The organism is Flavobacterium riviphilum, assembly GCF_055231795.1.
Genome location: NZ_JBUYSY010000001.1, coordinates 576,715 through 617,250 on the forward strand (window position 1 = coordinate 576,715; position 40,536 = coordinate 617,250).

General features: G+C 34.2%; 37 protein-coding genes (1 of these 37 only partly in view). 20 read left to right on the forward strand and 17 right to left on the reverse strand.

Going from position 1 to position 40,536, the window contains the following annotated elements; translation table 11 throughout:
* Positions 1 to 90 carry the 3' portion of a DUF6341 family protein gene (locus tag ACZIX2_RS02505; protein ID WP_463338497.1) on the forward strand. Its footprint begins 141 nt before the window's first position, so the window shows 90 of its 231 coding nt (coding positions 142-231); its start codon lies beyond the left edge, outside the window; the stop codon is at positions 88 to 90.
* A gap of 80 nt (positions 91 to 170) precedes the next feature.
* On the opposite strand, the gene purD is transcribed toward ACZIX2_RS02505, so the two are convergent.
* The gene (purD, locus tag ACZIX2_RS02510; RefSeq protein WP_463338498.1) at positions 171 to 1,445 is read right to left on the reverse strand and encodes a phosphoribosylamine--glycine ligase; all 1,275 of its coding nucleotides are present in this window, start codon (positions 1,443 to 1,445) and stop codon (positions 171 to 173) included.
* A gap of 151 nt (positions 1,446 to 1,596) precedes the next feature.
* Between purD and ACZIX2_RS02515 the strand changes: the two genes are divergently transcribed.
* The 4 genes from ACZIX2_RS02515 (at position 1,597) to ACZIX2_RS02530 (ending at position 5,848) form a co-directional block, all read left to right on the forward strand.
* Positions 1,597 to 2,904, forward strand: a complete 1,308-nt coding sequence (locus ACZIX2_RS02515) for a phenylacetate--CoA ligase family protein (RefSeq protein WP_463338499.1) — start codon at positions 1,597 to 1,599, stop codon at positions 2,902 to 2,904.
* A 42-nt stretch (positions 2,905 to 2,946) separates the two neighbouring features.
* Complete coding sequence (locus ACZIX2_RS02520; protein ID WP_463338500.1) at positions 2,947 to 3,468, forward strand: ORF6N domain-containing protein; 522 nt, start codon at positions 2,947 to 2,949, stop codon at positions 3,466 to 3,468.
* A gap of 4 nt (positions 3,469 to 3,472) precedes the next feature.
* Positions 3,473 to 4,567: a non-hydrolyzing UDP-N-acetylglucosamine 2-epimerase gene (wecB, locus tag ACZIX2_RS02525; RefSeq protein WP_463338501.1), complete on the forward strand. Its 1,095-nt coding sequence runs from the start codon at positions 3,473 to 3,475 to the stop codon at positions 4,565 to 4,567.
* A 96-nt stretch (positions 4,568 to 4,663) separates the two neighbouring features.
* On the forward strand, positions 4,664 to 5,848 hold the full coding sequence (locus tag ACZIX2_RS02530; RefSeq protein WP_463338502.1) for a glycosyltransferase family 4 protein: 1,185 nt from the start codon (positions 4,664 to 4,666) through the stop codon (positions 5,846 to 5,848).
* Here ACZIX2_RS02530 and ACZIX2_RS02535 read toward each other — a convergent pair.
* The 4 genes from ACZIX2_RS02535 to ACZIX2_RS02550 form a co-directional block, all read right to left on the reverse strand.
* On the reverse strand, positions 5,845 to 7,197 hold the full coding sequence (locus ACZIX2_RS02535) for an exopolysaccharide biosynthesis polyprenyl glycosylphosphotransferase (RefSeq protein WP_463338503.1): 1,353 nt from the start codon (positions 7,195 to 7,197) through the stop codon (positions 5,845 to 5,847). The two genes, ACZIX2_RS02530 and ACZIX2_RS02535, sit on opposite strands and share 4 nt — an antisense overlap.
* Positions 7,198 to 7,223: 26 nt before the next feature.
* On the reverse strand, positions 7,224 to 8,207 hold the full coding sequence (locus ACZIX2_RS02540; protein ID WP_463338504.1) for a UDP-glucuronic acid decarboxylase family protein: 984 nt from the start codon (positions 8,205 to 8,207) through the stop codon (positions 7,224 to 7,226).
* A gap of 82 nt (positions 8,208 to 8,289) precedes the next feature.
* Complete coding sequence (locus tag ACZIX2_RS02545) at positions 8,290 to 9,399, reverse strand: glycosyltransferase (protein ID WP_463338505.1); 1,110 nt, start codon at positions 9,397 to 9,399, stop codon at positions 8,290 to 8,292.
* Positions 9,400 to 9,405: 6 nt separating this feature from the next.
* On the reverse strand, positions 9,406 to 10,572 hold the full coding sequence (locus ACZIX2_RS02550; protein ID WP_463338506.1) for a glycosyltransferase family 2 protein: 1,167 nt from the start codon (positions 10,570 to 10,572) through the stop codon (positions 9,406 to 9,408).
* Here ACZIX2_RS02550 and ACZIX2_RS02555 point away from each other — a divergent pair.
* Positions 10,541 to 11,782 carry a lipopolysaccharide biosynthesis protein gene (locus tag ACZIX2_RS02555; RefSeq protein WP_463338507.1) on the forward strand — a complete coding sequence of 414 codons (1,242 nt, stop codon included), beginning with the start codon at positions 10,541 to 10,543 and terminating at the stop codon, positions 11,780 to 11,782. The genes ACZIX2_RS02550 and ACZIX2_RS02555 overlap by 32 nt on opposite strands.
* Positions 11,783 to 11,787: 5 nt before the next feature.
* Positions 11,788 to 12,999 (forward strand): O-antigen ligase family protein, encoded by a 1,212-nt coding sequence (locus tag ACZIX2_RS02560; protein ID WP_463338508.1) that lies wholly within the window; start codon positions 11,788 to 11,790, stop codon positions 12,997 to 12,999.
* Here the strand turns inward: ACZIX2_RS02560 and ACZIX2_RS02565 are convergent.
* The 7 genes from ACZIX2_RS02565 to ACZIX2_RS02595 are packed head-to-tail and all read right to left on the reverse strand — an operon-like array spanning position 12,943 to position 20,338.
* Entirely contained in the window at positions 12,943 to 14,127 is a 1,185-nt protein-coding gene (locus ACZIX2_RS02565) for a hypothetical protein (RefSeq protein ID WP_463338509.1), read from the reverse strand. The genes ACZIX2_RS02560 and ACZIX2_RS02565 overlap by 57 nt on opposite strands.
* A gap of 46 nt (positions 14,128 to 14,173) precedes the next feature.
* A complete protein-coding gene (locus ACZIX2_RS02570) occupies positions 14,174 to 14,701 on the reverse strand; it encodes a hypothetical protein (RefSeq protein WP_463338510.1) in 528 nt (175 codons plus the stop codon).
* An 8-nt stretch (positions 14,702 to 14,709) separates the two neighbouring features.
* A complete protein-coding gene (locus ACZIX2_RS02575; protein WP_463338511.1) occupies positions 14,710 to 15,708 on the reverse strand; it encodes a hypothetical protein in 999 nt (332 codons plus the stop codon).
* 7 nt (positions 15,709 to 15,715) lie between these two features.
* On the reverse strand, positions 15,716 to 17,395 hold the full coding sequence (locus ACZIX2_RS02580; protein WP_463338512.1) for a DUF6909 family protein: 1,680 nt from the start codon (positions 17,393 to 17,395) through the stop codon (positions 15,716 to 15,718).
* A 45-nt stretch (positions 17,396 to 17,440) separates the two neighbouring features.
* The gene (locus ACZIX2_RS02585; RefSeq protein ID WP_463338513.1) at positions 17,441 to 18,337 is read right to left on the reverse strand and encodes a carboxypeptidase-like regulatory domain-containing protein; all 897 of its coding nucleotides are present in this window, start codon (positions 18,335 to 18,337) and stop codon (positions 17,441 to 17,443) included.
* A gap of 1 nt (position 18,338) precedes the next feature.
* A complete protein-coding gene (locus ACZIX2_RS02590) occupies positions 18,339 to 19,829 on the reverse strand; it encodes a GH3 auxin-responsive promoter family protein (RefSeq protein ID WP_463338514.1) in 1,491 nt (496 codons plus the stop codon).
* A gap of 11 nt (positions 19,830 to 19,840) precedes the next feature.
* Entirely contained in the window at positions 19,841 to 20,338 is a 498-nt protein-coding gene (locus tag ACZIX2_RS02595; protein ID WP_463338515.1) for a peptidase, read from the reverse strand.
* A 207-nt stretch (positions 20,339 to 20,545) separates the two neighbouring features.
* Between ACZIX2_RS02595 and ACZIX2_RS02600 the strand changes: the two genes are divergently transcribed.
* Positions 20,546 to 20,725: a Sec-independent protein translocase subunit TatA/TatB gene (locus ACZIX2_RS02600; RefSeq protein WP_463338538.1), complete on the forward strand. Its 180-nt coding sequence runs from the start codon at positions 20,546 to 20,548 to the stop codon at positions 20,723 to 20,725.
* A gap of 116 nt (positions 20,726 to 20,841) precedes the next feature.
* On the opposite strand, the gene ACZIX2_RS02605 is transcribed toward ACZIX2_RS02600, so the two are convergent.
* Together ACZIX2_RS02605 and ACZIX2_RS02610 are read right to left on the reverse strand one after the other, a co-directional pair.
* Positions 20,842 to 21,555, reverse strand: a complete 714-nt coding sequence (locus ACZIX2_RS02605) for a PPC domain-containing protein (RefSeq protein ID WP_463338516.1) — start codon at positions 21,553 to 21,555, stop codon at positions 20,842 to 20,844.
* Between the two features lie 36 nt (positions 21,556 to 21,591).
* Positions 21,592 to 21,990, reverse strand: coding sequence for a hypothetical protein (locus ACZIX2_RS02610; protein WP_463338517.1), 399 nt, complete (start codon positions 21,988 to 21,990; stop codon positions 21,592 to 21,594).
* A gap of 174 nt (positions 21,991 to 22,164) precedes the next feature.
* On the opposite strand from ACZIX2_RS02610, the gene ACZIX2_RS02615 reads away from it, so the two are divergent.
* The 8 genes from ACZIX2_RS02615 to ACZIX2_RS02650 all read left to right on the forward strand — a co-directional run bounded on the left by ACZIX2_RS02615 (position 22,165) and on the right by ACZIX2_RS02650 (position 29,952).
* Positions 22,165 to 23,547, forward strand: coding sequence for an alpha/beta hydrolase family protein (locus tag ACZIX2_RS02615; RefSeq protein WP_463338518.1), 1,383 nt, complete (start codon positions 22,165 to 22,167; stop codon positions 23,545 to 23,547).
* Positions 23,548 to 23,847: 300 nt separating this feature from the next.
* Positions 23,848 to 24,210, forward strand: coding sequence for an S-adenosylmethionine decarboxylase family protein (locus tag ACZIX2_RS02620; protein WP_463338519.1), 363 nt, complete (start codon positions 23,848 to 23,850; stop codon positions 24,208 to 24,210).
* A 3-nt stretch (positions 24,211 to 24,213) separates the two neighbouring features.
* Positions 24,214 to 25,410, forward strand: coding sequence for a DUF4178 domain-containing protein (locus tag ACZIX2_RS02625; RefSeq protein WP_463338520.1), 1,197 nt, complete (start codon positions 24,214 to 24,216; stop codon positions 25,408 to 25,410).
* Between the two features lie 16 nt (positions 25,411 to 25,426).
* Positions 25,427 to 25,606, forward strand: a complete 180-nt coding sequence (locus tag ACZIX2_RS02630) for a hypothetical protein (protein ID WP_463338521.1) — start codon at positions 25,427 to 25,429, stop codon at positions 25,604 to 25,606.
* Between the two features lie 14 nt (positions 25,607 to 25,620).
* Positions 25,621 to 25,836, forward strand: coding sequence for a DUF350 domain-containing protein (locus ACZIX2_RS02635; RefSeq protein ID WP_463338522.1), 216 nt, complete (start codon positions 25,621 to 25,623; stop codon positions 25,834 to 25,836).
* A complete protein-coding gene (locus ACZIX2_RS02640; RefSeq protein WP_463338523.1) occupies positions 25,829 to 27,349 on the forward strand; it encodes a polyamine aminopropyltransferase in 1,521 nt (506 codons plus the stop codon). The genes ACZIX2_RS02635 and ACZIX2_RS02640 overlap by 8 nt, the downstream gene beginning before the upstream one ends.
* The gene (locus tag ACZIX2_RS02645; protein WP_463338524.1) at positions 27,324 to 28,952 is read left to right on the forward strand and encodes a flavin monoamine oxidase family protein; all 1,629 of its coding nucleotides are present in this window, start codon (positions 27,324 to 27,326) and stop codon (positions 28,950 to 28,952) included. Before ACZIX2_RS02640 ends, ACZIX2_RS02645 begins: the two co-directional genes overlap by 26 nt.
* Complete coding sequence (locus ACZIX2_RS02650) at positions 28,930 to 29,952, forward strand: hypothetical protein (RefSeq protein WP_463338525.1); 1,023 nt, start codon at positions 28,930 to 28,932, stop codon at positions 29,950 to 29,952. The genes ACZIX2_RS02645 and ACZIX2_RS02650 overlap by 23 nt, the downstream gene beginning before the upstream one ends.
* A gap of 44 nt (positions 29,953 to 29,996) precedes the next feature.
* Here ACZIX2_RS02650 and ACZIX2_RS02655 read toward each other — a convergent pair whose 3' ends face one another.
* A complete protein-coding gene (locus ACZIX2_RS02655; RefSeq protein WP_463338526.1) occupies positions 29,997 to 32,648 on the reverse strand; it encodes an MGH1-like glycoside hydrolase domain-containing protein in 2,652 nt (883 codons plus the stop codon).
* 261 nt (positions 32,649 to 32,909) lie between these two features.
* Here ACZIX2_RS02655 and trpS point away from each other — a divergent pair, with 261 nt between their 5' ends.
* Both trpS and ACZIX2_RS02665 read left to right on the forward strand, forming a co-directional pair.
* On the forward strand, positions 32,910 to 33,890 hold the full coding sequence (gene trpS, locus ACZIX2_RS02660; protein WP_463338527.1) for a tryptophan--tRNA ligase: 981 nt from the start codon (positions 32,910 to 32,912) through the stop codon (positions 33,888 to 33,890).
* Positions 33,891 to 34,199: 309 nt separating this feature from the next.
* Complete coding sequence (locus tag ACZIX2_RS02665; RefSeq protein WP_463338528.1) at positions 34,200 to 35,339, forward strand: ATP-binding protein; 1,140 nt, start codon at positions 34,200 to 34,202, stop codon at positions 35,337 to 35,339.
* Here ACZIX2_RS02665 and ACZIX2_RS02670 read toward each other — a convergent pair.
* Positions 35,322 to 35,594 carry a DUF1294 domain-containing protein gene (locus ACZIX2_RS02670; RefSeq protein ID WP_463338529.1) on the reverse strand — a complete coding sequence of 91 codons (273 nt, stop codon included), beginning with the start codon at positions 35,592 to 35,594 and terminating at the stop codon, positions 35,322 to 35,324. The genes ACZIX2_RS02665 and ACZIX2_RS02670 overlap by 18 nt on opposite strands.
* Positions 35,595 to 35,757: 163 nt before the next feature.
* Here ACZIX2_RS02670 and ACZIX2_RS02675 point away from each other — a divergent pair, with 163 nt between their 5' ends.
* Both ACZIX2_RS02675 and ACZIX2_RS02680 read left to right on the forward strand, forming a co-directional pair.
* Complete coding sequence (locus tag ACZIX2_RS02675) at positions 35,758 to 36,963, forward strand: ATP-binding protein (protein ID WP_463338530.1); 1,206 nt, start codon at positions 35,758 to 35,760, stop codon at positions 36,961 to 36,963.
* A gap of 144 nt (positions 36,964 to 37,107) precedes the next feature.
* The gene (locus ACZIX2_RS02680) at positions 37,108 to 39,231 is read left to right on the forward strand and encodes a Tex family protein (RefSeq protein ID WP_463338531.1); all 2,124 of its coding nucleotides are present in this window, start codon (positions 37,108 to 37,110) and stop codon (positions 39,229 to 39,231) included.
* A gap of 150 nt (positions 39,232 to 39,381) precedes the next feature.
* Here ACZIX2_RS02680 and ACZIX2_RS02685 read toward each other — a convergent pair whose 3' ends face one another.
* Complete coding sequence (locus ACZIX2_RS02685) at positions 39,382 to 40,284, reverse strand: DUF2971 domain-containing protein (RefSeq protein WP_463338532.1); 903 nt, start codon at positions 40,282 to 40,284, stop codon at positions 39,382 to 39,384.
* Between the last annotated feature and the right edge of the window lie 252 nt (positions 40,285 to 40,536).

Below are 40,536 nucleotides of genomic sequence, written 5' to 3' on the forward strand. Positions count from 1 at the left end.
GCCATTGTTTATTGGATCAAACAATTACAAATTTTTGACGAAGCAGGGACTGAAAATCAAGATACTACTGCACATTCTTTTTTAGAATAGTATCTTTCTTACCCTAGTAAAAATAAAAAAGCCCAGTAGTATAAACTTTTATTCTACTGGGCTTTATGGTATGCTTATAATTATACTAAATCAAATCCGATGTCTTTTCGGTAATTCATTTTCTCAAATTGAATTTTACTTACATTGTCATAGGATTGCTGCAGGGCTTCTTGAAACGTAGCGCCGTAAGAAGTAATGGCCATTACACGTCCTCCATTAGTAACAACTTTTCCGTTATCTAATTTAGTACCGGCATGAAAAACAATTGAATTCTCTACGTTTTCCAATCCTGAAATTTCTTTTCCTTTCTCAAATTCTTCTGGATAACCTCCAGATACTAACATTACGGTAGTAGCACTTCTTTCATCGACTTCTAAATTGAATTCGGCAAGTTTTTCATTGGCTACTGCCAAAAACAACTCCACTAAATCCGATTTCAAACGAGGAATCACCACTTCGGTTTCAGGATCGCCCATACGAACGTTGTATTCGATAACTAGTGGTTCATTATTTACATTGATCAAACCAATAAAAATAAATCCTTTGTATGAAATGCCATCCTTTTGTAATCCATCAATCGTTGGTTTTACGATACGTGTTTCAATTTTTTCCATCAATACCTCATCTACATAAGGCACGGGAGAAACCGCTCCCATTCCGCCAGTGTTCAATCCGGTGTCGCCTTCGCCTATGCGTTTGTAGTCTTTGGCGGTTGGCAAAATTTTATAACTTTTACCATCGGTCAATACAAAACAACTCAATTCGATTCCATCCAAAAATTCTTCAATCACTACTTTTGAACTCGCAGCACCAAACTTTTGGCCTACCAACATATTGCGCAATTCTGTTTGTGCTTCGGCTAAATCCTGAAGGATTAAAACCCCTTTTCCTGCTGCCAAACCGTCGGCTTTAAGAACATAAGGCGCTTGTAAAGTGGTTAAAAATTCGCACCCTTTCTCAACCGTTTCTGCTGTAAAACTAGCATAAGCCGCCGTTGGAATAGCGTGACGCATTAAAAATTCTTTGGCGAACTCTTTGCTCCCCTCTAAGGTTGCCCCTACTTTTGAAGGTCCAATCACAGGAATATGACGTAATTGATCATCATTTTCAAAAAAATCAAACACGCCTTTTACTAATGGATCTTCAGGACCAACTACCACCATTTCTATATTTTCCTTTAACACCACTGCTTTGATGGCTTCAAAATCTGTAGCGTTAAAATCTAAATTGGTAGCAATAGCTGCAGTTCCTGCATTTCCGGGAGCTACAAATAAGGTATCACAAAGTGGGCTTTGCGTCATTTTCCAAGCAAAAGCATGTTCTCTTCCGCCAGAACCTAATAGTAAAATATTCATGTTGTAGTTGTTTATAGTGTTGACTTAACTTCTTTTTAAGAAGTGCTGCAAAAATAATGGCTTTTGAACGTAAAAAATAATTTAATTGTAAAAAGTTCGAACTTGTATAACAGTACAAACTAAGATATGTATTTTTGAAAAAAATCTAATCATGCTTCGTTTATTTGATGCTTCTCTAATAATTAATGGTTTTCCTTTACAAGCGGCCAAGGCCGAATTGGAAAAAATATTGGCTATTCCTGAAGATAAATATGAAGATTATATCACCCAAAAAAAGAAAGAAATTGTAGCCTATCATCTCGAAAACAATACGTTTTACAGAGAATTGGTAGGTAAAAATACTAGTGATAACTGGCACGATTTGCCCGTTTTGAACAAACAACATCTTCAAAAACCATTGGCCGAACGATTGTCGAAAGGTTATACACCAAAAAACGTTTACATCAATAAAACCTCGGGATCTAGCGGTACTCCTTTTGTTTTTGCCAAGGACAAATACGCCCATGCACTAACTTGGGCCAATATCATACGTCGATTTAATTGGCACGGTATCGATTTTAACTACTCGTACCAAGCCCGATTTTATGGTATTCCGATGGATTTTTTGGGCTATAGAAAAGAACGATTCAAAGACTTTTTGAGTCACCGCTATCGCTTTCCTATTTTTGATTTGTCGGACAGGATTTTAGAAGGTTTTTTGAACCAATTTGAGACCAAAAAATTTGATTACATCAATGGCTATACCTCTTCGATTGTTTTGTTTGCCAAATTTTTACAGCAAAAAAACAAGGTGCTCAAAACGATTTGTCCTACGCTGAAGGTTTGTGTCGTCACTTCAGAAATGCTTTTCCCAGAAGACAAAACCTTATTAGAAAAACAATTTGGCGTTCCGGTGGTTAATGAATACGGCGCCTCTGAGTTGGATTTGATTGCTTTTGAAAATCAAGAAGGAGAATGGCAAGTCAACGCTGAAACCTTGTTTGTAGAGATTTTGGACGAGAACAATCAAGCGGTTCCTAATGGTACTCCTGGGCGAATTGTCATTACTTCTGTCTTCAATAAAGCGCATCCTTTTATTCGCTATGACTTGGGTGACATTGGTATTTTGGATGAAAAAAGCACAGCAAAAAAGCCTATTCTCAAACAACTAATTGGTCGAACCAATGATGTCGCGCAACTGCCTAGTGGTAAAAAATCACCGGGATTGACTTTCTATTATGTGACCAAAAGTATCATTGAAGACAACGGCAATGTCAAAGAATTTATTATCAAGCAAACCCAAATCGATACGTTCGAAATTGAATATGTAAGCCAAACCGAATTGACCACTGCACAAATTCAAAAAATAGAAAGTGCTATTGCCTTGTATTTAGAAAGTGGATTGCAATTTAGTTTCATTCGAAAAGAAAAACTTGAACGAAGTCAACGTGGAAAATTGAAGCAGTTTACGTCATTTTAAAAAATAAATAAAATCATAAATTAGAGTATTCAAAAAGAAGTTATGACTATCAATTCGCTACTTTCGGAAGAAACAATTGCTAACAAAATATACTTTATCCGTGATCAAAAAGTGATGCTGGATCGTGATTTGGCGATACTTTACGGGATTGAGACTAAAGTATTAAATCAAGCCGTTAAACGTAATATGTCACGTTTTCCTGAAGATTTTATGTTTCAACTTACTGAAATTGAATTCCAAAACTTGAAGTCACAAATTGTGACTTCAAGTTGGGGAGGAAGCAGAAAGTTACCATCGGCTTTCACCGAACACGGTGTTTTGATGTTATCGAGTGTATTAAAAAGCGACAAAGCCATTCAGGTAAATATCCAAATTATGCGCATATTCACCAAAGTAAGACAAATGCTTTTGGACACCACAGAATTAAAAATTGACATCCTACAGATTCAGAAAAAACTAGAAAATCACGACAAGAATATTGAATTGGTCTTCTCCTATTTGGATGAATTGATTGAGAAAAAAGAAAACGAGTCACCCAGAACAACCATTGGGTACAAAAAATAAAAAAATGAAAATTACTATAATTGCTGGTGCAAGACCCAACTTTATCAAAATAGCTCCAATTATTAAAGCGATTGAAAAAAAACAAAGCGATGGTTTCAACATTAGCTATCGCCTTATTCACACAGGGCAACATTACGATAAAAATTTGAGCGACACTTTCTTTGAAGAACTCAACATTCCGAGGCCAGCAGTCAATTTAGAAGTAAAAAGTGGCTCACAGGCAGAACAGACTGCTGCCATCATGGTCGCTTTTGAAAAAGAAATCATGGCCAACCCTTGCGATTTGGTTTTGGTGGTGGGCGATGTCAATTCGACGATGGCTTGTACGATTGTGGCTAAAAAACAAAATATAAAAGTAGCACATGTCGAGGCTGGCATTCGTTCGGGGGATATGACCATGCCAGAAGAAATCAACCGAATCGTCACGGATAGCATCACGGATTTTTTCTTTACCACCTCTACCTCAGCCTCTGATAATTTATTAAAAAATGGTGTGGATCCATCCAATGTACATTTTGTGGGTAATGTCATGATAGATACCTTGTTTCAAAATTTGAATCGAATTACTGCTCCGATTTTTTGGAAAGAATTTGATTTAGAAACCGGAAATTATATCATACTTACTCTACATAGACCTTCGAATGTAGATGAAGAACAATCGTTGATTCAATTACTTCAGGGTATTGATAAAATGGCAGCTGATAAAAAAATAATTTTTCCAATTCATCCACGAACTAAGGCAATTTTGGGAGAAAGAAATTTAGATGTAAAAAATATCTTTTTTGTAGAACCACAAGGCTATTTAAATTTCATGTTTCTGGTTAAGAATAGTTTTGCGGTAATTACCGATTCAGGTGGAATCTCAGAAGAAACAACGGTTTTGGGAATTCCTTGTTTCACTATGCGAAACAACACCGAGCGCCCCGAAACCCAAACCATTGGCACCAATACGTTGGTAGGAACTAATTTGGAAAGTTTACAAAAAAATTATGACGAATTTCTAACTAAAGAAAGTGATACTAAAAAATCGTTTGGTATTCCTGAGCTTTGGGATGGAAAAGCATCGGAAAGAATTGTTGCCACTTTACTTCAAAAATAAAACCCAAATTCGCAAATCGTAATTCTAAATTATTGTAAAGTTTCCAAGTATCACGAAACTTTACATAAAAATCAAATCTCACGTAGGCAGTATAACATGGAAGACCTTCTCATTATATCTAATTATTATCCACCAGAAAAAGGAGCTGCGGCTAATAGAATTGAGCAATTGGCTCTTAAACTGAGTCAAAAAAATTATAACGTAACGGTTCTTTGTCCCTTGGGAAATTATCCAAAAGGTGAATTGTTTTCTAAATATAAAGGGAAATTTTCTGTTATTGAAAACAGGCAAAATATTACGGTCAAGCGTCTATGGATCTATCCAAGTGTCAGCAAAAACATTTTCAAAAGAACGCTATCGGTTTTGTCGTTCTCGAGTATGCTCTTTTTGCATTTAATTTTCAAAAAAACACCTCAAAAAGTCATCGTACAATCACCTCCGCTTTTGTTATCTTTTATCGCGATATTAGCACTGTGGATACGTCGAAAAAAAATCATATTGAATGTATCTGATTTATGGCCAACAGCAGCAATTGAACTAAAAGCAATAAAAAAAGGAAGTATTTCGCACAACGTTTCTTTGTTTTTTGAACGATTTATTTATGCCAAAGCTCATATCATTTTAGGACAATCCAACGAAATCATTACGCATATTAAAAAACAATTTCCAGATAAAAAATGCTATTTATATCGCAACTTTCCCGATCACCAAAGGGAAGAAATTCAAATGGATTCCAATGTAAATGAACCCATTAAATTGTTTTACGCTGGATTATTAGGTGTAGCCCAAGGTGTTTTAGAATTGTGCCAAAAAATAGAGATACAAGGACTTGATTTAGAATTACACATTTTTGGCGATGGTACCGAAAAAACTGCCCTAGAAGATTTCATTGAAAAAAATCCGGATAAGAAAATTTTTTTTCATGGAATGCTAGATCGCCACCTTTTGCATGAAAAATTAACGCGTTTTGACGTGGCAGTAATCCCGTTAAAAACCAGAATTTACGGCTCTGTTCCTTCCAAAATATTTGAATATGGAGCTTTAGGATTTCCAGTACTTTACTTTGGTGGTGGAGAAGGAGAAACCCTTGTCATCGAAAATAATCTGGGTTGGGTGGCACCGGTAGGTGATTTTAAAAAATTCAATTGGATACTTAATGAAATTTCAACTACGGGTAAACATACTATTCAACAAATGAAAAAAGAAGTGTACAAAACTGCCCAAACAGAATTTGATTTGGAACAACAAATTCAACAATTGATGGCGGAAAACGTAATTTAATACGCCTTTTCCTCGCCTTTGATGGTGTTGAAAATCGTCATAAAAATGATTTTGATGTCTAACAAAATCGACCAATTTTCCATATAGAAGATATCATATTTCACTCGGTGGATGATATCGGTTTCTTTTTCTACTTCCCCACGATAGCCTTTGGTTTGCGCGAGTCCTGTAATGCCGGGTTTTACAAAATGACGTACCATAAACTTATTAACGCGTTGCGCATACATTTCGGTATGGCTTACCATATGTGGTCTTGGCCCGACTACCGACATTTGTCCCAAAAAAACATTAATAAATTGCGGCAACTCATCGATGCTGGTTTTTCTCAAAAATCGTCCAACGCGAGTAATTCTAGGGTCATTTTTAGAAACTTGTTCCAAGTGGGCTTCGGGGTTCAAATTCATAGAACGGAATTTGTAACAATTGAATTCGTGGTAGTTCAGTCCGTTTCTCTTTTGCACAAAAAACAAGGGGCCTTTAGATTCTAACTTTATAATAATACCTAAAAGTGGCGTTAACCAAGATAATATCCCTACAATTACTACTATTGAGAACAAGATGTCGAAAATACGTTTCATCGCTTTGTTCAAATCATTGTCTAAAACAATATTACGCAATGAAATTACGGGGATATAGTCATAATAATCAAACGTGAAGTTCCGCGAAAGGATTTGTTTTTCGTTAGGAATAAACTTCAATGTTTTTAGATTATTATCAGCGAAATAAACTAAATCTGAAATTTGGGTCTGGCTCAAATCGTCCATTGCGCAGTACATTTCGTCGATTTTGTTAGCTAAAACATACTCGCAACATTCTTTAATTTGATTGTTACGTTGGTGCTCAAGGTCAAATATTTTTTCTAGTTGGTATCCATAGTCGGGATTCTCCATAAAAAAATTTTGTAAGTGTGCAATGTTTTTGGGAGTGCCCAAAAGAACAACTCTTCGGTAATTGCCCCCAAAAAAAATCCTGATTTTTTGAAGCAAAAAATATACCCCTAATTTAAAAAACAGAATTATAGCAATCATTACAGAAGTAAATTGTAATGCATCAAAAATCGTAGTGATTGAACTGTTCAAAAAAAACACCACAATAGCTACTAATAAAAAAAGTAGCCATTGCTTAAGCGTACAATTTAAAATAGAAATTACTTTAGTAAAACGATAGACTTCATAAAAACCCAAAGTCGAAGCTATAACCAACCAAGCCACTAATAAAGAAGCTAATACAAACCATGAACTTGTATCAACAATTTCAAATAAAAAAGCAGTGGATAAAATTATTCCATTATCCAAAACATAAAAAAATGGACGGATGTAATTTGAATATCTCCCGGTTTTGGTTTTCACAAGTTTTACGATTGGGGCTTTGTAACTTAAAAAATATACTTCGAAAAATCCTTGTGTTCTTCTTTGGACAACTCTTCTTTGGAAAGTGATTTAAAGTAATCATAGGTGATTTTCATTCCTTCGGCACGATTAATAGTAGGTTCCCAACCTAAAAGTTCTTTGGCTTTAGTAATATCAGGTTGGCGTTGTAAAGGATCATTAATTGGCAAAGGATGGTACACTACTTTTTGAGTCGTACCCGTTAGTTTGATAATTTCCTCGGCAAAATCTTTAATCGTAATTTCGTCTGGGTTTCCAATATTTACTGGATACACGTAATCCGAGTGCAACAATCTAAAAATGCCTTCTACTTGGTCGTCTACATAACAAAAAGAACGCGTTTGCATCCCATCACCAAAAATAGTCAAGTCCTCGCCACGAATGGCTTGTCCAATAAATGCAGGAATTACACGCCCGTCATTGAGACGCATTCTGGGTCCATAAGTATTGAAGATGCGAACAATTCTGGTTTCTACTCCGTGAAACGTGTGGTAGGCCATCGTAATCGATTCCTGAAAACGTTTCGCCTCATCATACACACCACGAGGACCAATGGTATTGACATTTCCATAATATTCCTCCGTTTGCGGATGAACTAAAGGATCTCCGTATACCTCTGAGGTAGACGCAATAAGAATTCGGGCTTTTTTAACTCTCGCCAAACCCAATAAATTATGAGTACCTAATGAACCCACTTTTAGGGTTTGAATTGGAATTTTTAAATAATCAATGGGACTGGCTGGTGAAGCAAAATGCAAAATATAATCTAAGTTTCCGGGAACATGCACAAACTTGGTAATATCGTGATGATAAAACTCAAAATGTTCTAATTTAAATAAATGCTCGATATTCTTTAAATCACCAGTAATCAAGTTGTCCATCCCAATTACGTGATATCCCTCATTAATAAAACGATCACACAAATGCGATCCCAAAAATCCTGCGGCTCCGGTGATAAGTATTCTTTTCATAGTCGTATGTTCTTGTGAACAAATATAGGAAGAATGCTACTTAAATTGTCTCAGTTGCTACTATTTTTAAGAAACGTAATTTCTATTGATTATAATGTTCATTGTATTTTTCTTCAACAAAGAACTTTACTTCCCTTTCAAATCTTTCTTTAGAAAACTGTAAAGCATGTGCTCTTATCGCATTTGGACTGAATTGAAGCGTTTCAAAATGATGTAAAGCCTTGCTGAGACTATTGCTGTTTTGTTCTTTAAAAAAAACGCCCGTTACATTTTCAAGTACCGTTTCGAGAGCGCCTCCTTTACCAAAAGCAATAACCGGAGTTCCACAGGCTTGTGCTTCTACGGGAATAATTCCGAAGTCTTCTTCTGCTGCGAAAACAAATCCTTTGGCTTTTTGCATATACTTTTTTAAAAGCATAGCATCCACAAATCCAACAAGTTGAATATTACTTTTGGCTATTTTTTGTATTTTTTGAAACTCTGGTCCATTGCCAGCTACAATTAATTGTAAGTGTGGTAATTCATTAAACGTCTCTACAATTAGTTGTGTTTTTTTATAAGAAACCATTCGTGAGGCGGTAAAATAATACGCTTCTTTTTGAGTTTCTAAGTTAAAAAATTCAACATCGACGGGTGGATAAATAACTGTTGACTCTCTATTATAAATTGCTTTTATACGTTGGGCGATACATTTAGAATTGGCAATAAAAAAACTTACGTTCTGGGAATTGGCAATGTCCCATTTTTTAATCTTATCAAGGACAAACTTCGCATATATTTTTTTTACTCCTTTAAAACCCGCATCTTCTAAGTATTGTTCTTGTAAATCCCAAGCATAGCGCATTGGGGAATGACAATAACAAATGTGTAACTGATTTTTGGTAGTACGAACTCCTTTTGCAATTGAAGACGATGAGCTCAGTATTAACTCATACTCTTTTAAATTAAACTGTTCTATTGCTATTGGAAAAAGTTGCAAAAACTTACGATGATTGGACTTAGCTGTTGGCAAATTTTGAATAAAGGTTGTTTTTGCCTTTTTCCCATTTAAAATGAAAGTCCTGTCGTTTTCATTCAGAAAATCGATTAATGCAAAATGATCAAAATCATCCCATATTTTGTTCAAGGAATGAATAACTTTTTCTGCCCCACCATTTACATAATACCAATCGTTAATTAATGCTTTTTTCATGAAAGTTTATTGGAAAATTTTTCGTGCAAAGTAATAAAAGTAATATGCGTTTTTACCAAAATTTAGATTTATAAAATACAGAAGTTTAGGAAACCAGTGATTGTATAGACTCAGTTTTTCTAATTCTGTCTTAAGTTCTAATAAGATTGTTTTGCTGACACCTACATTCATTTCAAAAACGTGAAACGACTGTCGAATCATTAACTCTTGTCTTAATTCTTGTGCAATTTGTACGTTATAAAATCTTTCAACATCCTTACTAATCTCTAGTACTCCTTTCCACATAGTTGCTCTTCCTTTTGCAGAATAGGCTCCAGAAATATGCGCTTTCCCGTCTTTTTCTGAATCCCCAAAAAGTGGTGGGTTTCCTGCTCTTCCTGCTACAGAAGGCATAGACAAATATCCTATTCCATTTGTGCAAAAGGCATAAGCAGCCAGATAAATTTGATAATAAAGCGTGCCATCGTATTTATCAGTTGCCAACTCTTTAGCCCAAATTTTATTAATCACTAATCCACCAACAAACCCACAGGCTCTAAATATCAATTTAGGAGAATCAGCTTTCGTAATAATTGTTTCTTTTGACAAAATTCTAGAAATCCCTAAAGGTTTATTTATGTCTTTTTCAAAACGCACAAAAGGCCTTGAAATCATTGTAACAGAATTGTTTCGCTGACAAAAAGAATGAATCTCTTCTAATCCTCTTTTTAGAAACAAATCATCATTACCAATAAGGATAACCCATTTATAAAGTGCTATATCAATTAATTTTCTAATATTTGCATCATACCCAAGGTTTTCTTCATTTTCAACATAAGTCAGAATAACGTTTTTTAATTCAAATAAAGTTTTATACTGATTAGTTATTTGTGCAATTTCTAATCGCTCTTTAGAAAAATCCTCGCATATAACGACTTCATCAGGCATTCGATTCATATCTAGAATGGACTGTAGGAGCTCTTCATATTCTTTAGGTCTTCCATAAGCGGGAATGGCAATGCTGTATCCTTCTTTTATTTTGTGCATTAAAAAGTCCTTTTTTTCTGATTTTTCCAAAAATAAAATTTTAATTTGTAAAAAGTTTGAAAAAAATAAACTTTGCTTTACAATTACTTTTATAAACGCAATCCATGAATAAAAAGTGTTTAAAAATATTACGCTGAGTTTTGGCATTAATATAGTCAATTTATTGTTTCCTCTGTTTTTAATTCCTTTCTACATCAAAACATTTGGAATTGAAAACTACGGATTAATTGCTATTTCTATGGCGTTAATCAATTTGATATCTGTTGTATATGATTATTCCTGGTATGCATTTGCACCAATTGAAATAAAGAAAATTGGAGAGAATAATAACTTAATAAACCAGTATATTTCTAAGGTTATTACTACCAAGTTTTTTATTTTTATCCCAACACTTTTACTTTTAGGCGCATTTGTTTTCTTTTTTGAAGATTTGAAAAACCAAATGGTATTTTCATTATCACTTTTGACTTTCTTATTTTCTAGATCACAAAATAATCTTTGTTTCTTTATTGGGATGAATAAAGTAAACATATATTTTATACTCAATACGGTAGTTAAAATTACTTGTATTGTATTAATTATTGTAACCTTGAGTAAACATGAGGATTACCAATATGTTTTCTATTATTTAGGAACAACGGACATCTTACTATTTCTTTTATCAACCTTATATTTGATTATTAAATGTCACTTTCGTTATAAAATTTCGAAACTATTTGAGGTATATAATGAACTAAAAGTAGGTTTTAAATTATTCCTTACAAATGTAACGATTTGTGCTTTACTCAATTCAAGTACATTAATTCTTGGCTTGTTTTTAGACAATGCAACAGTGGGAATTTACAATGTTGCAGAAAAAATAATTATGCTTTGCAAACAATCAATAAGTGTTTTATTTCAGGGGGTCTACTATAAAGCTTGTTCTATTGGTGTTGATAATACTTCACAACTTAACAGGTTTCTAAAATTCATTTTTATTTTATACCTAGGCATCTACGGTTTGGGCGCCCTATTCATACTTTTTATTCCTTCGCAACTTATTCAAATTTTTAGTTACACCGCAACGGCAGAATCTAGCAAATACTTAATCATACTTGCTCCATTACCCTTGATTGCTGCCTTGAATCAATCTGCCTATATAAGTTTGATTCTCCATTATAAGAAAAACAGCTATTTTTACGCCCATTTATTGGGTTTACTTCTTAATATTCTTTTAGCTACTATGCTGTGCTATTTTTTTGCTGTATATGGAATTATAATTGCGTTGATTCTGACAGAAATATTTATAACTCTCTATCTTAATTTTTCAATAATTCACGATAAAAAGTTGAATTTTTTTAAACCTCAAATAGACTAGATCAAATGAAACTAACAGCCAAACCTTTACTAGTCCCTTTACTATACTTACTTATACTATCTTCCTTTTTTTATTATTTAGAAGCAATGCAATCACTTCTTATGATTCTAATGAGTTTGCTTCTATTGTCTATAGTAAAGTTTCGTGATTTTAAGTGTACTTATAAAAATGCTCCTTTTATAGGTTCGTTTGCTATTGCGACCTTCTTCTATTTGTTTTATTTTAATAGTCCTTCATTAAAACTTACAGGAGAGAGTTTTTTGCTGTTCCTTGCTCCTCTATTCAGTTGCTATTTGTATGAAATAGATGCATTTATAAAAAACAAACAGAGGATTCAATTTGCGTATTGTGTCTCCATAAGCTTATTATGCTTATACTTTCTTGGTTTTTATGCCATTGACATTCCTAATCATCATTTCGATTGGTATTTGGCAAGATACAATCTTGAAATGCACAGCAAAATTCACGGTACCTATATGTGTCTTTGGATTGGAATTGCCCTTTTATTTTTAGTAGATTATAGTTTGGGTTATAAAAAATATTCAACTCTTTTAAAGTTTGCCCTTATTTGTATGTTTGCATCTTTACTTTCTGGATTAATCATTTACAATTCTCGGAATATTATTTTAGGATTAGTACTCGTTTCTTTTCTTCTTATTCTAATTGTTAAAAAACAAAAAAATGTTATTCCTTTTTCAATTAAAATTGCCATTGGATGCAGTATTGTATTGGTTGTTTTATTTTCTCAAAGATATATTGATGCCTTTCGTTTTTTTAGCACTGATTCTTATACAAATTCAACTCGTTATGCTAGTTGGTCATGCAGTTGGAAATTAATTTGTGAATCTCATTTCTTAGGAATAGACTATAGTTTAATTCAAGAAAAATTAAATCAATGTTATGAGCCTATTGATAACTTTGAATTAAAAAAATTTAAAATAAACTCCCACAATCAATATTTAGATTTTTTACTAAAAGGTGGTTTAGGTTTATTTATTGCCTTTTTTTCTTCATTATTCATTAAAATAAAAGAAACACTACAACAACAACACTATCTTTATTTTTCAATAACTGTGTTGTTTGTAATTTCATTTATTACAGAAAATATTTTGGTTAGACAATACGGTATCTATATATATTTTGTTTGTGACCTTTTGTTTTTAGGCAGTATTTTTAGGCATAAAAATCATAGTATTCACAAAATAGAAAAAAACTAAAGTGGGAATATACAACATACAACCATCGCTAAAACAAACAAATAGATAAGTAATACTTCCAAGAAGATAGGTATGATTATTCCCTTTTGTAGTTAAAGCCAAGTAAATTGGTGCAAAAAAGGAAATACAAAACAATAACAAACCTACAATCCCAAGTTGTTTAAAAATAGATAGATATACAATTTCTTCAATGAAATCAAAAGTCTGACTTCCAAAGAAACTTAAGCCTGTAAACTGCCTTATTTGATTAATTCTCCCTCCCAAATTAGAATCCAAAACAAATCCAGAGAAAGAATGGTATTGAAAAAAACGATCCATTAACAATGTAGCGAAGAGTAAAAAAATAATACCTAAGAGTGCATAAATCTTAATCAACTTATAAATTCTATCACGGTAAATTAGAATAAAATAAAAAAGTAACCCTAACCAAACCGTTCTAGAAAGCGTCAATAACAAAGCCAAAACAACTATAGCTAATTTTATTTTTGATTGATTTTGCTTGTGGAAAATTGGAAATAATAACAACATACAAACTCCAAAAATATTTCCATTATTATAAGTAGAAATCAACTTATACAATGATCCTCTCATATTATACTTATCTTCTAAAGTACCTAAATCGCCTGAGTTGACTGTGATATATGGAATCTCAATGTAGTGTCCCGTAAGTTGCTTAAAAAGGAATAAAAGAATGCCATAAAAAGACACCCAAAAAACGGCCTTAGTGATCAAAGTCTCTAAATAGGAGCGATTAATTTTCTTTATGAAGGGACTTAATAATAAAAAACATAAAGGAATAAACCCAAAACTGACATAAAAGGCAATTAAATTTCCTAACGTCCCATCATAACCCCTAAAAAACAAGTTAATTGAAAAATACAAAACAAAAGGAAGAGTCGCTAAATAACTCAAAAAATGATTAGAAGAAACTAAGAACTTTTTCTTGTCTAAAATAATTAAAAGCGAAAGCAAAAACAGAAACCCTAAATACAAATAACCCCAAGTAATTGGAACACCTGCAAGTTTAAATCCTCCCTTGGGTATAAAAATTAAAAGTATAGTAGCTAGTAAAAAAAGATACTCTCTAATTTTTTTATTAGTATAGCTTATTTTGAAATTAAAAAGCATCTTGATTTTACGCTACAAATAAGATTAATAAAATTCTATTAAATAGTTACTCTTTTGGTGGAGTATTTATTTGCTCCAATTTACTAATTAACAAATCATTCCCCATAAAGAAAGGGTCGTATGCGTTTCCTAATGAATTAAGTTTGTATCCATAATATTCAGGATCCCAAGAAATAAACTCATTAGGATAAAAGTAATCCGTAAAATTACCATTATTTCCGTCTATAGTTTTCGTTTTGTAAAGAACCGAAATGTTCTTAATCGTTATATTGGACTGAAACTTATTTTCACCAACATCAACTCTAATATTTATTGGAGAAACTTTTTCAGGAAGAACAACTTCTATCTTTTGCATTTCAGAGGAAGCATAAACTGGCATAACAACAGAATTTTCATCATTCCACTCTGAATCTTTGGTGAGATAAAAAACCTGTAGTTTGTCATTTTTTCCAAAAACACCTTCTATAGTCACAGTAAAATTCTCCTTGGAAATTGTCGCTGATTCTTCTTTTTGATTACAAGAAGCCAAGGTCAAAAACAATACGAAATAGAGATAACACAATTTTGAATTCATTTTATTTATTATGATTGGGGTTTATTAATTTTTTCAATTTCAGAATGCCTTTGATAGAACTTTTTAAAATGATAGGTCAAAAGATAAATAAGGATAAACAATATTGGCAAAATAAATTTAAGCTTGCCTTCAATAGCTTCTTTTTTCAAAATGTTAATTACAACCGAATTCTCTTTTACAATTTTATCTGCTATAATTAATTCTAATTTAAGATTAGCATTCTCCCTCAATAGTCCGTCTTTGGTTTTAATAATATCATTCAATTGCGTGTTTTCATTATAATATACTAGTTTATCACTTTTTGGATAACCCGCAGATTGAGCATTTGAAAAATTATTCAAAACAGCATCAATTTGAGCAACTAATTGATTGTTTTCTTTAATTCTTTGCGCAATGTTCGCTAATTGTCTTTTTTGAATTTTAGAATAGTATGGACTAGTATTGAAATAATTTAATAATGCTTTTGCTGTTTGTTCGTCTTTTAAGACTCCATTCGTAGTAAAAACAATACTATAAAATGGATAATTTTTTACCGTTGTTTTTTCATTAACAATAGATTTTAAATCGCTATTAGCTGTAATTAATTTCAATACTTCTAAATTTTGTTCATTATTGTTAACGAACTTAAAAACATCAATAATAGGCTCAATCGAGATTTTAGTAATTTTTGGACTATTTGGTATGCCAATAGCCTTAAAAAATGCAGTATCGTCAGTTTGTATTTTTGATTGAATCAAATCAATTTTTGAATACAAATAATCCACACTTTCAAAATTTGGCTTTACTATTATTTCATTGTTAAACTGTTTTTGTGTCTTATCTAAAAATAAACCCACAACAAATCCAATAACAACTAATAATGAAATGACTTTCAGATTATGGATAAAAAACTGAATTCCTCTAAAAATAGAAGCGCTTATCACATTAAAAAATGCACTTATTTTTTTCGAAATCTGTACTAAATCAATCTCTTGTTCTCCTTGATTGTTTGGGGCTTGTGTATTCATTTTTTATTTATAGCGTATTCAAGATTTGTTCTAAAATTTTAATCGTAATCAAATACGTTGGTTTTACGCCAGTAGTTCCTAAACCTCCTGAAGCCAACGTGCTTCCTGTTTCGAGTGGATTATCAGAAGCATAGTAAGCATAACGCACTTTGATGTCTTTTGGTACACTCTTTCTGATTTTAGAGGCCGATTGTATTGCTTTTTGGTAATAAGATCCTTCCATTTCTAGACCTATCACGCCCCAAGTCGATTCGTGGAAAAACTTCAATAAATCTCTATTTTGAAGCGATGTTCCCAAAACGGTTACCATAGGTCCTGCAAAAACAGCGATATCATTGCCTTCGAACATTTCCGCAGTCAATTCGTTTTCAAAGAAATAATTATCGGCTGTTCCTTCGTTGATATGCGCATTTGGAATCATAATATCGCCTTTTCCTCCTTCGAGAATACCAGCTTTTCCCATAATAGAAACCGACTGTACATTGAGCAATGTCTCTTTTTTGTAGGGTTTTAATAATTCATCAATGGTTTCATAAGCTTGTTCGCCAAAAGCATAATCCATAACAATTAAAACCGGTGCTTTGTCTCCTACTTGTGCCTTTGGAAAAGCGGTTTTGAACCAATCAATTTTGGCTGTATCAAACAATTGTACATCAATATTGGTTCCTGAAGTATCCGGTAAAAAAACCATTCCGTTTTTCTCAGCCACCGTTTCTACTTGCTTACGTAATTCTTTGGCGCCTGATTTACTCAATTCTTCATAGATTACAAAATCAGATTGATCCTTAAACTTCGATTTGAGTAGTGGTGTGGCAAAAATAGAATTCATCACACTGTGCATATTGGCACTAATTACATGAATAGGTCGGTCTAATAAGTTGTTGGCTTTTAAAACCTCTTTGATATTATTGGCCCAAATTTCGCCATGAATATGATGCCCCAAACGTTCTCTAAGAATCGGGCTAAAGGTGATAGTTCTTTTTTTGTTTTCTACTACTTCCTCGATGGCTAATTTGCCTAACCAATAAATCACATGCAAAAAACGATCCGGTGCCGTTTCGGAACCAAACGCATCATAAATATCTAAAACTTCTTCAAACGTTCTACCTAAAACATTTGATGCATGTGAAATCGCTTTCTCTTTTTCAATTTGAGTTAGTTTCTTAGGCTGATTTACTGCTGCTTCTAATTTTAACCAATCGCGTGATACCTCGCCAGCATCATCGAGCAAAACACGGTCTTTAATTTTGTGCGATTCGATAAAAATGAAGGTCAAATGGGTCAAAATATCATATATATCGGAACGTCCGCGAGTGATTTCAACATTCATTTGTTCTTCGTCAATTCGGTAGCAATTTCTTCTTCGCTTTGGCGGAACAATAGCCTGAAAATGCGATTTAGAATACCCTTCATCCGAAGTTAAATTTATAAAACGGCACTGCTCAATTCCTACAGGAAGTCGTTCGATAACGTACAATAAACCGTTCAATTCTACTTTTTCATCGGCAATAGAACCGTAAATTTCGGGGCGCAAAGCCAATAAAGACTCCCGTAAGGTATCACCTGAAACCCCCATCGGTTTATAAAAACCACGGTTGAATAAATGGCGAATGGTAATGTACATTTTTTCTATAGCCGCAGATGATTCTTGCGCTCTAGATCTTGATATATGTTTGGTTGTATTCATCTTCTTTGTTTTTTATCACTTCTCAAAGGTAAGTAAAAGTTTTTTTTAGTTGGTTAACGTTAATTTCATCGCTAATTCTAAATACTTGCCTTTGTAACGAGCTGATTCAGTTTGAGAATTTTTAAAATTATTATTTCGCCATTTTCCTTTGTAATATTCCCAAGTTGATGTTTCCTCACTAGGAATTGTCCCTACTCTAGGATCGAAACCTATCCCATCAAATTTTTTAGATCCTTCATTGACCTTTGTAAATTGATACTCATAACGATTGTCTTCGATGATCAACCACTCAACAGCAACGAAAAAACCGTTTGTAGGTACTTTTATTTTGTAGGATTCCAAATCAATTGAAGTATTCTTTTTTCCTTTTTTAATAGGAACTACAATATTTTGAGCTATCAAATCATCTCCAGGACTTCCATCAGAATTAACTTCAAAGAAACGCAATACAAACTTGGCGCTTCCTTTTTCCGCTTTTGTTAGAACAAGTAAACTTTTTAGAAAAGAATGCTGTTCCATTTCTTTGGTAAATGGAAAAAATTTAGCCACAATAAAAGGAGAAGTACCGCAGGCGAAATAATAATTAATCGATCCCTTATTATAATTTCCAATTACAATTTCGGAATCGTGTTTTGGAGGTGCAATGATTACCTCATGCAATGCAATGGCTTCATTTTTGAGAACAACACTTTCAATTTTATCTGCTTTTATCTTTTTGGATGCAAATCCCAAAGCCGAAAAAACCAATACTTTATCCGACGTTGCATTGATAGTAAAAGTGCCATCTAGTTCTGAGGTGGTTCCAATGTTTTCATTCTCCACCCAAATATTTACATAAGGAATGGGCTGACCTGAAATACTATCTTTGACAACACCTTTTAATTGCGAAAAACTAAATTGAAATGCAAAAAGCAGCATCCAAAACCAATACTTATTTCTCATTCTAATTTTTATTTTCAAAAAAGGCAGCAATTTTTCGATCATTACTCAATCTCGGAATTTTATTTTGTCCACCCAATTTCCCGATGGATTTCATATAGTCTTGGAAACCGTTTTTGGCGACTTTGGTGATTACTACCTTTCGCAACACATTTCCAACAATCAAATCATCGTAATAGATATTTTGCTTACGCATGGCTTGGTCAATCGCTTCGGCAAAAGCAACCTCATCCTCTGGTTCATTTTCAAATTCAATCAACCATTCATGGTAAGGTAATCCTTCTTTGGGCGTAATCTGTGGCGCCACTGTAAATTCATTAATGCGAATATTGGTGCCTTGAATCGCTTCTTGCAAAGCACTTTCTACTTCTTTGCCTATCACGTGTTCTCCAAAAGCAGAGATATAATGTTTGATTCTACCCGAAACAATCACACGATACGGTTTTAAGGAAGTAAACTGAACGGTATCACCAATATTGTAACCCCAAAGTCCCGCATTGGTCGAAAGAATCAAAACATAATTGACCCCCAATTCGACTTCGCCTATGGTATAACGCCTTGGATTTTCGGTAAAAAACTCCTCACTTTTGATGAACTCATAAAAAATTCCAGAGTTCAACAATAACAACATGCCTTTCTCTTTTTGAGAATCTTGGTAGGCAAAAAAGCCTTCGGAGGCAGGAAAGAGCTCGATACTATCTACTTTTCGCCCAATTAGATTTTCAAACTTAGCACGATAAGGCTCATAATTAACCCCACCATAAATGAATAAATTAAAGTTTTTGAACAACTCACCCACGGGTTTTTGCGTCTTTAGTTGCAATTTTTCAAAATACATTTGCACCCAGGATGGTATCCCTGAGATAACGGTCATATCTTCGTTTACCGTTTCTTCTACTATGGCATTCACTTTAGTTTCCCAATCTTCAATGCAATTGGTTTCCCACGAGGGCATTCGGTTTTTTTGCAAATAGGCCGGTACATAATGGGCTGCAATTCCGGATAATCGTCCTTGTTGAATCCCATTTTTTTCTGTTAGGATAGGACTTCCTTGTAAGAAAATCATTTTTCCATTTACAAAATCGGCCTTCCCTGTTTCATGTACATAATGCAAAATAGCATTTCGGGAGGCTTCTATATGATAGGGCATGGATTCTTTGGTCAACGGAATGTATTTTGCCCCAGATGTGGTTCCTGAGGTTTTAGCAAAATAAATGGGTTTCCCACTCCAAAGCACATTTTCTTCTCCTTGTACTACTCGATCAATATAGGGTTTCAATCCTTCGTAATCTCTTATTGGCACCTGCTGCACAAAATCGGCATGCGACTTGATATTTTGAAAATGATGGTCCTTTCCAAATTGGGTGTTTTTCGCTTCAAGGATTAATTTTTGAAATATATTTTCTTGAGTAGCTACGGGATTTTGCGCCCATTGTTGGGTTTTTTTTACTACTATTTTAGCAAATAATTTTGTTGCAATGGCTTTTATTGACATGTGTCTTTCTCTTATTTTTTATTTTTCTTTGGGGTTGTTGACTTGGAATTTTCTTTGGCCATTTGTGCTCTTAAATCCATTTCCTCGGCCGAAGCTTTCAATTCTTCTTCAGTCATTTGGGATTGTGTTTGTGCCAAAATGGAGTCCTTATTAAATGTAGTGTATTCTAATTTATCCGTAAGTACTTTTTGGATAGCCTTCATATAGGCCTCGTTTTTCTCTAAAGCTTGTGTCAAAGAATCTGTTTTTATGGCCAATAAGGTTGCCTCTCGCTTGAGTTGAGTAGAAGCATATCCCGGGATAAACTCTCTTAAAGGTGTAAAAGCAATCAAAACCGTGGTAGAAATAATCAAGAAAAAAACACTCAAAGTACCGATGACAAAGACATTCATTAAACTCAACTTGAAGGAAAACAATTCCTCAAAGGTTTCTTCATTGATAAGAATCAACCTTTTTTTCATAGAAATTATCTGCTTCAACGAATTGGGCAACAAACGAACTAAAAACATATCTCCCTTTTAAGGAGCAAATATAAGGATTTAAGCGTGCCAGAAAGGAGTCCGCTGTTCAATTTTATGTATTGCTCTAAACGAATTCTAATGAATTTGATCGCTTTAACAATAAAAAAAGCTTTGAATTTTACTTATATTAAGGAAATGTATATACATTTGCAGCATAAATATGTACAATTTGCTTCGGCATCAAAAAATACAGTCATGGGAAGATTAGGGCTTACAGAAATATTAGTTATTGTAGGAATCGTTATATTACTTTTTGGAGGTAAAAAAATTCCAGAATTAATGAAAGGATTAGGAAGTGGTATTAAAGAATTTAAAAATGCGGCCAAAGACGATCAATCGACAACTTCTAAAAAAGAAGAAACTACAAAAGAGTAGTTTTTGATAAAATATCTTGAAATTCCAAATAGTTTGTAAACTCAAATTATTTGGAATTTTTTTTTCATTGATATTTAATTAATCTATGCTCGATAAGCTATGGGAAATTTTTATTCTTATCCCCCAAAAATTACGGCATCTGGAATATAATATTTCTCAGTACCGTTGCAAATCAATTCCCATTCATCGGTACTTATTTTGGCAAAACTCAATTTGCAATTAGCCGATTTGCAAGTCCATTCTCCTTTAGAGAAAACAAAAACTCGCTTGCTCTTGCCTGGCAAAGTAGCATGAACTTCTGCTCCACCATTGGATCGAATAACACCAAACTTAGCCGATTTTAGTGTAGAACCTATTGCTGCTCTTAAATCACCTGTGGCATTATAATTAGTGCCAGAAACCTTAGCATCTCCAGATTTAGAGTCCGTTGGTATACTTACAGTTAAAGCATAACTAGCTTTTTCGCCACGCCTGGCTGAACTGCGCATCTGATATACTCTAATTTTATAAGTCCCCGTAGAAGGCAAAACAATACTACACTTGTTACCATCATTTTGACCAATAAATATGGCTTCATCTTGAGAACCTGGGGGCAATACATTAAAAAAAGCATCATTACTTTTGTTGGTCAACGTTACATTTAACTTTTGTCCTTGATTAGCCCCAACCGAGTAGTCTATCGTTTGATCTCCTGCAATCATTCCTTGGATAACAGTTGCTGATTTGCCTGCTGGAAAAGTTACTTTTTTGGAAATAATTTGTGCTGATGCAAAAAATGGAATCCCTATTAGTACAAATAATATTCTAAAATTCGTTTTAAATAATTTCATAATCCATTAGAGTTAAAAATTAAAAAGGAAATTTTACTATTTTGCACTAATTGTCAAGGTGTAGGATGATGGTGTTCCTCTTCTAGCTACACTTCTCATATTATACACTTGAATTTTATAATCTCCAGCAGCTGTAACTTTTGCTTTGAACTTCTTTAAATCATCTCTCTCGCCAGCTAATAAAAATTCTCCATTTGGAGCTATTAGATTAAAATAGCAAGCATTCACATTCGTTTTCATATCCACTGCCAAATCTTGTTCTGGTCCTAAACTCAAAACATAATCAATAGTTTGTTCACCTTTACAAACGCCTTTAATTGTTGTCCCTGATTTCCCTCTTGGAAATACCACTTTCTTTGTAGTTACTTGAGAAAAAGTAATCATTGGTAGTATTAATAAAAATACCATAACAATTCGTTTTAAGCTTGTTTCCATATCTACCTGATTTTAATTGGTTTACAAACTAAAGTTAGATAAAAAATTGATAAACTTTAATGCTTCAACGATAAATAATTATGAATTCAAATCCCTTCCTAAAACCAACCTTATAAAATGATTTGTATATTATACTGTATTGAATTACCTTAGAACTTATTTACTTCACAACCGATGACAACAAAAAGCGTACTATTATTTCTTTTGCTATGCTACCAATCCATTTTAGCTCAAGATATTCAAGGATCATGGGAAGGAAATCTTTCTTTTCAAGGACGATCTTTGCCCTTGATATTTACTATCCAAAAAAATGGAGATTCATTTCAGACTACTCTTATTAGTCCGATGCAAAGCGCTAAAGGGATCCCCGTAAAAGAAACTATTTTTGTAAATAACGAATTGCAGTTGAGCGCAGCAGAACTAAATTTGAAATATAGCGGACTGTTGAATGGTAATACCATAGAAGGTACGTTGGTTCAAAACGGCATGAGTTTTCCTTTGATCCTTACCAAAGGAAATGGCACAAAAAGTGAAAAACTTCATCCACAAGATCCACAACCTCCATTTGATTATGATGTTCAAGAAGTAACATTTGTTAATCCTAACGATAAAAATACCCTTGCAGGAACTCTGACATTGCCTAAAAACAAAAAGTCCTTTCCAGTAGTTGTTCTAATTTCAGGTTCGGGAGCACAAAACAGAGATTCTGAACTCTTTGGCCATAAACCCTTTGCCGTTATAGCCCATGAATTTACCTCCAAAGGCATTGGTGTATTGCGTTTAGACGATCGTGGTATTGGTGGCTCTAGCAAAGGGAGTAATGACGATACTTCGGCTAATTTTGCGGGCGATATCAGCACGGCGGTGGACTTTTTAGCCAACAAAGGTTTCAAAAAAATTGGACTTATAGGCCATAGCGAAGGGGGCATGATTGCTTCTATTGTGGCCACGCAAAACAAAAAAGTAAAATTTGTCATTTCACTAGCCAGCCCAGGAATCGCAATCGATCGTATGATGTTACTACAAAATCAGTCTGTAGCGAAAACACAAGGAGCTACCGCTAATCAAATCGCTGCTACCACAGCTTTTAATGAAAAAGTGTATGCCTTTATTATCAATTATACTGGGAGAAATTTAAAAGACGATTTTCAATATTATATCAAAGGAGAATTTCTAAAACTTACCCAAAATCAAAACCTGTCCAACCAAGAAATTGATGATTTTGTTTCACAACAAACGCAAATCATTACCAGACCTTGGTATGTTTATTTTTTAAAATTCAACCCTGATGCTTACTGGTCCAAAATCAAAATCCCGGTACTTGCCCTGAACGGAAGTTTGGATGTACAAGTTAAATCAGCTGAGAATTTGGCAGGAATACAAGCTTCACTTCAAAAAGCAGGTAACAAAAAAGTAACCATTAAGGAACTTCAAGGCCTCAACCACTTATTTCAAGAAGCCAAAACGGGTGGCGTAAACGAATATGCCGAAATTGAACAAACTATTTCCCCTATGGTTTTAAAAACCATGAGTAATTGGATTCTTACCCTAAAATAATGACTATCCTTAAAGTCCTTTTACTAAATACGCCCCAATGTATAACTCATAATTTGGGGCGTGTTTGTAGAATATTACTATGCAATCAATACGTCGTATGTGTATTCAAATGATAAATGATTTCTGCAATCAGCCCAGTCCAACCGGTTTGATGATTGGCGCCTAAACCTTTACCGGTATCGCCATCAAAATATTTATAAAAAAATAATAAGTTTTTTCCTTGTTATTAATAGTTGATGTTTCAAAAATACTATATTCGTAAAAAATATACTATAATTTAGCCTCAACCGTGCCTAGTTAATGACTACAATCGACTATTCCCCTGGTTTACATAAACTTGTAACACTCGAAGTACAAGATCTTACTAAATTGACCTCGAGTGAAAATTTCATCAGTTTTTCTAAAAATTTAATTGCAAAATATCAACTAGAAAAAGTGGGGATTAGTGAACATATTTTCGAAAACAATAGTTTCACCATAGCCATTTGTTTAAAAGAATCTCATATTTGTATTCATACATGGCCTGAATTCAGTCAATTGACTTTGGATGTATATTTATGTAACTATTTACAAGACAATACACAAAAAGTAAAAGACATTACACAAGAATATATCAACTACTTTGAAGCAAAAATTCTAAAGGAATTCGAAATTAATAGATAATACATGACTGTCCCTTGTTTTAATTGTAATACTACTACAACTCTTGAGGTAAATTTTGAAGTTGAAGTTTTTGCTTGCCCTGCTTGTAACTATGTCTATAAAAACAAAGAAGGTAAAGGTCTTTCGCTTTATATGAAGTCTCAACCCTGCTCCTTTGAAAATACATTTGAGATTGGCAAAACTGCCGTATTTGATAATGTTGACTATCAAGTAACTGGATTAGTGATCAAATCACACCAAGACTTTGAGTGGAGGGAATACATTTTACAATCAAAAAATGGAAGTTTTTTATACCTCTCTGAATCTGATGGGCATTGGATTCTTCTAAACGAGATTACTTTTGATACTAAAGTTGGTAATCATCCTTTAACAGTAGAACATAACGAAATCACTTATGATCGTTACGATTATTATTATCCAAAACTAGTCGCCTCAAAAGGTTTCTTCGATTTTGATATTTATAAAAATGTTGAACTTATAGAATATATTCATCCACCCTTCTTACTAAGTTTTGAAAAAGTTGGCCATCAACAAACAGCTTTCTTAGGAAAACATATTTCTACTAGAGCGATAAAAAAAGCTTTCGCTACTACTTCTTTACCATCAAAAAGAGGCATTGGTCAAGTGCAACCCTTTCTTATAAATGTTAGAAATACAGCTCTTATTTTTTGTGGTATTGCTTTTTTAATTTTGATTACTCATTGGTTCCTTAACAAAGATCGTGTCGAACAAAAAGTTCTCGATACCTCCATTGCGTTTGATGAGTATGCTAAAAAAGATTTTATTACCCCTTCTTTTGAACTAAAAGGAAGCTCGGCTCCAATGACTATTCAATTGCATTCTAATGTTGATAATTCTTGGGCTAATGTTCAAGTAGCGTTGATCAATGAAAAAAATGGTGACGAAGTTTATGCTAACAAGGATATAGAATACTATCATGGCTATACCGATGGTGAAAATTGGACGGAAGGTGATACTTCTGAAGAATTTAATATTTGTGGAGTCGCTGCTGGCAAATACCATTTGGCCATTACCCCTATGAAAGCAACTGAAGACACCCAAAATCAAACGGTTCAAATTCAAGCGAGTTGGTCAAGTCCTTCTACAAGAAATGTCTGGATGATTTATATTTTTATGACCGTATTTGTTATTGCTATTTATTATTTAGAACGGTCATTTGAAGAAAAAAGATGGGAATAATCATTTTAAATACAATATGGAAAAAGTAAAAGAATTTGTGCAAACCAACTTCATTGCACTGCTCGTAGGAGCTTTATTTTATGCGCTTTTTGTGTATTACAATTGGCAAGGCAATAGCATTTGCGATTGCGAAACCACGGAGAGCTATCGCCCATCACAAGGCAATCGCTCAGTAAATCATTTTTATCACAAATAACTAAACAAAATACTATGGAAATTTTAACTATGAGACCTGTTTTAGCATCTATTGTCTTTTCGATTATAGGAATTGCAATTTTATTGATCACCTATTTCATCATCGAAAAATTGACTCCTGAAAATACTTGGTCTCAAATTTCAAAGAATAATAATGTGGCTTTGGCGATTGTTTTTGGAGCCTTCATCATTGGGATTTCGATGATTATTAGTGCCGCAATTCATGGGTAAAAAGATTTTAAAATTTGAATATTTATTACTTTTTGCCGTATTCACCATTGCTACTTGTGGATTAGTTTACGAACTCGTCGCGGGTACTTTGGCCAGTTATTTATTGGGTGATTCGGTAAAACAATTCTCGTTTATCATTGGAGTTTATCTTTTTTCGATGGGAATTGGCTCCTACTTTTCAAAATTCTTGACCAAAAATCTGCTCAATACTTTTGTTGAAATTGAAATTTTGGTTGGATTAATTGGAGGGTTGAGCTCCGTGGTTTTGTTCCTGCTTTTTGAAAGTATTAATTCCTTTCAGTTTATACTTTACTTCCTTGTTTTTGTAACCGGTTGTTTGGTAGGATTAGAAATTCCACTGTTGATGAATATTCTAAAAGACAAAGTCGAATTTAAAGATTTAGTCTCAAACGTTTTTACTTTTGATTACATTGGAGCTTTATTGGCTTCCATATTATTTCCCTTGGTTTTAGTGCCAAAACTAGGCATTATGGGTACTTCCTTATTCTTCGGAATGATCAATGTATCTATTGCAATTGCCTTATGTTACTTGCTCAAAAATGAGTTGAAAAAAGTACATTTGGTTCGAAGCAAAGCCATACTTTCCTTTGTAATTTTATTAGCTGTTTTTATTTTCTCTGATAAAATTTTGTCCTTTTCAGAAGGGAAACTCTATGGTGAAAACATTGTTTATACCAATACCACTCCTTACCAAAGAATTGTTTTAACACACAACAAAAGTGACTACCGTCTGTACCTCAACAATAACTTACAGTTTAGCTCGACCGATGAATACCGCTACCACGAAGCACTGGTGCATCCCGCATTGTCAATGGCAAAAAGCGTGTCGAATGTTTTGGTTTTAGGCGGCGGTGATGGACTTGCCGTTAGAGAAATCTTGAAATACAAAGAGGTGCAAAAAGTAACACTTGTAGATTTGGATGAAGGAATGACCAAAATGTTTAAAACCAATACTATCTTAAGCGGTTTTAATGCTAATTCGCTCAACGATCCTAAAGTGAGTGTTTTTAATAAAGACGCCTACATTTGGGCAAAAAATTGCCAAGAAAAATTTGATGTCGTGATTATCGATTTTCCAGATCCATCGAATTACAGTCTAGGGAAATTGTATTCGCTTAATTTTTATGCTACGGTTCAAAAACTTTTAAACCAAGATGCTGTGGTCGTTATTCAAACCACATCGCCTTATTTTGCACCCAAATCCTTTTGGTGTATAAATAAAACAGTAATGCAAGTTTTTCCACAAATTGATGCGTATCACGCGTATGTTCCGTCGTTTGGAGAATGGGGTTTTACCATCGCAATTAATGGTTTTGGAACTACATTTAATACTGTAAACCGAAAAGTGGATGCTTTGCGTTTTTATAATTATCAATTTGATAAGTTCAATTATTTTTCTCAAGATATGATTTCAAAAGACATCGAAATCAATCGATTAGATAACCAAATTTTAGTACGCTATTTCGATGAAGAATGGGGAAAATTACAATAATTCAAGAAGAAACTTTCTAAAAATAATAACCAGTTCGCTACTCGCTATTCCTCTATTGGAGGCGTGTAAAGAAAAAGTGGTTACTCTTTTGATTCGATTATCCGGAACCAATCATATTTTGGGACATCGTCTAAGAGTAAAAAATTTTCCTAAACCATCAAAAGAAATTACCATTCCATATCTAATTATTGGTGGCGGAATTTCTGGATTGAGCGCAGCCAGACAACTCACAAAAAAAGGAATTACTGATTTTTTAATGGTCGAATTAGAAGATCATTTAGGCGGCAATTCATCCAATGGCGAGAACCAGTATTCTAAATATCCATTAGGCGCTCATTATTTACCTTTACCGAATTTAGAGGATAAAGCCTTATTGCAATTTTTAGAAGAAGAAAAAATCATCGTAGGTTATGATTCCAAAGGGTTTCCAAAATTTGATGAAATCCAACTCACTTTGGCTCCCGAAGAACGTTTGTTCTATAGAAATAATTGGCAAGAAGGTGTCGTTCCAAAGGAAGGAAATACTGCCGCTGAAGATCAAGAATTCGTTCGATTTTTCAAATTAATGGATGGTTTTAGACAACAAAAAGATGAAAAAGGAAGGTATTGGTTCACGATACCTCTTGCAGAATCCTCACAAAGTAAAGAAGTAAAAGCACTAGATGCTATGACTATGCAACAATGGTTTGAGAGCCAAAATTTTACAGCAAAACCTCTTTTTGATTATATTGATTATTGCTGCAAAGATGATTTTGGTTTAGGAATCGCCTACGTTTCTGCTTATGCAGGCATTCATTATTTTGCCGCAAGAAAACAAAATGCTTCAGAAGATCATCAAGATTCGGTGCTCACTTGGCCTGAAGGAAACTCAAGATTAGCCAATCACCTGAAAAAATATGTAAAAGGAAAATCATTAAAAAACCACTTGGTTTTCGAAATTGAAAATGATACCCACAAAGCAGTTGCCAAAGTTTTTGATAATGAAACCAAAACAACCATTGCAATAACCGCGAAAAAAATTATACTTGCAACGCCTCAGTTTGTAAATCAATACCTGTTGAAAGATCGAAAAGATTTGGCTTCACATTTTCATTATACTCCTTGGCTATTGGCTACTTTAGTTGTGTCTGATATAAACGATAACGGGAGCTTTCCTTTGTGTTGGGATAATGTAATTTATGGTTCAAAAGGTTTAGGCTATGTCTATGATCAACATCAATCCCTTCAACAACTACAGGATAAAAAAGTAATCACTTATTATTACAGTTTCTCTAGTGCCGATTTGAAAAAAACACGCAGAGAAATGTATAAAAAGACCACAGAATATTGGAAACAAATGGTTTTTGATGATTTAAAAATAGCCCATCCCAATATTGAATCCCTAACTGAAAGCATTGAAGTATATTTATTAGGTCACGGAATGATTAGTCCTGTTCCTAATTTTATTTTTAGTGATCCCAAAAAAGAAGCTGCAAAACCTATCGACAATACGCTGTTTTTTGCTCATAGTGATGTATCGGGTATCTCTATTTTTGAAGAAGCCTTTCATCAAGGAATTAACGCAGTAAATACAATGCTCAATGCAACAACCTTGGATTCATAAAGCCAAAACAGATAGTATATTTATCTTATCGCCTTCCTTTTTGGTGGTTAGTGTTGTATTTCTATTTCAAAAACAGCTGCAACAAATAGAAACTAAGTATTCCTTTTACACTTGGCTCTTTCTAATTGTTTTTATCGATGTTGCACACGTTTATGCTACTTTATTTAAAACCTATTTTGTTGCAAGCGAATTTCAAAAAAGAAAAAAATTACTAATCGGTTTGCCTATTGTATGCTTTTTAATTGGAATCGTTTTGTTTTCTTTTGGAAGTAAAGTCTTTTGGTCTGTAATGGCATATATAGCTGTTTTTCATTTCATCAGACAGCAATTTGGCTTTATGCGTTTATATGCACGAATGGAATCTAAAAAATGGGCTTGGGTAGACAATCTGATGATTTATACCGCCACAATTTACCCTATGCTGTATTGGTTTTTATCGTCGCCAAGGGAATTTAATTGGTTTGTTGAAAACGAATTCTTGCAATTCGAAAGTCCTTTTTTAATTCTGGTTTTAAGCTGGATTTACGGTTGTGTGCTTCTTTTTTATGTACTCCGAACAAGTTACTTTGGCGTTAAGAATAATTATATCAATATTCCAAAAAATGCAATACTTCTAGGAACTATTTTATCTTGGTTTTTTGGAATCGTCTATTTTAACAACGATTTGATTTTTACTTTGCTTAATGTCGTTTCTCACGGCATTCCCTACATAGCACTTATTTATCTCAATGAAATCGATAAAAAAACATCCAAAGAATTGCATTGGTTATACTATTTCAAACATTTTAAAGGACTTTTACTTTTCATCGTCGTTTTGCTTTTGATTGCTTTTTCCGAAGAATATCTTTGGGAAATTTTAGTTTGGAAGGAACAATTGTCAGGTACTACAGAAGATTTTTCAAATTGGTATTTTTTAATTGTACCCTTGCTTACCGTACCACAATTTACGCATTATCTCTTGGATGGTTTTATTTGGAAGAATAAAGCCCCAAACGTTTAAATTTGAGCCAAAATCATTTTAAATTAGATTTTGGCTCACCCTAATCAATAGGAACTGTCATTATTCAAATGATAAATAATTTCCGCAATCAATCCAGTCCAGCCCGTTTGATGATTGGCGCCTAAACCTTTTCCGGTATCGCCATCAAAATATTCAAAAAATAAATGATTGGTATTGAATTTGGGGTCTTTTTGAAACTTTTCATACGGTCCGTACATAGGTATAAATTGTTCTTTGTTGGGTAAAAACAATGAAAGCAAACGATTGGCAACCCCATCTGCGGCGGCTTTGATACTCATCATCTGACCCGAATGTGTTGGAAATTCAACTTGATAATCATTGCCATAATAATCGCAAAATTTCTCTAGAGAATCCAGAATCAGATAGTTCATTGGGAACCAAATCGGACCACGCCAATTGGAATTGCCTCCAAACATATCACCCGTGGCTTCGGCAGGTGTATAATCCACCTGAATAGTCCCCCCTTCATAGGAAAAACGATAAGGGTTTTCTTTATGAAATTTGGATAATGATCGAACGCCATATGCTGATAAAAATTCATCTTCATCAAACATCCGCTTCATGATACGTTTCATGCGGTGCCCACGAAGAATCGCCAATAACCTACTTTCGCCTTTGCCTGGATTGTACCAACTCGATACCAAACTAGCCAAATCCGGGCGATTGGCTATTACCCATTCCACCCTACGTTTGAAATCTGGCAATTGATCCAGTAATTCTGGAGTCAAAACTTCGACGGCAAAAAGCGGAATCAATCCCACCATCGAACGCACTTTGAGTAATTCGGCTTCCCCATTTTCTTTATGCAACATATCATAGTAAAATTGGTCTTCTTCATCCCAGAGATTCAATTTGTCTCCACCAATGGCTTGCATAGCACCAGCGATATGCAAAAAGTGCTCAAAAAACTTAGAAGCCATATCTTGATACACCGGATTTTCAATCGCAATTTCACAAGCAATTCGCAACATATTCAGGCTATACATTGCCATCCAACCCGTTCCATCGGCTTGTTCTAAATGACCGCCCGTTGGTAAAGCTGCCGAACGATCAAAAACCCCAATATTATCCATTCCAAGGAATCCGCCTCCAAAAATATTGTTTCCTCCCTCATCTTTCAGGTTCACCCACCAAGTGAAATTGAGCAGTAGTTTATGGAAAATGCGTTCCAAGAAAACGCGGTCGCCTTTACCTCCATTCATTTCTTTGTCAATTTGATACACTTTCCAAGTGGCCCAAGCGTGTACTGGAGGGTTCACATCCGAGAACGACCATTCGTAAGCAGGAATTTGCCCGTTGGGATGCATATAATATTCTCTCAAGATCACCGATAATTGTCGTTTGGCAAAATCGGGATCCAATCGTGCCAAAGGCAAAGTATGAAAGGCCAAATCCCAAGCAGCGAACCAAGGATATTCCCATTTATCGGGCATCGATAATATATTTGCCGTATACAAATGTTTCCAAGAATTATTACGACCAAAACTTCTTTGCGCTGCTGGTACAGGCATGGCTGGGTCGCCTTTTAACCATTCGTACACATTGTAGTAATACCATTGTTTACTCCACAACATCCCGGCATACGCTTGACGTTGTATCGATTTTAAATGAGCATCCTTTACATTGGATTGTAAACGGTCATAAAATAAATCGGCCTCGTGTAATCTTTGCGCAAAGATAGCGTCGAAATCTAGGAAAGGATGTTCATTTTTTTGACTTGAAAACCGCAAACGAATGACTTTTTTTCCTTTTCCAGGAATAATCTGTTCGTACTTAACGGCTGCTTTAGTGCCTGTTTGTTCTGGATTAACGCTGTCCAATCGCTTATTAACGATATAATCATTAATCCCATCTTTGGTATAGGATGTAGGATTTTCGCTATGATACAACCTTTTAAAATTAGTTTCATTATCACAAAACAACAACTCCTCTGCTGCTTCGGCATACAAAGTATACTCGCCTATTATACGATGATTAGCCGTAATTTCAGTATTGCTTTTCCCTTTCAAACTAGGAATATGTTGATAATTTTCATAACCCCAACACCAAGTATTTCTAAACCAAAGGGTAGGCAAAACGGTTAATCTAGCCGGGTGGTGAGATTGATTTTCGACGGTGATCTGAATCAAGATATCTTCTTTGTCGGCTTTGGCATACTCTATTGTAATATCAAAATAAGCATCCTGATCAAATATTCCGGTATCCAATAGTTCGTACTCGGGTTCTTGACGGTTTCGCTTTTTAGATTCTTTAACCAGCTTCGCATAAGGAAAAGCTCTATGTGGGTATTTGTAACCCATTTTTTGGTAGGAATGCGTTGGCGTAGCATCTTGGTAGTAATAAATTTCCTTTACATCCTCTCCATGATTGGATTCGTTTCCGGTCAATCCAAAAAAACGTTCTTTGAGAATCTTGTCATGATGATTCCAAAAAGCTAAAGCAAAACAAATGTGTTGTTTATTGTCTGAAATGCCACCTATGCCTTCTTCTCCCCATCGATACGCTTTGGAACGCGCCATATCGTGAGTAATGCTATTCCAAGCATCTCCATTGGCAGAATAGTCTTCTCTAACAGTTCCCCATTGTCTTTCGGTTAAATAGGGACCCCATTTTTTCCAGCCTTTGTTATCTTTTCTTTCGAGTAATCGGGCTCTCTCTGCGTCTATCTCTGTCATAGCTCTATTTGTTTTTGTCTTTTGCAATTTATAGAAATAGCGTTGAAAAAAAGGAAAAAAATCCGTAAAAATCCATAATCAATTCTTTCCTATTGATTTTTTTTCGAAGTGTAAAATACTAAATCTCTAAATTATGGTCTTTTGAAAAGGTTTTCTGAGAAAAAAACAAAGCCTTTTGAATCCTATACCCATAAAATTTTAGCCAAAAATGATGGGAAAGCGGGCAAACTTTGCGACCTTTGTCATTCAGAAATTTAAACAATGGCAAAGATTTTAACGGGAGTACAGAGTACAGGTACTCCGCATTTAGGCAATTTATTAGGCGCAATTATACCCGCAATTGCATTATCGAATGATCCCAAAAATGAATCATTCCTTTTTATCGCCGATTTGCATTCGATTACACAAATCAAAAATGGCGAAACCTTAAGAAACAATACTTACAGTACCGCAGCAGCTTGGTTGGCATGTGGACTAGACGTCAATAAAGTTATTTTTTATCGCCAATCCGATGTGCCACAGACCACTGAATTGTCTTGGTACTTGAGCTGTTTTTTCCCTTTTCAACGCTTGACTTTGGCACATTCTTTCAAAGACAAATCCGATCGTTTAGACGATGTCAATGCTGGATTGTTTTCGTATCCCATGTTAATGGCAGCCGATATTTTATTGTATGATGCCGAATTTGTACCCGTAGGAAAAGACCAGTTGCAACACCTCGAAATTACTCGTGATGTCGCTTCTCGTTTCAATCACCAAATGGGAGAAACCTTTGTGTTACCCGAAGCCAAAATCCAAGAAAATAGTATGTTGATTCCTGGTACCAATGGCGGAAAAATGAGTAAATCGGCCAATAATGTCATCAATATTTTCTTAGATGACAAAGCGTTGCGCAAACAAATTATGAGCATCGAAACCGATAGTACTCCGTTGGAAGATCCAAAAAATCCTGATACTTGTAACGCTTTTGCTATCTATAAATTATTGGCCACTGAAGCCCAAATTACCACGATGAGAGCCAATTATTTGGGAGGGAATTATGGTTATGGTCACGCTAAACAAGCCTTGTTTGAACTGATTGTAGAAAAATTCAAAACCGAAAGAGAACGTTACAATTATTACATCAATAACCTAACAGAAGTAGACGCCTTATTGAAACAAGGTGCCGAAAAAGCAGCAACCATCGCCAATGGCGTTTTGGATCGCGTACGCTTAAAATTAGGTTTCGAGTCATTACAGTAAAAGTTACTACGAATAAATGATCAAAAGGAATATTCCGAAATGGGATATTCCTTTTTTTGTTACCAAAACTTTTTGAAAGTAAACGCAAACCCAGAAGTTGATTTCGTTACTCAATCGCCTTTCCATTTAAAAAAGCAATTACTTTCCAATTATTCACTACAAAAAAATTAGTTGTTATACTTTTCAATTGACCAAATTAATGTAAATTCAGTCAGTATGTTGACCGAATTTACATTAATTGAGTCAATCAACTGACTGAATTTACATTTTTTTAATTATATTTGTTTCTGAAATTTAAAATCTAAGGCTATGGATTTTTTAGAAAGAGGCATAGATGTATTGTTTGCTAAAAGAGTATTACCCAACAAAGTACTTATTTTATTAGGCGCAAGACGTGTTGGTAAAACAGCATTTATCAAAAATTATCTTTCTTCCATTCCAAAAACAGATTATTTGCAGTTAAATGGTGAAGATATTCAGGATGCAAATTTGTTAAAAGAACGTTCAGTAAGTAACTACAGCCGTCTTTTGGCAAACACCAAATTATTAGTCATTGATGAAGCCCAACATATTCCCGACATTGGTTTGATTCTCAAATTGATTGTGGATTCTATTGATAATATAAAAGTTATTGCTACTGGCTCGTCAGTTTTTGATTTGTCTAATAAATTAGGAGAACCTTTGGTGGGAAGAAAAAATACGATTTATTTATATCCGTTAGCTCAAATGGAATTCTCCAAATATGAAAACTTCAAAGAAACCACTCAAAAATTGGAAGAGCGATTGCTTTTTGGTTCGTATCCCGAACTCGAACAATACCCAGATTGGAATGACAAAGTCAACTATTTGAAAGAAATACTCAATTCGTATTTATTGAAAGATATTTTGATTTACGAAGGGATTAAGCAATCTAATAAAATTTTAGATCTATTAAAGTTAATCGCTTTTCAAGTAGGCCAAGAGGTCTCTTTACAAGAATTAGCCAGACAATTGAGCATTTCTAAAAACACCGTCGAAAGATATTTAGACTTACTTTCCAAAGTGTTTGTTATTTATAAAGTACCCGGCTTTAGCAGAAATTTGAGAAAAGAAATTACCAAATCCAATAGATGGTACTTTTATGACAATGGGATTCGCAACGCTATAATTGCCAACTTTAGCCGATTAGAGGCTAGAACAGACGTAGGCGCCTTGTGGGAAAATTATTTGGCTTCGGAACGGGTAAAACACCAAAATTATACTCAAAAGGTTGTGACCAATTATTTTTGGCGTACGTATGACCAACAAGAATTGGATTGGTTGGAAGAAGAAAATGGCCAGCTACGAGGCTACGAATTCAAATGGAATGAAAATAGAAAAGCGAAAGTCCCCACGGCTTTTGCAAAAGCCTATCCTGAAGCTAGTTTTGAAGTAATCAATAAACAGAATTATTTAGATTTTATAGTCTGATGAAACAAAACAAATGGCCAAAATTTGCAATATCACAATCAACCAAAATTTTAAAAGATAACTGGTTTTCCTTGTTTTATGTCGGAACAAAAGCATGGCTACTCCACTACCTAGAGTTCCTCCAAAGAACACGAAGGTTAAAAGTGTTGCTTCGGGGATTCTTTGTTTATGACTTTTTGCTTGCTGTTTATCAACAACAGTCAACAGAAAACCGATGACGTTCAGAATCAAAAAATAATACAATAAAATATCCATTGCGATACATTTACGCTCCAAAGATATTATTTTAGCAGTCCGAAAAATTCAAAAAATGACAACCTACAATTCATCGCCCAAAAGGTTAAGTAGTAAGGTTTTATTGTTTATTTGTATTTTAGTATTATATAAGTTTGTATATTTGTAAAATACAATTTTAAAGATGTTGCTAAAATCAGAAATAGAAAACGCGTATTTACTACAACAAGTAAAAATCAAGAAAAACAACTCCCTTGTCATTCGAACCAAGGCCGATTCGATTTTCATTGACAGTAATTTTATTCAAGTAATTTCGGGAATTAGGCGTTGTGGAAAAAGTACTTTATTGAATTTTTTGATGGAGAAATACTCCAAAGTAGCCTATTTTAATTTTGAAGACCCACGAATAATCAATTTTGACGTTTCTGATTTTTCAAAACTAGAAGAAATAATTCCTAAAAATGTTGAAGCGTACTTCTTTGACGAAATTCAAAATGTAAGCCAGTGGGAAGTCTATATCCGGCAATTACACGACTACGAGAAGAAGATTTTTATTACTGGTTCCAACGCTTCGTTATTGAGCAAAGATTTAGGAACCCGACTTACAGGACGTTATCTAAATACGGAATTATTTCCCTTTTCTTTTCAAGAATTTATAGTTTTCGAAAAAAAAGAAGCAAATCTGCTTTCGTTAACTCAATATTTAGAAAAAGGTGGTTTTCCAGAATATCTTAAATCCAACAATGTTGAAGTTTTACAAAACTTGTTCAAAGATATTGTGTTTAGGGATATTGCCATCCGATACGGAATCCGAAATACCAAAATACTTATCGATATTGCGTTGTTTTTGATTTCTAATGTGGGAAAAGAAACTACTTATACTAGTTTAAAAAAAACGTTTCAAGTAGGCTCTACCAATACTGTTGTTGATTATTTAACTTGGTTAGAAGATGCCTATTTACTTTTTTTCTTGCAAAAATTTAGTTATTCAGCCAAAAGCAGTGCCGTGAATCCACGAAAAATTTATGCCATTGACAACGGATTAATCAATGCTAATTCCTTAAGTTTTAGTTCGGATAACGGTAGAAAACTAGAAAATGCGGTTTATGTTTATTTGAGAAATAAAGGCACTAAAATGTTTTATTTTAGAGAAAAAACCGAATGCGATTTTGTGCTTTTCGATAAAGGTAAATGTACTACAGCACTTCAGGTTTGTTACGAAATAAACGGAGATAACAAAAAAAGAGAATTGGACGGATTAGTAGAAGCAATGCAGTTTTTCGATTTGAAAGAAGGATATATTATCACTCAAAACCAAAAAGACAACTTACAAATAGAGGACAAAACCGTTTATTTAATTCCTGCCTTTGAGTTTTTTATTTCAACTTAAAATAATTCAAATTAGAAACCAAAGGATGACTATAATTCTAATTCCATTTGTGCTTTAAAAGCCATTTCATTCAGTAATAAATTCCAAAAAACCTTTGCGAACGTTGCAAAATCTTTGCTTCTTTGCTTTTAGAAAATACAAAAAATGACCAACCTACAATTCATCGCCCAAAAGGTAGCTACCGCAGCCATCAATATTCAAAACACCGTTCAATTATTACAAGAAGATTGTACCATTCCGTTTATTTCGCGTTACCGAAAAGACAAAACAGGCAATCTAGACGAAACACAAATCGAACAAATTGCCAAACTCCAAAAAGAGTACGAGGCCATCTTGAAACGCAAAGAAGCCATCGTAAAATCCATCGAAGAGCAAAACGCTTTGACGCCCGAATTGGATAAAAAAATCCAACAAAGTTTTGACCTACAAGAGTTGGAGGATTTGTATTTGCCGTACAAAAAGAAAAAAAGAACCAAAGCCGATGTTGCTCGTGAAAACGGACTAGAACCTTTGGCCAAAATTATAATGGCACAGAAAAATGACGATGTCGATTTCTTGGCTACACAATACTTGAACGATGCTATTGTCAATGAAGAAGCGGCTTTACAAGGCGCCAGAGAAATCATTGCCGAATGGATCAACGAAAATATATATGTTCGTAAACAACTGCGCCGTTTGTACGAACGCAAAGCGACCATCACCACCAAAGTAGTCAAAACGAAAAAAGACGAAGCCGATGCGCAAAAGTTTTCGCAATATTTCGATTGGTCTGAACCGTTGACCAAAGCGCCTTCTCACCGTCTTTTGGCAATGCTGCGTGCCGAAAATGAAGGGTTCATCAAGTTCAAAGTAGAGGCTGATATTGACGAGGCCTATGACGTAATCGACGAATTGGTGTTGAAAGGTCAAAGTCCAAGCACCTCACACGTACAATTGGCCATTGAGGATTCCTATAAAAGACTGCTGCAACCTGCCATTGCCAATGAAACCTTGCAAGAAGCCAAAGCCAAAGCCGATGCCAATTCCATTCAGGTTTTTGCCAATAATTTAGGGCAATTATTATTGGCTCCACCTTTGGGCGAAAAACGAATTTTAGCCATCGACCCAGGATTTCGTTCGGGTTGTAAAGTGGTTTGTTTAGACGAAAAAGGCGATTTGCTCTACAACGAAACCATCTATCCGCACGCGCCACAAAATGAAACGGCGATGGCCATGAAAAAAATCAAATCGATGGTAAACGCCTATAATATTGATGCAATTTCAATAGGAAACGGAACAGCATCGCGCGAAACCGAATTCTTTATCAAAAAAATTGCTTTCGATAAGCCTGTTCAAGTATATATTGTTTCGGAGGCAGGGGCTTCGGTCTATTCGGCTTCCAAAATTGCTCGTGAAGAATTCCCCAATTACGATGTCACTGTTCGTGGTTCGGTGTCCATCGGACGTCGCTTGTCGGATCCTTTGGCCGAATTGGTCAAAATCGACCCCAAAGCCATTGGTGTGGGACAATACCAACACGATGTGGACCAAACCAAACTCAAAGAAGAATTGGATGCAACGGTAATTCGTTGCGTGAATTCGGTGGGAATCAACATCAATACCGCTAGCAAACATTTGTTGAGTTATGTGAGTGGTATTGGAGAAAAACTAGCCGAAAATATTGTCGCCTATCGCTCTGAAAATGGTCCTTTTGAGGACAGAAAACAACTCAAAAAAGTACCGCGTTTGGGCGAAAAAGCCTTCCAACAAGGCGCAGCATTTATCCGAATTGCCAATGGTAAAAATCCATTAGACAATTCGGCGGTGCATCCCGAAGCCTATACAGTCGTAGAAAAAATGGCCAAAGATTTAAAAATTTCTGTGAACGATTTGATTGCCAACAAAGAAAAAATAGCGCTCATCAAACCCGAAAACTACGTAACGCCAGAAATTGGAATTTTGGGCATCAAAGACATCCTCAAAGAGCTCGAAAAACCAGGATTGGACCCAAGAAAATCGGCCAAAATCTTTGAATTCGACCCGAATGTCAAATCCATTAAAGATTTGAAAACTGGGATGATTTTACCCGGAATCGTAAACAACATCACCAATTTTGGTTGCTTTGTCGACATCGGAATCAAAGAAAGTGGCTTGGTACACATTTCCCAACTCAAAGCCGGTTTTGTGAGCGATGTCAACGAAGTAGTCAAACTCCACCAACATGTGCAAGTAAAAGTAGTCGAAGTCGATGAAGACCGTAAACGCATTCAGTTGACGATGATTATTTAAATAGGAAATCTCAAAAAAATAAATTCCAAATTCCAAGAGATCAACCTGAGCGAAATTGAATGGTAAATTCTAGGGAGTTTCTCAAATCTTTCAATCAAGAGGTATAAATAAACAAGCCCGGCAAGAAAAGTTGTCGGGCTTTTGGTTTTGCTAAAATTTTAATAAATCCCAATGAATTTCAAAAGCCTTTGGAGATAAACGCCCTTGATAAACCTGTATACTATTTTCGTAAACTTCATTTACAATAGAAAGAATTTTATTTTTAAAATCATCTTCAATCTTTACTCCTAGATAAATAGCTTTTACATCATCCTTCAAAAAAGGAACTTTTCTAGAATTATGGTCCGAAAAATGACTGTTGATACTTCTCAATTCTTCTTCATATTCCCATTGTTTTGCTTTTGTAAAAATCATATGAAATAATGCTTCTTGTTTGTCTTTATAAAAATCGGCTTTTAAAAAAGAATCCGAGTAATTGACATCTAGAGGATTTATTCCATTAATTCTTGAATTATACTTATATTCTATACAAAAACCTTTATGATTTGAAGCATAATGAGACCACATTAAAATTGAGTTTACATTACGAGTAAAACAACAAATACCAATATTACTTAATTTATTACGAATGGAAATTTCAATATTGTTTTCTTTTTTGCTTTTACCTATTTTTTCAAAATTTATTAATTCAATATTACAATCAAAAGGGTCATTAAAACTAGTAAAGTCTGAATGATACAAGTATTTTTCTATCAATGAATGTAAGTATATGTCCTTTGTTCCATAATATTTATAAACCGTTGACGGAATACCTTTCGATTTTCTAATTAAATCAATTTCAATATGATTCGTAATTTTTGGTTTTTGAACAGTTTCATATTTTTTCATTCCCAATGCAGCAACTAAAAAAAGATACTGTTCCTCATTAATTTTAGCATTAGGACTTGTTTCTATAGTAACATTAGCAGATTTAAAAATAGTAACAGCTCGTTCCAAACTAATGTTAAGCTCACGAAGTACTTTGTTGATTCTTATATTTTTTTCTAAATTCATTATACCATTTCTCCTTGCAATAACTCTGGCAAAAACTGTCAATCATAATTTGACATTCTTTTATATTTTTCTTAAGTCCATAAACAAAAGTCACTAATTCATTCTACTCAAAAAAAATTATTTTGTAATGAATGTTATAGATAGTTATAACAATTTTAAAATTGTAATTTATTAAACCTAAAGATAATTTACTAGATAATTTGACTATCCACACAAACATCCAAAAAATGTATTGGGAAGTACCTTCGTAAA

What these genes read in the sequence shown, in the direction of transcription:
- purD (WP_463338498.1), bottom strand. Translation starts at nt 1,445, where the DNA reads ATGAATATTTTACTATTAGGTTCTGGCGGAAGAGAACATGCTTTTGCT.
- ACZIX2_RS02515 (WP_463338499.1), top strand. Translation starts at nt 1,597, where the DNA reads ATGCTTCGTTTATTTGATGCTTCTCTAATAATTAATGGTTTTCCTTTA.
- ACZIX2_RS02520 (WP_463338500.1), top strand. Translation starts at nt 2,947, where the DNA reads ATGACTATCAATTCGCTACTTTCGGAAGAAACAATTGCTAACAAAATA.
- wecB (WP_463338501.1), top strand. Translation starts at nt 3,473, where the DNA reads ATGAAAATTACTATAATTGCTGGTGCAAGACCCAACTTTATCAAAATA.
- ACZIX2_RS02530 (WP_463338502.1), top strand. Translation starts at nt 4,664, where the DNA reads ATGGAAGACCTTCTCATTATATCTAATTATTATCCACCAGAAAAAGGA.
- ACZIX2_RS02540 (WP_463338504.1), bottom strand. Translation starts at nt 8,207, where the DNA reads ATGAAAAGAATACTTATCACCGGAGCCGCAGGATTTTTGGGATCGCAT.
- ACZIX2_RS02545 (WP_463338505.1), bottom strand. Translation starts at nt 9,399, where the DNA reads ATGAAAAAAGCATTAATTAACGATTGGTATTATGTAAATGGTGGGGCA.
- ACZIX2_RS02550 (WP_463338506.1), bottom strand. Translation starts at nt 10,572, where the DNA reads ATGCCAAAACTCAGCGTAATATTTTTAAACACTTTTTATTCATGGATT.
- ACZIX2_RS02560 (WP_463338508.1), top strand. Translation starts at nt 11,788, where the DNA reads ATGAAACTAACAGCCAAACCTTTACTAGTCCCTTTACTATACTTACTT.
- ACZIX2_RS02565 (WP_463338509.1), bottom strand. Translation starts at nt 14,127, where the DNA reads ATGCTTTTTAATTTCAAAATAAGCTATACTAATAAAAAAATTAGAGAG.
- ACZIX2_RS02570 (WP_463338510.1), bottom strand. Translation starts at nt 14,701, where the DNA reads ATGAATTCAAAATTGTGTTATCTCTATTTCGTATTGTTTTTGACCTTG.
- ACZIX2_RS02575 (WP_463338511.1), bottom strand. Translation starts at nt 15,708, where the DNA reads ATGAATACACAAGCCCCAAACAATCAAGGAGAACAAGAGATTGATTTA.
- ACZIX2_RS02580 (WP_463338512.1), bottom strand. Translation starts at nt 17,395, where the DNA reads ATGAATACAACCAAACATATATCAAGATCTAGAGCGCAAGAATCATCT.
- ACZIX2_RS02585 (WP_463338513.1), bottom strand. Translation starts at nt 18,337, where the DNA reads ATGAGAAATAAGTATTGGTTTTGGATGCTGCTTTTTGCATTTCAATTT.
- ACZIX2_RS02590 (WP_463338514.1), bottom strand. Translation starts at nt 19,829, where the DNA reads ATGTCAATAAAAGCCATTGCAACAAAATTATTTGCTAAAATAGTAGTA.
- ACZIX2_RS02595 (WP_463338515.1), bottom strand. Translation starts at nt 20,338, where the DNA reads ATGTTTTTAGTTCGTTTGTTGCCCAATTCGTTGAAGCAGATAATTTCT.
- ACZIX2_RS02600 (WP_463338538.1), top strand. Translation starts at nt 20,546, where the DNA reads ATGGGAAGATTAGGGCTTACAGAAATATTAGTTATTGTAGGAATCGTT.
- ACZIX2_RS02605 (WP_463338516.1), bottom strand. Translation starts at nt 21,555, where the DNA reads ATGAAATTATTTAAAACGAATTTTAGAATATTATTTGTACTAATAGGG.
- ACZIX2_RS02610 (WP_463338517.1), bottom strand. Translation starts at nt 21,990, where the DNA reads ATGGAAACAAGCTTAAAACGAATTGTTATGGTATTTTTATTAATACTA.
- ACZIX2_RS02615 (WP_463338518.1), top strand. Translation starts at nt 22,165, where the DNA reads ATGACAACAAAAAGCGTACTATTATTTCTTTTGCTATGCTACCAATCC.
- ACZIX2_RS02620 (WP_463338519.1), top strand. Translation starts at nt 23,848, where the DNA reads ATGACTACAATCGACTATTCCCCTGGTTTACATAAACTTGTAACACTC.
- ACZIX2_RS02625 (WP_463338520.1), top strand. Translation starts at nt 24,214, where the DNA reads ATGACTGTCCCTTGTTTTAATTGTAATACTACTACAACTCTTGAGGTA.
- ACZIX2_RS02630 (WP_463338521.1), top strand. Translation starts at nt 25,427, where the DNA reads ATGGAAAAAGTAAAAGAATTTGTGCAAACCAACTTCATTGCACTGCTC.
- ACZIX2_RS02635 (WP_463338522.1), top strand. Translation starts at nt 25,621, where the DNA reads ATGGAAATTTTAACTATGAGACCTGTTTTAGCATCTATTGTCTTTTCG.
- ACZIX2_RS02640 (WP_463338523.1), top strand. Translation starts at nt 25,829, where the DNA reads ATGGGTAAAAAGATTTTAAAATTTGAATATTTATTACTTTTTGCCGTA.
- ACZIX2_RS02645 (WP_463338524.1), top strand. Translation starts at nt 27,324, where the DNA reads ATGAAGAATGGGGAAAATTACAATAATTCAAGAAGAAACTTTCTAAAA.
- ACZIX2_RS02650 (WP_463338525.1), top strand. Translation starts at nt 28,930, where the DNA reads ATGCAACAACCTTGGATTCATAAAGCCAAAACAGATAGTATATTTATC.
- ACZIX2_RS02655 (WP_463338526.1), bottom strand. Translation starts at nt 32,648, where the DNA reads ATGACAGAGATAGACGCAGAGAGAGCCCGATTACTCGAAAGAAAAGAT.
- trpS (WP_463338527.1), top strand. Translation starts at nt 32,910, where the DNA reads ATGGCAAAGATTTTAACGGGAGTACAGAGTACAGGTACTCCGCATTTA.
- ACZIX2_RS02665 (WP_463338528.1), top strand. Translation starts at nt 34,200, where the DNA reads ATGGATTTTTTAGAAAGAGGCATAGATGTATTGTTTGCTAAAAGAGTA.
- ACZIX2_RS02670 (WP_463338529.1), bottom strand. Translation starts at nt 35,594, where the DNA reads ATGGATATTTTATTGTATTATTTTTTGATTCTGAACGTCATCGGTTTT.
- ACZIX2_RS02675 (WP_463338530.1), top strand. Translation starts at nt 35,758, where the DNA reads ATGTTGCTAAAATCAGAAATAGAAAACGCGTATTTACTACAACAAGTA.
- ACZIX2_RS02680 (WP_463338531.1), top strand. Translation starts at nt 37,108, where the DNA reads ATGACCAACCTACAATTCATCGCCCAAAAGGTAGCTACCGCAGCCATC.
- ACZIX2_RS02685 (WP_463338532.1), bottom strand. Translation starts at nt 40,284, where the DNA reads ATGAATTTAGAAAAAAATATAAGAATCAACAAAGTACTTCGTGAGCTT.